The organism is Streptomyces sp. NPDC031100 (assembly GCF_055570785.1).
Window position 1 is genome coordinate 285,497 of sequence record NZ_JBVIGN010000003.1, and the last position, 54,295, is coordinate 339,791.

Genomic DNA, 54,295 nt, shown 5'->3' on the forward strand with positions numbered 1-54,295 from the left:
CGGGCTACCGCAGTAGCAGCTGCACACCGCCCACGATCGTCGCCGCGATCACCAGCTGCTCGAACAGCCGCTGGTTGATCCTGGTCACAGCCCACGTGCCGAACAGCGCACCGGGCACGACGAACACCGCGAGTGCGGCGTCAAGATGCAGTGAGCGGCCGTCGATCAGGCCGAGTCCGGCGCTGAAGGGCACCTTGGACACGTTCACGATGAGGAAGAAGAAGGCCGACGTGCCAAGGAACCCGAGCTTGCGGAAGCCCGCGGACAGGAGATACATCGACATCACCGGCCCGCCCGCGTTCGCGACCATCGTCGTGAACCCGCCCAGGACGCCGTACGAGCGGGCCTTCATCCGGCCCGCCCGGGTGGTCACCGCGTCCGGTTCGTCCCCCGCCTCGGCCCGGCGGCGCCGCCACAGCGTGACCCCGGCCATCAGCAGCAGGATCGCACCGATCGAGGTCCGTACGATCGCGTCGTCGGCCCACACCAGGAACAGCGTGCCGACCACCACGCCGACCGCGACCGCCGGGAACAGCCGCCACAGCGTGGGCCAGTGGGCGTGCCGCCGGTAGGTGAGGACGGCGAGCACGTCGCCCGCGATCAGGACCGGCAGCAGGACGCCGGTGGAGGCGCGGGCGGGCAGGACCGCCGCGAAGACGGCGAGACTGACCGTGTTGGCCCCGCTCACGGCGGTCTTGGAGAAGCCCACGAGCAGCGCCGCGAAGGCGAGCGCGGCGAACTGCCAGCCGGAGATGTGCCAGAGAGTCATCGTGTTCATGCGAAGACCGATGCTATGCGCACGCAACCGGCGGCGTAAGGACCGTCTCGCAGGGCGGTCCTCACGACCGTACGGCCGGCTGGTCCTCACGACCGTACGGCCGGCCGGATCTCACGACCGGACGGCCGGCCGGATCTCACGACTGTGCGGCAGGCCGGTCCCAACGCCCCGCGTACCGGGCGCGCAGCTCCCGCTTGAGCACCTTCATGCTCGGCCCGAGCGGCAGCGCGGCCGCGAACTCCACGCGCCGCGGGTACTTGTGCCGGCCCAGGTGCTCCTGGGACCAGTCGATGAGGCCGGCCGCGTCGGGGGCGCTGTCGCGGGCCGGGACCACGACGGCGCACACCTCCTCGCCGTGCAGCTCGTCGGGCAGGCCGATGACGGCCACCTGGGCCACCTCGGGGTGCCGCATCAGGATCTCCTCGACCTCCCGCGGGTAGACGTTGTAGCCGCCGCGGATGATGACGTCCTTCTTGCGGTCGACGATCCTGAGGAAGCCCTCCTCGTCCTTGGTGCCGAGGTCCCCGGTGCGGAACCAGCCGTCGACCACGGCCTCGGCGGTGGCCTCGGGACGGCCGAGGTAGCCGGAGAAGACGTTGTGACCGCGGATGACGACCTCGCCCAGCTCGCCGGGCGGCAGGAGTTCGACACGGCCCTCCAGCTCGGCGCGGGCGATCTCCACGTCGACGCCCCACAGCGGGTGGCCGATGGTGCCGGCCCTGGTGCCGAAGACGGGCTGGTTGACGGTGGCCGTGGGCGAGGTCTCCGACAGCCCGTACCCCTCGTAGATCTTCGTCCCGAACGCGGCCTCGAACCGCTCCAGTACGGCCACCGGCAGCGAGGCGCCGCCGGACATGCACACGCGCAGCTCGGGCAGGGCGGCGGCATCCGCGGCGGCCGCGGCGAGGGCCACGAACATGGTCGGCACACCGTGGAAGGTGTTGGCGCCCTCCTGCACCATCAGCTCGATGGCGCGGGCGGCGTCGAAGCGGGGCAGCAGGACGAGCGTGGCGCCCGCCCGCCAGGTGGAGTTGAGCGACACGGTCTGGCCGAAGGCGTGGAAGAGCGGCAGCGCGCCGAGCGCGATGTCGTCGGCGCGGACGTCGTTGGCGTCGAAGGCGTTGACGGTGGCGTTCATCACCAGGTTGAAGTGGCTGAGCACGGCGCCCTTGGGGACCCCGGTCGTGCCGCTGGTGTAGAAGATCACCGCCGGGTCGTCGGCGGCGCGGGTGACATAGGCGGGCAGCGGCGTGGCGTCGGCCGCGAGCCGGTCGAACTCCTCGCCCAGGGTGACGACTTGGACGCCGACGGCTTCGGCGGCGGCCCGTCCGGTCTCCGCCTGCGCCGGGTGCACGAGCAGCAGGGTCGCGCCGCTGTCCCGCAGGACGTGCTCGACCTCCCCGGCCGACAGCAGCAGGTGCACGGGGACCACGACACCGCCGGCCGCGGCGATCGCGTTGTAGGCGACCGGGAACTCGGCGGTGTTGGGTGCCATCAGCGCCACCCGGTCGCCCGGTCGTACGCCCAGGCCGGTGAGCGCGCCCGCCCGGGCCAGAGCCTTCCGCCACACCTCCGCGAAGGTGAGCCGCAGTTCGCCTTCGACAAGAGCCGTCTTCTCGGGGCGGCGCCGGGCGTTCTCGGCGAGGATGGCGGCGACGGACAGGGTTGCCATGGAGTGGTGCTCCGTTTCCTTGCTGCGGCTCGTGCTACCGAATCCCCTTGCGGGGAGCCCGTGTTGAAGCGCGGCTAGTGCCTGTCCACCAGCACGGCGCTCCCCTGCCCCACCCCCACGCACATGGTCGCAAGGCCCCGCTCCGCGCCCGTGCGCCGCATCCGGTGCAGCAGCGTCGTCAGGATGCGGGCGCCGGAGCAGCCGAGCGGGTGGCCGAGGGCGATCGCGCCGCCGGTGGGGTTGACCAGGTCCGGGTCGATGCCCAGTTGGTCGACGCACGCGAGTGCCTGGGCCGCGAACGCCTCGTTGAACTCGGCCTCCTGCACGTCACCGATCTCCCAGCCGGCCCGGGCGAGCGCCTTGCGGGTGGCGGGGACCGGGCCGATGCCCATCACGTCGGGGTGGACGCCCGCCGAGGCACCGGCGACGTACCGGCCGAGGGACTCCAGGCCCAGCTCGTTCAGGGCCTCCTCGCTGACGAGCAGGAGTCCGGCCGCACCGTCGTTCATCGGCGAGGCGTTGCCCGCCGTGACCGTGCCGCCCGCGCGGAAGACGGGCTTGAGGCGGGACAGCTTCTCCAGCGAGGTGTCCTCGCGGACGCACTCGTCCTGCTCGACCGTGATGCCGTCCGGGCGCTCCACGGGCAGGAGTTCGTCGTCGAAGTGGCCGTTCTTGCGTGCGGCGGCGGCCCGTTGGTGGCTGCGCAGCGCGAACTCGTCCTGCCGGGCGCGGGAGATGCCGTACCGCTCGGCGACCTCCTCGGCCGTCTCGCCCATGGACAGCAGGCCGTGCAGGTCCTTCATGGCCGGGTTGACCAGGCGCCAGCCGAGACGGGTGTCGTGGGTCTCGATGCGGTGCGGCAGGGCCTCGTCGGGGCGGGGCAGCACGAAGGGGGCGCGGCTCATCGACTCGGAGCCGCCCGCGATCACGATGTCGGCCTCGCCCGCTGCGATGGTACGCGCCGCCGTGGTGACCGCTTCGAGGCCGGAGGCGCAGAGCCGGTTGACGGTGGCGCCGGGCACGGACTGGGGCAGGCCGGCCAGCAGTGCGGCCATGCGGGCGACGTTGCGGTTGTCCTCGCCGGCCTGGTTGGCGGCGCCCCAGTAGACGTCGTCGACGCGGGCGGGGTCGAGCGCGGGCACGTCGGCCACCAGGTGGCGGATCACCGTCGCCGCGAGGTCGTCGGGCCGTACGGAGGACAGGGCTCCGCGGAGCTTGCCGATGGGGGTGCGGCGGGCGGCCGCGAAGTGGACGGGACGCACGGCTGGGACTCCTGACCGACGACGCTGTGGATCAGCACGGACTATGGGTGGCAGAGCCACTTAATTAGCACTGCTAGTTTTTGACTATAGACCTCCGACCCGCTCGCTGGGAAGATCTCCCGGAACCTTCACCGAGGCAACCGGAGGAGACATGCCCCACGTCCGCGAGCACGTCCTCGACGGCATCGTCGTACGGGAGTGGCCGCACCCGCAGCCGCGCTGGCTGGCGCTGGTGGTGCACGGGTACGGCGAGCATGCGGGCCGGTACGACGAACTGGCGGGCGTCCTCGTCGGGCACGGAGCGGCCGTGTACGGGCCGGATCACGTCGGACACGGAAAGTCGGCCGGCGAGCGAGTGGTGATCGAGGACTTCGAGGACGTCGTCACGGATGTGCACGCCGTGGCGGATCTCGCCCGCGCCGCACATCCGGGCCTGCCGCTCGTCATGGTCGGGCACTCCATGGGCGGTCTGATCGCGGCCCGGTACGCCCAGCGGTACGGCACCGAGCTGAGCGCGCTGATCCTGTCCGGGCCGGTGATCGGCGTCTGGGAGCTGCCCGGGCGGCTGCTCGCCCTGGACGAGATCCCGGACACGCCGATCAACCCGGCCGCGCTCTCCCGCGACCCGGCCGTGGGCGCCTCCTACGCCGCCGACCGGCTGGTCTGGCACGGCCCGATGAAGCGGCCGACGCTCCAGGCGTTCGTACGCACCCTGGAGTCCGTCGCCGAGGGCGGGGACGTCGGCCCGCTGCCGCTGCTGTGGCTGCACGGGGACGACGACCGGCTGGTTCCCCTGCCGGGGAGCCGGGTCGGGGTGGAGCGGCTCAGCGGCGGCCGGCTGACCGAGCGGATCTTCGCCGGGGCGCGGCACGAGGTGTTCCACGAGACGGACAGGGCTGACGTCTTCGCCGAGTTGATCCAATTCCTGGACGCAGCACTTCCCGCTGATCAGGCATCAGGTGACCGCGGACTGCCTGCGCAGCGTCCCGTGATCATGTCAGACTGCGCGCACGCCCCGGACGTCGAGGGGCGCGTCGAGCGGAGGAGCAGCACGTGACGGGGACCGAGCCGGCAGCCCAGGGGATCGACACCACGCGGCCGCATCCGGCCAGGGTGTACGACTGGTTCCTCGGCGGCAAGGACAACTACCCCGTCGACGAGCAGCTGGGCCGGCAGATCACGGCGATCGACGCGGGTGCCCCGCGGGCCGCCCTCGCCAACCGGGCCTTCATGCGCCGCGCCACCCGTGCACTGGCCGAGGAGACGGGCATCCGCCAGTTCCTGGACATCGGCACCGGCATACCGACCGAGCCCAACCTGCACCAGATCGCCCAGTCCGTCGCCCCGGACGCCCGTGTCGTCTACGTGGACAACGACCCGATCGTGCTGGCCCACGCGAACGCACTGCTGCGCGGCACGCCCGAGGGCGTGACCGAGTACATCCAGGCCGACGCCCGCGATCCGCTCGCCATACTCGAACAGGCGGGCCGCGTCCTGGACTTCGACCGCCCCGTCGCCCTGTCCCTGATCGCCCTGCTGCACTTCATCGCCGACGAGGACGGCGCCCACGACCTGGTCACCACGCTGGTCGACGCGCTCGCCCCGGGCAGCTGCCTGGTGCTGTCGACGATGACGGCCGACTTCGAACCGGAGAACGTACGGCGGGGGATCGCCGCGTATGCGGCGGGCGGGGTGACGCTGGTGGCCCGCTCGCAGGCCGAAGTGGGCTGGTTCTTCAAGGGACTCGACCTGCTGGAGCCGGGGGTCGTATCGGTGGCGGACTGGCGCGCCGAGGAGCCACCGGCGGCGGAGGGCCCGATCTCCCTGTACGGCGCGGTGGGCCGGAAGCCGGCGGCCTGATCCCGCGACAACCCCGACCAGCCGGGCCGCGAGCCCGCGGGCGACCCCTTTTCCACGTCCGCAGCCTTCCCCCGCCACAACCCCGGCCTGCCCGGCGGCAAGCCCGCGGGCGGCCCTTTTGCCAAGCCGGCGGCCCGCCCCCACCCGCAGCCCGACCGTGGCCGACGCGGTCGACGGCATCGAGGCGCTCGGTCGCCGACCTCTTCGCCGAACCCGCCGCCGGGGACGGCGGCCGCCTCCGGGCCGAAGTCGAGCACCTCGGCGGGGAGTTGGAGGCGCTTCGCGTATGAGGAGGAGCACCTGCCGCCCGCGTTGACGGGCACTGCGGAACGGTCCTAGGTCAGCGGCAGCGGTATCCCGAGGACCTCGGCGACGGTCCGCAGCACGCCGTTGTCGTTGTTGGACGGGGCGAGGTGCCGGGCCCGGCGGAGGACCTCCGGGTGGGCGTTGGACATGGCGAAGGACCACTCGGCCGCGTCCAGCATCTCCAGGTCGTTGAGGTAGTCGCCGAACACCATGGTCTGTGCGGGTGTGATGCCCAGGTCGCGCTGCAGCCCGCGCAGGGCGGCGCCCTTGTTGGCGGTGCGGTTCATGACGTCGACCCAGTGCTCGCCGGAGACGACGACGTGGTGGGTGGCGGTGAACGCCCCGAGGGCCGGGGCGGTGGTGTGCTCGGCCGACCCGAAGTCGAACAGCGCCACCTTGATCACGTCGTCCTCGACGGCGGTGACGTCCTCGACGATCCGGTGCTCGACGTAGTACTTGCGCACCTCCGCCAGGAACGCCTCGTCGGTCCGCTCGACGTACGCCGACCGCTTGCCGCAGACCACGGCGCCGACGTCGACGCCGTCCGCGACCAGCCGCCGTACCGTCCGGGCGAGGTCCGCGGCGACGGACCGATCCAGCGGGTCGGAGCTCAGCTCCAGGCCGTCGCGGACCACGTACGTCCCGTTCTCCGCGATGAACACCATGCCCTCGGCGACCTCGGCGAACTGCCGGGCCAGTGTGGCGTACTGGCGGCCGCTCGCCGGGCTGAACAGCACCCCGCGGCGACGCAGTTCGGCGAGCATCGGCCACAGGCCGTCGGGTATCCGCTTGGTGTCGTCCAGGAGGGTGCCGTCCATGTCGGTGACGACGAGCCGGATGTCGGCGGTGCCGGCGGACGGCGTGGGGGTGTCGAGGAGGGGCGCGGGCGTGGCAGGCATGTCCTTCTTCCGGCCGGGAACGGGATACGGGCAGGCGTCCAGTGTTCCTCATGCGCCTGCATACACCGGGGCGCCGCGGAGGGTGCCCGAGCCGTCACGGTGCGCGTTTCCCGGGACAACGCGATCAAGGCGGCGGCACAATGACGGCGGACACCCACGTGAGAAGGGCGGCGACGTGAGCGAGGGCGATTCCCCGACGACGGGCTCGGCGAGGCTGAACACCTCCGTGGCGCACAACGCGCGGGTCTGGAACTACTGGATCGGCGGCAAGGACAACTACGAGGTCGACCAGCGCGTCGGTGAGCACGTCGCGGGGATGTTCCCGGTGATCCGGGCGGTGGCCCGCGCGGACCGGGCCTTCCTCGGGCGGGCGGTGCGCTTCCTGGCCGCCGAGCGCGGGATACGGCAGTTCCTCGACATCGGCACCGGACTGCCGACCGTGGACAACACCCACGAGATCGCCCAGCGGATCGCGCCCGAGTCGCGGATCGTGTACGTCGACAACGACCCGATCGTGCTCGTGCACGCCCGCTCGCTGCTCACCAGCTCCCCCGAGGGTGTCACCGACTACATCGACGCCGACGTGCACGAGCCGGACGTCATCGTCCAGCGGGCCGCCGAGACGCTCGACCTGGACCGGCCGGTCGCGGTCATGATGCTGGGCATCCTCAACTTCGTGATGGACACCGACGAGGCCCGGGACATCGTGCGGCGGATCATGGCGGCGGTCCCCTCCGGCAGCTACCTGGCGCTCACCCACCCGACCTTCGACGCCGAGGTGGGCGGCGAGGGCAACTTCGCCGCCATGGAGTTCTGGAACGCCAACGCCACCCCGCCGATCACGGCCCGCAGCCGCGCCGAGATCGCCTCGTTCCTCGACGGTCTGGAGCCAGTCGAGCCGGGTCTGGTGCCGTGCTCGCAGTGGCGCGCCGAGCCGGATGCCGCCGTGGTACCGCAGTACGGCGCGGTGGCCGTGAAACCCTGACCCCGGCCCCGCGGGGCCGAGCCCGTCGAGGAGGACCCATGACCACCCTTGCCGACCCGGTGCCCGGCGGGCGCCCCGGTGATCTGAGGCGGGTCGCCGGGCTCACCGCCGAGCTGGCCGCGCAGGGCGTGCACGGGATCGTCCTGGCCTATGTGGACACGGCGGGCATCGGCCGGGTCAAGACGGTCCCGACGGCACGGCTGGAGGCGGCCGTGGCGTGGGGTGTCGGCATGTCGCCGGTGTTCGACACGTTCCTCGCCGACGACTCCAGCGTCACCACCGACGTCCTCGGCTCCCCCGACGGCGACCTCAGGCTCTACCCCGACCTCGACCACCTCGTCCCGCTGGCCGGGCAGCCCGGCTGGGCGTGGGCGCCCGTGGACCGGATCACGCAGGAGGGCGAGCAGCACCCCGGCTGCGCCCGGACCTTTCTGCGCCGGATCGTCGCGGACGCCGCCGACCGCCACGGCCTCGCCTTCAAGGCGGCCGTCGAGGTCGAGTGGGCGGTCGGGCTCGGCTCGGCACCCGGCGGGGAGTTCGTCCCGGCGGCCTCCGGACCGGCCTACGGCGCGGTCCGGCAGGTCGAGCTGAGCGACTACACGGCCGATCTGCTGGCCGCGTTCGCGGCACAGGGCGTGGACGTCGACCAGATCCATCCGGAGTACGCGGCCGGGCAGTTCGAGGTCTCGGTGGGCGCGCTGGACCCGGTGGCGGCGGCCGACCGCAGCGTGCTGGTGCGGCAGACGATCCGGGCGGTGGCGCAGCGGCACCACCTGCGGGTCTCCTTCGCGCCCGCGTATCTCCCCGAGGGTGTGGGCAACGGCGGCCATCTGCACCTGTCCTGCTGGCGCGACGGGGTGAACCTGCACTCCGGCGGCGCGGGCCGGTACGGCATGACGGCCGAGGCGGAGTCGTTCGTGGCCGGGGTCCTCGCCCGTCTGCCCGGGCTGACGGCGGTGACCGCACCGAGCCCGGCCAGCTATCTGCGGCTCAAGCCCTCCCAGTGGGCGGGGGTGTTCACCGCCTGGGGCCGGGAGACCCGCGAGGCCGCGCTGCGGATCGTCACCGGCACGGCGGGCCACCGGGACCAGGACGCCAACCTGGAGATCAAGCCGGTCGACCTGGCCGCCAATCCGTATCTCGCGCTGGGCTGCGTCATCGCCGCCGGTCTCGACGGGATGACGGCGTCCCGGCCACTGCCTCAGGAGATCACCGGGGACCCTGCCCGGTACGGCCCGGACGAGGCGGCCGCCCTCGGGGTGGAGCGCCTGCCGACCTCGCTGCCGCAGGCCGTCGAGGCGTTCCGGGCCGACCAGGTGCTGCGGGCCGCGCTGGGCCCGGTCCTGGCGGACGCGGTGACCGCCGTACGGCTCGGGGAGGCGGCGGCCGTCGACGGCCTGGACGACGCACAGGTGGCGGCCGCCTACCGCTGGACGTACTGACGATGCCCGCGCCCGGCCCGGTGCACGAGGCCCTCGCCGCACTGCCCCTGGTGGACCACCACTGCCACGGCGCCGTGACGGCCGACCTCGGCCCCGGGGAGTTCGAGTCACTGATCACCGAGGGCGAGGCCTGGCCGGGCATGTCGACCTTCGACAGTCCGGTCGGCGTGGCCGTACGCCGCCACTGCGCACCCCTGCTGGACCTGCCCCGGCACGCGCCCGCCGCCGACTACCTGGCCCGGCGCTCCGCGCTCGGCTGGCGCGAGGTCAACCGCCGCTTCCTGACCGCCGCGGGAGCCGAGGTCTTCTGCGTCGACACCGGTTACGCCCCGCACCCCGTCACCTCCCCCGCCGAACTGGCCGCGGCCGCCGGCGCCGCCGCCTTCGAAGTCGTACGGCTGGAGCAGGTCGCCGAGGCCGTGGCCGCGCGGGGCGTGGAGGCGGGCGAGTACGCGGCCCTGTTCCGGGCGGCCGCCGAGGAGGCCGTACGACGGCCCGGCGTGGTCGCGGTGAAGTCGGTGGCCGCCTACCGCACCGGCTTCGAACTCGCCCCCGAGCGCCCCACGGAGGCGGAGGTGACTCAGGCGGCCCGGCGCTGGCTCGCGCACGGCGGACGCCTGACCGACCCGGTCCTCGTACGGCACCTGCTGTGGACGGCCGTCGACCTCGGCCTGCCGCTCCAGCTGCACACCGGTTTCGGCGACGCGGACGTACGGCTGCACCGCGCCGACCCCGCCCTGCTCACCGACTGGCTGCACCTGACGGCCGGCACGATCCCGGTCCTGCTGCTGCACTGCTGGCCGTACCAGCGCCAGGCCGCCTATCTGGCCACGGTGTTCGAGCGGGTGTACCTGGATGTCGGCCTGGCCCTGCACTACACCGGCCCGGCCCGCTCCCGGGCGGTGCTGGAGGAGGCGCTGGAGATCACCCCGTTCCGCAAACTGCTGTACAGCTCGGACGCCTATGGTGTGGCCGAGTTCCACCACCTGGGTGCGCTGTCCTTCCGAAAGGGGTTGGCCGACATGCTGGAAGCCCGGGTGGACGCCGACGAGTTGAGCCTGCCCGACGCCCTGCGCATCGCGGCCTGGACGGGCCGCGACAACGCCCGCCGACTGTACGGACTGCCCGGAAACGATCCGTCCCGCCACTGAGCGGGCGCCCCACTCGGAAAGTATGATCAAGCAATGTCTGACATGACCGAAACCACGCCAGGCTGGCTGACCACGGACGAGCTGGAACTGGCCAGGGCCCGGATGCCGATCCTGTACGTCGAGGCCGTGCCCGTGCGCGTGGACGACAGCGGCGAAGTCACGAGCATCGGACTGCTGCTGCGCATCGGCCCGGACGGAACGGTCAGCCGGACCCTGGTCTCCGGGCGCGTCCTGCACCACGAGCGGGTCCGTGACGCCCTGCTGCGCCATCTGGAGAAGGACCTCGGCCCGGTCGCGCTGCCCCGGGTGCCTGCCTCGCTGCAGCCGTTCACCGTCGCGGAGTACTTCCCGACGGCCGGCATCACGCCGTACCACGACCCGCGCCAGCACGCGGTCTCCCTCGCCTACGTCGTCCCGGTGACCGGCGACTGCCGGCCCCGGCAGGACGCGCTGGACCTGGTCTGGTTCACCCCGCAGGAGGCCGTCTCGGAGGCCGTGCAGAGCGAGATGCCGGGCGGGCACGGGGTGCTGCTGAAGCAGGCCCTCGCCCACGTCGGCGTCGTGTCCTGACGCGCGTGCCCCAGGGCCTGGCCGGCGGCAAGGGGGGCAGGGGCGGCTGACGTCAGCCCTCCAGCCGGCCGATGGCCCAGCGGGCCCAGTCCCGCTCCATCTCGGCCCAGCGCAGGCCGTACTCCAGGGCGATGAGTCCGTTGACGGTCAGCGGGCCCTCCTCGCTCTCCAGTGCGGTCCGCAGCGCCGTGAGCCGCTCGTGGTCGGCTGTGGCCCGCTCCTCCCGCTGGGCGAGGATCGCGCGGGCCTGCTCCGGTGTGGCCAGGTTCAGGAAGAACACCTTCAGCAGCAACTCGCTGCGGCGCGGCGATTGTTGCGTCGGCGCCGTCAGCCAGCTGTCCAGCTCCTTACGTCCCTGTGCAGTGACCGTGTACTCCTTGCGCCGGCGCGGACCCTCGGCCGAGACTTCGACGAGTCCGGCCTCCGCGAGCCGGTTGAGTTCCCCGTACATCTGACTCTGTGTGGCAGGCCAGACATGGGCCAGCGACGTGTCGAAGAGCTTCATGAGGTCGTAGCCGCTGGCGGGCCGGTCGACCAGCAGGCCGAGGAGTGCGTGACGAAGGCTCATACCCTCCACCGTAACTCCACCATTGACATGTCGTACCCGACATCTTAACTTCGACATGTCAGTAGTGGAATATCGCACCGGATCCCCGACCAAGGTCCGGTCCTCACCCCTCGGAGGGGTCTGCAATGCACTACCTGCGCGGCTTCGCCCCCTGGATCGTCTACGCCTGTCTCTCGCCGCTCGGCTGGCAGTGGAGCGCCCTGGCCGGCCTGGTCACGGGCCTGGCCCTGATAGCGGTGAACCTCAAGGCGGGCATGGCCCTCGACGCGCTGATCCTGGAGTGCAGCACGGCCGTCTTCTTCATCGCGCTGACCGCGGTGGCGTTCGCCGCCCCGCACTCCTCCGTCTCCCACTACGGCGGGGCGCTGTCCTTCGCCTGGCTGGCCGTGACCTCCTGGGCCACCCTCGTCCTGCGCCGGCCCTTCACCCTCGGCATCGCCCGCCGGACGACCCCGGAGAAGTTCTGGCACACGCCGCAGTTCCTGCGCATCAACGTCGTCATCACAGCGGCCTGGGCGGCGGCCTTCACCCTCACCGCGATCGCCCTGACCGCCTGCGGCCTGGCCGGCGCGGGCACGGGCCTCAAGATCACGATCCAGGTGCTGGGCTTCGTGGCACCGGCCGTGTTCACCGCTCGGTACCCGAAGATCATGCAGGCGCGCTACGCCCGGATGTCGGCGGCGGGCTGACGCCGACGGGTCGACCCGCCACCGGCGGCCCCACCGCCACCATCCGGGCATGGCGTGCCGCTGGTGGAGCAATGGCCGTTTGTCCTGGTCGGTCCACCGTGCCACGCTGTGGTCTCGAAGGCACGAGATCACGGCAGGAGTCCGGAATGCACCGCTCTGGCAGGCGCTCGTGACGGAAGGGGAGAAGGAAGGGAGCGGGGGGAAGAGACGGGGACGGGGACGGGGACAGGGACGGGCGAGGGAGCCGCACCTTCCCGAACTGCACGTGCGCCTGCGTTCCGAACTGGGCCGGATCGACGAGCAGCTGCGCGACCTGCTCTCCGCCATGGACCGGCTCCAGGGCCTGCTGGACGCGGTGGTGGCCATCAGCCGTGAGGTGGAGCTCCCCGCGGTGCTGCACCGTATCGTGACCACCGCCATGGACCTGGTCGGCGCCCGCTACGGGGCACTGGGCGTGCTCGCCGAGTCCGGCGAGCGCCTGGAGCAGTTCATCGCGGCGGGACTGTCCGAGCAGGAGCGCGCCGACCTGGCCGAGACCGAACTGCCCCGCGGGCTGGGTGTCCTCGGCCAGCTGATCCACCATCCCGAACCCCTGCGGATCGACGACATCGCGGCCCATCCGTCCTCCACCGGGTTCCCGCCCGGCCACCCGCGCCTGCGCACCCTGCTCGGTGTCGCCATCAGCGTGCGCGGCGAGATCTACGGTGACCTCTACCTCTCCGAGCGTTACGACGGACAGCCCTTCGACGTCCACGACGAGAACGTCGTCGTCGCCCTGGCCAGCGCCGCGGGCATCGCCATCGAGAACGTCCGCCTGTTCGAGCGGGTGCGGGTCGGAGCCGAGCAGTTCCAGCGGCTCCTGCTGCCCACGCTGCCCGACCTGCGGCCCTTCACCGCCGCCGCCGTCTACCGGCCGGCCGCCGAGCCCAGCCAGCTGGGCGGGGACTGGTACGACGCCATCCTGCTGCCCGACCATGTCGTGGCGGTCGTGATCGGTGACGTGGTCGGTCACGATCTGCGGGCCGCTGCCGCCATGGCCTCCACCCGGAACATGCTGCGGGCGCTGCTGTTCGACCAGAGCCGTCCGCCGGGCGCGGTCCTCGCCCAGCTCGACCGCGCCCTGGAGACCATCACGAACAATCCCGTCACGACCACCACCCTGGCCCGCATCGAACCGGAGGTGTCCGGCTGGCGGCTCCGCTGGAGCACCGCGGGCCATGTCCCGCCGCTGCTGATCACCCAGGAGCGCCGGGTGGAGTACCTGTTCGCCGAGCCCGGACTGCCGCTCGGCGTCGACACCTCGCAGCCCCGCCCCGACCACTCCCGGCTCCTGACCCCGGACACCACCGTGGTCTTCTTCACCGACGGCCTGGTCGAACATCCCGACTACTCCATCGACGAGACCCTGGACAAGCTGGCCGAGCTGGCCGCGGTGCACGCCGCCCTGCCGCTGCCCGAGCTGGTCCAGGCACTGGCCGATCACCACCCCAGCGACGGCCACGACGACATGGCCATCGTCGCGCTGCGCACCCCGCACGCGTGACCCCGGCCGAGCGGTGCCGTGGAGGATCCGGGGAATCCGACGGATGATGGGCTTCGGGGCGATGTCGACACGGAGGTCGCCCGATGGCTGTCGTGCGGCATGAACGGCTCCGACGCGGCGGGTTGACCGCGCTGGAGGCAGCTGTCGTCGCCGCGCTCTATTTCGGCTCGGCCGAGGTGGGACTGCTCCAGCAGCTGGTGCGCGGCCAGGTCACCCCGCTGTGGCCGCCGAGCGGTATCGCGGTGGCGAGCCTGCTCCTCCTCGGCCCGCGCGTCTGGCCCGGGATCGCCCTCGGCGCGTTCCTGGTCAACGTCTCGCCGGGACCGACGCTCCTGGCCGTGCTCGCGATCACGACGGGCAACACCCTCGCGCCCCTGTGCTCCTACGGCCTGCTCCGCCGTACGGGATTCCACAAGGAGCTGGACCGGCTGCGGGACGCCCTCACACTGATCTTTCTCGGAGCGTTCACCGGGATGCTGATCAGCGCCACGACAGGCAGCGGGACCCTGGCCCTCTCCGGTGTTCTGGGCACCGGCGACTTCTGGCCGACGTGGTCGGTCTGGTGGACGGGCGACGCGATGGGCGTGCTGGTGGTCACGCCGTTTCTGCTCGTCCTGCGCTCGGCCCGCCTGCCGCGGCACGCGCCGCTGTCCTGGTGGGCGGAGGCGCTGCTGCTGGTGGTGGCCACCGTCGTCGTCGGCTTCCTCGAGACCGCTCACGCACCGCTGCTGTTCCTCGGCTTCCCGCTGCTGATCTGGGCGGCCTTCCGCTTCCAGCTGGCCGGGGCCGCGCCCTGCGCGCTGGCCGTGTCGACCTTCGCGATCATCGCCGCCGCCCGGAGATCAGGCCCGTTCGCCGGTCACGACCTGCTCACCAACATGATCACCCTGCAGGCGTTCAACGGTTCCGCCGCGTTGACCGCGCTACTCCTCGCAGCAGTCGTGAGCGAGCGGAACCAGACCCAGCGGGAGATCGCGCGAGCCTGCACCCAGATCGCCGGAATGGTGGCCAGGGTCGCCACCGGCGACCACCGCGCGCTGCGCGCCGCCGAGGAGGCGCCCGGAAAGGCGACGGAAGACCCGCAGACACGACAAAAGCCGTCTCCTCATCCCTGAGAAGACGGCCTCCGACCGGCATTCACGCTGGTCGGGACGACAGGATTTGAACCTGCGACCCCTTGACCCCCAGTCAAGTGCGCTACCAAGCTGCGCCACGTCCCGGTGCCGTTTGACCTGGGGTTTCCCCGGTCGAAACGCGCAGGGAAACAATACCGCACTCGGGTCGGTGGTCGCGCACCCATTTCCGGTCGACCTCAAGGTTGGTTGAGGTTGCACGATCTTCAACATGAAGATCGCAGCGGCCCGACCGGGTGCTGGTGCCGGGGGCCGAGATCGGCAGCGGGTCGCTCGGCCACGGGCTGCCGATCGCGGTCGGTACCGCACTGGGGCTGCGCGCCCAGAGGCTGGACGAGCCGGCCGAGCCACGCCCGGCCCGGCGGGATCGCGGCCCGCTTCGAGGCGGCGGGCTGGTCCGCGGTGACCGTCGACGGCCGGGACCACGCGGGCCTGTACGCCGCGTTCACCGCCCCGCATCCGGGGCGCCCGCATGTGGTCGTCGCCCGCGTCGAGCCGAAGAACGCCTGAACCCCTATTTCACCCTTGAGAGGGACCTGTTTCACCCTTGAGAGGGACCTGACCCCATGGACACCATGCGTGACCTTTCGCCCCCGTCGTCTCCCGGCTGCTGGACGAGGACCCGCGGGTCGCGGTCGTCCTCGCCGAGATCGGCAAGGACGGCTTCGCCGAGGCCCTGCGCCGGCATCCGGACCAGGTGATCAACGTCGGCATCCGCGAGCAGCTGCTCGTCGGGGCGGCCGCCGGGCTGGCGCTCACGGGGCTCCGGCCGGTCGTGCACACCTTCGCCGGCTTCCTCGTGGAGCGGCCCTTCGAACAGATCAAACTGGACCTCGGGCACCAGGGCACGGGGGCGGTGCTGGTGAGCGCGGCCGACGGCTGGACCGTCCATGTCCCCGGGCATCCCGACGAGGCCGAGACGCTGCTGCGGCGCGCGGTCGCCGCGGGCGACGACAAGGTGTACGTCCGGCTCAGCGTGCAGGCCAACCGGCAGGGGCTCGCTGTCGACGGGGAGCATGTCCGCACGGTCCGGGAGGGGCGCTCCGGTGTGGTCCTCGCGGTCGGGCCGATGCTGGACTCGGTGCTCGACGCCACGCAGGACCTGGACGTGACCGTGCTGTACGCGACGACGGTACGGCCCTTCGACGCGGCCGGGCTGCGCCGGGCCACGGAGGCGGCGGACACGGACGTCGTGCTCGTGGAGCCGTACCTCGCCGGCACGTCCACGGCCGCCGTGAGCGAGGCGCTGGCCGATGTGCCACACCGGGTGCTGGCCCTCGGCGTCGGCCGACGCGAGCTGCGGCGGTACGGGACGATCGAACAGCACATGGCCGCGCACGGGCTCGACACACGGAGCCTGCGGGAGCGGATCGGCGCCTTCGCGGGCGCGGGACGGGCGGCCGTACGGGCCTGACCGTGGAGCGGCTCAGGCCGGGCGCGACCGATCCCCTGCTCAGTGCGTGAGCGCCTGCCCGTCGGCTCGCACCAGCCCCCGTATCGCGGGGACCGAGAGCAGGGCCGCCGCCACGACCAGGCTGGTCGCGGCCGACACCAGGAGGACGTGATCGGCGCCCAAGGCTCCGGCCGCCGGGCCCGCGAGGGCCTGGCCCACGGGCATCATCGCGAGGGAGCCGGCCACGTCGTAGGCGTGGATGCGGTTGAGGACGTCGGCCGGCACCTGGGTCTGCACGCTGGTCGCCCACATCACGCCCCAGAACGACATCCCGGCCCCCGCCACCGCCGCCCCGATGGCCATGGCGGGCACGCCGAGTCCGGCGCCGACGGCCGCCGGGAAGCCGAAGAAGGCGAACAGGGCGAACGCGCCGGCCCGCAGCATGCGGCGGGGCGCAGTCTGAGGGCGAGCAGGCCGCCGATCACGGTGCCGGCGCCGAGGGCCGAGTTGACCAGGCCGTAGGCGCGGGGGCCGTGCTGCTGGACGACCTCGGTGGCCACCAGCGGGACCGTCGGTCCCCATACGGCGATCATGTACACGCACCACACCGCGATCACGCCCCACAGCCAGGTCCGCGACCGGAACTCCCGCCAGCCCTCGTCCAGATCGGCACGGAAGGCGCGCAGGGCGGGACCGGTGGTGCGGGTGCCCGCAGGGAGCGGGGGCAGCCGGAGCAGCAGCAGGCACAGCGCGCTGACGGCGTAGGTGGCGGCGTGCGCGGCGAACACACCGCCGGGCGAGGCGAAGCCGACCAGGAGGCCGGCGACGGCCGGGCCCGCGAGCTGCGCGGCCGACTCGGCGATGCGGATGGCTCCGTTGGCGCCCTGGATGTCGGTGGCGAGCCGGGGCACCGTACTGGCCACGCCCGGCTGGAAGACGGCTCCGGCCATACCGCCCACGACGCCGATCGCGCAGATCTGCCACAGGACCACGTGCCCGGCGAAGAACAGGCCGGCGGCGAGGGACTGGGTGACGAGCCGGACCAGGTCGGCGCCGATCATCAGCCTGCGGGTGCTGAACCGGTCCGCGATCACCCCGCCGAAGACGACGAGCCCGGCGAAGGAGGCGGCCGAGGAGGCCATGGCGAGGCCGACCGCGCCCGCTCCGTACCCGTGCTCCAGCAGACCGGCGGCGAGGGCCACGGGCAGCATGGTGTCGCCGAGGCGGGCGACGGCCCGGGCGACGAAGAACAGGGCGAAGTCCCTCGACCAGACAGCCGGGGTCGCGGGATCGGTGCCGGTCTTCCGCCTGGCCCGGTCGGTGAGGTCTCGCCGTGCGTCCGTACCGGTCACTCGTGTGCTCCCCTCCCTGCCCCCGGGGCGTCCCCGCCGCGCGGGATCATGCCACGCCGCCCCGGCACCCGCCGATGGATTTTCAGCGGCCGCCGGGCATGCCCAACTCGGGGTAGGCATCCAGGAGTCGGGGCGGGGCGGCCTGGCGCCAGGAGTCGGCGAGGATGTCGCGCAGCTCGTCCTCGTCCTCCAGGGCGGCGAGTCTCGCTCTCACCCAGGCGAACTGGGCCTCGTGGTCGGCGATCCAGAACTTCTTCGGCTCGGCCATGACCAGTTCGTCGCGCTCCTCCTTGGGACAGCGCACGGCGATGGACGTCTCGTCCTCCGGGAGCGTGGCGAACATCTTCCCGGCCACCCGGAACGTGGGCATGCTCCAGGCGATCTTCTCCGTGGTGTCCGGCAGGGACAGGGCGATTCGGCGTACGTCTTCAGCATCGGGCATGCCACGCACCGTAGCCCCTGCCACTGACAGTCACCCGGTCGACGGTTCCTCCTGGTCGAGGGTCATCCGGTCGGTGAGCCCACCCGCTTGTAGTAGAGGGTCGTCGGGCGCAGTGTGCCGGACGGGTCGGCCGCGTAGTCGGGGATGGTGCCGGCCGGGGTCCAGCCGGCCGAGCGGTAGAGGTGCTCGGCGGGGCTGCCGGTCTCGGTGTCCAGGTGGAGGAGGGTGATGCCGGTGGCGGCGGCCGCGTGCTCGGCGGTGGTCAGGAGTCTGCGGCCGAGGCCCTGTCCGCGCGTGGAGCGGTGCACCATCAGCTTCACGAGTTCGGCGCGGTGGCGGCTGTTCGGCTTGTCGGGCAGGGCCAGGCTCACCGTGCCCGCCACCCGGCCGGTGCCGTCCACGGCCACCCACACCGCCAGCCGTCCGGCGGCAACGGCGTCGGCCCGCTCCCGCCACCAGACGGCGGCCTCGGCCTCCCCGAGCGGGGCGAGGAAGCCGACCGAGGCGCCCCCGGCCACGGTGTCGGCCAGCAGGCCGGCCAACTCGGCGCTGCCGTCCCGTATGTGAGCGTCGTTCCAGCGCAGCACCCTCACGGCCGCACCACCGCCAGCACATAGCGTGCCTCCCCGGGTCCGGTGCAGCGGAACCTCGTCGGTCCGAAGACGCGCATCCGCAGGCAGTCGCCGGGGTCGAGGCGGTGGTCCGTGTCGCCGACGGTCACCTCCAGCGCGCCGTCGAGGACCCACAGATGCTGCTCCAGGCCGGGCACGGGCGGGCGGTCGTACGCGATGTCGGCGCCCGGGGCGAGCCGGCCCTCGACCAGTTCGCCGCGCAGACCGGCGTGCGGCGGGGACACGGACCGGCGGACGAACCCGGAGGCGCGGTCCTGCCAGACCTGCTGCTCGGCGGCCCGTACCAGCGGGGCGGGCTCGGCCTCGACCTCGCTGAGCAGCTGGGACATGGTGCGTCCGTAGACATGGCAGAGGCGGTTGAGGAGGGCCGCCGTGGCGCTGATCTCGGCGCGCTCGGCCCGGGACAGGGTCGACCTGCTCACTCCGCTGCGCTCAGCCAGCTCGCCCAGGGACCAGCCGTGCTCGGCCCGCAGCGCGGCCAGCCGGGCGCCGATCCGGGTGTCGACGGGGTCAGGACCTTCGATTCTCATATCCGGCACGCTATCCCGGATATGAGACGGGCTTGTTACGGAAGACTCACGCCTGAGCCGCCGCCTCCACCAGGGCCTCGAGCACCTGGCGGATCAGCGGGTGGCCCTCGGCTCCGCGCCGTACGGCCGCGAAGACCCTGCGGGTCGGGGCCACGCCGTCGACGGGGCGGACGACCACGCCGGTGAGGTCCATGCCGCGCAGCGCCGAGCGCGGTACGAGGGCCACGCCCGCGTCGGCCGAGGCCAGGGCGACGACGGCGCGGAAGTCGTCGGAGGAGTGCTCGAGGCGGGGCTGGAACCCGGCGCTCTCGCAGGCGAGGACGACCACGTCGTGGCAGGGGTTCCCGGGGTACGGGCCGATCCACACGTCCTTGGCCAGCTCGGCGAGCGGCACCTCGGGGACGTCGGCGAGGCGGTGGCAGACCGGGACGACCGCGTCGAACGGCTCGGCGTACAAGGGGACGTGGGTGAGCCGGGGGTCGTCGGCGGGCGGGGCGCCGCGGTACTCGACGGCGACCGCGACGTCCACCTGCCGGTCGAGCACCATGGGCAGGCTGGCATCGCCTTCGGCGTCCTGGACGTGGATGCGTATGCCGGGCGCCGAGGCCGAGAGGCGGGCCACGGCGGGCGCCACCACCTGCGCGATGCCCGTCGCGAAGGCGGCCACGGTGACCGTCCCGGCCTCCCCCGAACCGTAGGCCGCGAGCTCCGCCTCGGCCCGCTCCAGCTGCGCGAGCACCGCGTTGGTGTGGTTGAGCAGGATCTCGCCGGCCGGGGTGAGCCGGACGCCCTTGGCGCTGCGCTCGACCAGGCGGTGGCCGGTCTCCTGCTCCAGGGCCGCCAGCTGCTGGGAGACGGCGGAGGGGGTGAGATAGAGCGCGGCTGCCGCCGCCGTGACCGTGCGGTGGTCGGCCACCGCACGGAGGATGTGGAGCCGCCGCGCTTCGATCATGGATCAATTATCTCAAGGTGTCCGCGCCGATCAGGACACCCGATCGGGCCGCGCAGACCGTGTCTCCCGTTCCCGCCGTACCGATCAGGCCTCCAGCTCCGCGCGGGCCGCCACGAACGCGTCCACGGCACGGTTGACGTCCTCGGTCGAGTGCGCGGCGGACAGCTGGACGCGGATGCGGGCCTGGCCCTGCGGGACGACCGGGTAGGAGAAGCCGATCACGTACACGCCCCGCTCCAGCAGCAGCTCCGCCATGCGGGCCGCCTTGGCCGCGTCGCCGATCATGACGGGCGCGATGGCGTGGTCGCCGGGGAGGATGTCGAAGCCCTCCTCGGTCATCCGGCTGCGGAACAGCACGGTGTTCTCGGTGAGCCGCACGCGCAGGTCGTCGGCCGACTCCAGCAGGTCGAGGACCTTCAGGGAGGCGGCGGCGATCACCGGGGCCAGGGTGTTGGAGAACAGGTACGGGCGGGAGCGCTGGCGCAGCAGGGCGACGATCTCGGCGCGGGCGGCGACATAGCCGCCGGAGGCGCCGCCGAGCGCCTTGCCGAGGGTGCCGGTGATGATGTCGACGCGGTCCATGACGCCGTGCAGCTCGGGGGTGCCGCGGCCGCTCGGGCCGACGAAGCCGACGGCGTGCGAGTCGTCGACCATGACCATCGCGTCGTAGCGGTCGGCGATGTCGCAGATCTCGCCGAGCGGGGCGACGTAGCCGTCCATCGAGAAGACGCCGTCGGTGACGACGAGCTTGCGCCGCGCGCCGCCCTCGGTCGCCTCCTTGAGCTTGGCCTCCAGGTCCGCGAGGTCGCGGTTGGCGTAGCGGAAGCGGCGGGCCTTGGACAGGCGGATGCCGTCGATGATGGAGGCGTGGTTGAGGGCGTCGGAGATCACCGCGTCCTCCTCGCCGAGCAGGGTCTCGAAGACACCGCCGTTGGCGTCGAAGCAGGAGGAGTAGAGGATCGTGTCCTCCTGGCCGAGGAACGCGGACAGCCGCGCCTCCAGCTCCTTGTGCACCTCCTGGGTGCCGCAGATGAAGCGCACGGAGGCCATGCCGTAGCCCCATCGGTCCAGCGCCTCGTGGGCGGCCGCGATCACCTCGGGGTGGTCGGCGAGGCCGAGGTAGTTGTTCGCGCAGAAGTTGAGGACCTCGCCGGGTCGGCCGCCGGCGCTGACGTTGACGGTCGCGGACTGCGGGGTGTCGATGACCCGCTCGGGCTTGTGCAGGCCGGCGGCGCGGATCTCGTCGAGGGTGGCGCGCAGGTCGTCGCGGACAGAGGTGAACATGAGGAAGCTCCTAAGGCTGTACGAGAGTTACGCAGTCCAGTCGAGGATGACCTTGCCGCCGGTGCCGCTCGCCGCGTCGGCGAAGGCCGCCTCGAAGTCGCGGTAGTCGTACCGGCCGGTGATCACGGGGGCGAGGTCGAGGCCGGCCTCCAGCAGGACCGACATCGCGTACCAGGTCTCGAACATCTCGCGGCCGTAGATGCCCTTGATGGTGATCATCGAGGTGACGATCCGGGCCCAGTCCACCGGGAACTCCTGGGACGGCAGGCCGAGCATGGCGATCCGGCCGCCGTGCGTCATGTTGGCGATCATGTCCTGCATGGCCTCGCCTCGGCCGGACATCTCCAGGCCGATGTCGAAGCCCTCGCGCAGGCCCAGCTCCCGCTGGCCGTCGGCGATGGAGGTCCGGGAGACGTTCAGGGCGAGGCTCACGCCGATCTTGCGGGCGAGGTCCAGGCGTTCCTCGCTGACGTCGGTGATGACGACGTTGCGGGCGCCGGCGTGCCGGGCCACCGCGGCGGCCATCAGACCGATCGGGCCCGCGCCGGTGATCAGGACGTCCTCGCCGACCAGCGGGAAGGACAGCGCGGTGTGCACGGCGTTGCCGAACGGGTCGAAGATCGCGGCCACGTCGAGGTCGAGGGGGATGCGGTGCACCCACACGTTGGAGGCGGGCAGCGCGACGTACTCGGCGAACGCGCCGTCCCGGCCGACGCCGAGGCCGACCGTGGCCCGGCACAGGTGCCGGCGGCCGGCCAGACAGTTGCGGCACTTGCCGCATACCAGGTGGCCCTCGCCGCTGACCCGGTCACCGACCCTGATGTCGGCGACGTCCCGGCCGATCTCCACGACCTGCCCGACGAACTCGTGCCCGACCACGAGCGGCGTGCGGATGGCCTGCTGAGCCCAGCCGTCCCAGGCCCGGATGTGCAGGTCGGTGCCGCAGATACCGGTCCGCATGACCTTGATCAGCACATCACCGGGGCCGATGACGGGCTCGGGCACGTCCGTGAGCCAGAGCCCTGGCTCGGCCTTCTCCTTGACCAGCGCCTTCATCGGTACGGCTCCCTGGGGGTGAGGTCCCGGCCACGGGCATGCCGAAGAAGCCCGCAGCGGGTCAGAGGGGTGGAATCACCCTGCAATCTGCCGTATGCGCGGGCCGGGGTCCATCGAGCTTTTCTTAATCACCGCCTCAGCTTTCCTTCACGCCTCCCGGATGCGCGCCGCGTCCCGTCCCTGGGACGCCTCAGATCGGCAGCCCGTCGTCCGCGGACCGTTCGATGCGTACGGCGAGTTCGGCGGCCAGCGCCTTGATGGTGTCCAGTCCCGACCGCCCCCAGGCCCGGGGCGCGACGTCGGCGGCGCACACGGTGCCGAGCGCCATGCCATAGCTGTCGATGACCGGGGCGCCGAGGTAGGAGCGGATGCCGTACTCGTCCACGACCGGATTGCCGGCGAAGCGGGGATAGTCGCGGACGTCCTCCAGCACCAGGGCCTTGCGGCGGACCACCACATGGGGGCAGAAGCCATGGTCGCGCGGCAGGACACGGCCCACCTCGGGCCTGCTGCCGTCCTCCCGGACCACCGGCGCGGTCAGCGGAGCGCGCAGGCCGGCGAAGAACTGGTGGCGCTCGCCGATGAAGTTGACCATGGCGTACGGCGCCCCCGTGAGCTGCGCGAGATGGTCCGCGAAGGCGTCCAGGGCGGGTTCGGGCCGCTCCCCCAGCCCGAGTCGGCGCAGTCGGGAGATGCGGGCGGGGGCCTCCTTGTCCTCGGGGGTGAGCAGCAGACCCCGGACCGGACGGGACGGCTCGTAGCTCATGGCCGGGCTCCGGCGCTGTGGGCGTACCTCATGGGGCGGCTCCATGGGATGTGTGGCTGGGTCACATGTGGGCGCCGTGGCTCGGCGCGGGCGCGGGGGTGTGGGCGATGAGGTGGCGTACGAGGGTGAGCAGGGTCTGCACCCCGGAGCTGGAGATGCGGGCGTCGCAGCGGACGACCGGGATCCCGGGGTCGAGGTCGAGGGCCGCGCGCACTTCCTCCGGGTCGTAGCGGTAGCCGCCGTCGAACTCGTTGACGGCGACGATGAAGGCGAGGCCGCGCTCCTCGAAGAAGTCCACCGCCGCGAAGCACTCCTCCAGGCGGCGGGTGTCGGCGAGGATGACCGCGCCGAGCGCCCCTTCCGACAGCTCGTCCCACATGAACCAGAACCGCTCCTGCCCCGGCGTGCCGAACAGGTACAGGACGTGCTCCGGGTCGAGGGTGATCCGGCCGAAGTCCATGGCGACCGTCGTCTCGACCTTGTTCTCGATGCCGTCGAGGTTGTCCGTGGCGGCGCTGACCGTGGTGAGCAGTTCCTCGGTGCTGAGCGGGGCGATCTCGCTGACCGCTCCCACGAAGGTCGTCTTGCCGACCCCGAACCCGCCCGCCACCAGGATCTTGAGAGCGGTCGGGAACGGGTCAGAGCTGTCGTCGTAGTCCATCGAGCACTGCCTCCAACAGAGACCGGTCAGTGGGGTTGTGGTGGAAAGCGGGGGGCTTGGTGGTCAGCGCCCCGCAGTCGACGAGGTCCGACAGCAGCACCTTCGTGACCACGGCGGGCAGTTTCAGATGCGCGGCCACCTCGGCCACCGAGACGGGCGCCCGGCACAGGTCGAGTGCCTGGGCGTGCTCGGGGCCGAGGTAGCCGAGCGGGGTGACTCCGGTGGCCATCACCTGCGACATCAGATCGAGGGCGATGCTGGGTTTGGTGCGGCCGTTGCTGACGGTGAACGGGCGCACCAGCCGCCCGGCCGCGTCGTCGAGCCACGGTCCGTCGCCGGCTGCGGCCACGCTCAAGGCCTCATCGCCGTTGATTCGACGGCGTGCTGCCGGGGCGCGGTCACCAGGTACGGGCGGACGCTCTTGACCAGCATCCCCATCTCGTAGCCCAGCACGGCGGCGTCGGCCTCGCGGCCGGCGAGCACGGCGAGGCAGGTGCCGGAGCCGGCGGTGGTGACGAACAGCAGCGTCGAGTCGAGTTCGACGACGACCTGGCGGACGTCCCCGCCGTCACCGAACCGGACGCCCGCGCTGCGGCCGAGGGAGTACAGGCCGGAGGCCAGGGCCGCCATGTGATCGGCGCTGTCGGCGTCGAGGCCGTGCACGGACTTCACCAGTCCGTCGCAGGACAGGAGCACCGCGCTGGAGGTGTGGGGTACGCGCTGCACGAGGCCGCTCAGCAGCCAGTCGAGGTCGGATACCTGGGCGGTCGGCGCATCGCTGGCCATGGTGGATCGACTCCTTGGGGTACGAAGGTCTGCGGGAGCGCTGGGGGTGGGGGTGAGCAAGGGACTGAAGAGGGTGGTCATCCGGCCGGTGCGCTCCCGTCGGTCCGGCCGATGCCCTCGGATGCGGGCGCGTGGATGTGCGAGCGGGGTATGGGCGCTGGGGCCAGGGGGTTCGGCCTGTCCATGGGGTGCGGGCCCATGGACTTCGCGTCCATGGAGTTCGTGTCCGTGCGGCGCGCGTCCATGGCGTGCGCGTCCATGGCGTGCGCGTCCATGGCGTGCGCGTTCGTGAGGTGGGCGCCCAGGGGGTCGGCGTCGCCATGTGCTGGGCGCACAGGGGGCAAGGCCGTGGCCGGTGCTGCCATGTGTGCCGGACCCACGGGGTCCGCGTTCCGAGAGTCCATGTGCGTGGAGCCCATGTGTGCAGAGCCCATGTGTGCTGACTCCAGGTGCCCGGGCGCCCCCTGTGTGGACTCCACACTCGGCGAATCCTCGTAGGACGACTCCATGTTCTGCTGTGCCTCGGCGAGTCCGATCCCGCGCTGGAAGGCCGCCATCAGGCCGGGGTCGTGACCTGCGACGACATCGCCGTCCTGACGGGGAGCCGGGCCGCCGCGCAGCTGGGGAACGATGTGCTCCTGGGCGCGACGGCGGGGCAGTTGGGGCTTGCCCATGGTGCCGCGGACCGCGCCGCTGCGCGGGGTGGGCAGGGTGCCGGCGTGGGCCTCGACCACCGCCCGGTCCACCGCGCTGATGCCGGGCAGGGCCTCGGCCGGGTTGGCGCGCTGCTCGTGGGTGCCGCGCACGGGGAGCGGGGGCGGCGAGCACGCGACGGTCCCGGTGTCGTCAGCGCCACTCCGTCCGGATCCGCGCTGCGCGTGCCGCCTCCGACCGGTGGCCGGGACCTGTTCGCCTGCACCGCTCGCACTGCCCGCACTGCCCGCCCGGCTCGCACCGGCGTGCCCTCCGTCGGCTCCACCACTCTGCGCGGGTACGCCATGGCCAGCGGACCGAACACCACTGGCTGTGTGCGGGTGTTGGGGAGACGGCCCCGACGACGGCCCGGTGACTGCCGGATCCTGGGGCTGCGACACGGCTCCGTCGGCCCTCGGCGCCGGCGGGGGCGCCGAACCCAACAGCGCCTGCGGGACGACGAGTACGGCCTGCACACCGCCGTAGATGTTGGTCTGCAGCCGCACGGTGATGCCATGGCGCCGGGCGAGCTGGGAGACGACGTAGAGACCGATACGGCCGTCGGCCAGCAGGCTCGCGACATTGACCTGGTCGGGGTCGGCGAGCAGGGCGTTCATCTTGTTCTGCTCACCGACGGGCATGCCGAGTCCGCGGTCCTCGACCTCCACGGCGAGCCCGGAGGTGACGAGGTTGGCGCGCAGCAGGACCTGGGTGTGCGGCGCGGAGAACACCGTGGCGTTCTCGACGAGTTCGGCGAGCAGGTGGATGACGTCGGCCACGGCGTGGCCGCGCAGTTCGCCGTCGATGGGCGGCACCAGCTTGACCCGGGAGTACTGCTCGACCTCGGCGATGGCGGAGCGCAGCACCTCGGTCATGCTCACCGGGTTGCTCCACTGCCGGCGGGAGACGGCGCCACCGAGCACGGCGAGGTTCTCGGCGTGCCGCCGGATGCGGGTGGCCAGGTGATCGACGTGGAACAGGCCCTTGAGCAGGTCGGGGTCCTCGATCTCGTTCTCCAGGTCGTCGAGGATCGAGATCTCCCGGTGCACCAGAGACTGGAGCCTCCGCGCGAGGTTGACGAAGACCTCGAGCTTCTGCTCGCTGCCCGCCTGGCTGGACAGCTGGGCCGCCTGCACGACGGCGGTGACGGCGCCGTCGTACGCGCGGGCCAGGTCGGCGGCGAGCAGCTCGAACTCGTCGGCGTCCTCGGGCGGCCGGCGGCGCTGCCCCCGCTGCGGCGGGGTCTCGCCGTGGCGCAGCGCCTCGACGAGGGCACGCAGATCGGCCTCGCCGCGGGCGGCGCTGCGCCGCAGGGCGCCGAGGCGTTCGCTCACCACGCGGGCGGTGCGGTCGGCGGCGACGGCGGCGATCAGGATGCCCGCGGCGGTCACCGCGACCGCTCCGGCGAGCACGGCCCACAGGGTGAGACCGGGGCGTACGCCGGTGGAGCGGATGCTGAACAGCACCGCCGCGCTGGCGCTGAGCGCGACCGCGACGGGCGGGAGCACGGCGAGCCGCATGAGCTGAGGCCGTATGTGCGTCTCGGGCAGTGCGGGAGCGGGTCGGGCGACCGGTCGTCCGTGTCGTCCGCCCTCGCGGCGGTCGGCACGGGCGGCCGGTGCACGGAGGTGAGACATCTGCGTCCTCGTACTGGTCCGTCGGGCTGCCATCCGGACACTCACAGTAGTCGCCTGCGCATCATGTGCGCTGGGCAGTTGACAAAGTCACCCGGAGATGGTCCCGCTCTGGTATGAGGCTTCGTACGACAGACCGATAACCGTGCCGCAATGACCCGACCAACCCGAAAGAGTTCGATACGACCTGCTCAAAAGCGGTCAGACACATAGCGGGGGTGGGAGGGGTCACACACCCCTCCCACCCCTCCGGCACACCCGGCATCCAACCGCGAGCCGCCCGCCACCCCCGCCGAGCCGTCCCCGCCACCGACAAACCACCCGACCTAAATGTCACGCAGCGTATCGGCATTGGCCTTGACTGAGGGCGGCTGTCCTTCGTGGAGGTAAACGGTGGTACCGGACACAGCTGCGCCGTGCAGGGCGGTGAGGGTCCGGCGGTGGGCGGCGAGAAGGATGCCGTCGAGTTCCGTCGGATGTACGAAGGCGTGCTGGTCGTGCTCGGGGCTCAGGTTGATGGGGTGGCTCGGGACGAGGACGCCGCCGTGGAAGAAGTAGTCGATCACGGGGCCGGTGCCGCCGACGTTGTTGCGGTAGTCGATGCCGATGAGCTGGAGTTCGCCCTTCAGGTCGACGCCGGTCTCTTCGAGCATCTCCCGGTTGCCTGCCGCCATGGGGTCTTCGTCGTGGTCGAGCATGCCTCCGGGCAGCCACCAGTTCCCGCTGCCGGGCTGGCCGCTGCCGTAGCGGAGAAGGAGCATCCGGTCGTCGGGGTCGAGGACCATCACGCACGCGGCCACGATCACCTGCGGCAGGGTGCGCACCCACTCCTCTCGGGGCATCCACTCAGGCACGGGCGCGGTCCCCTTCCAGGAAGGCCGCTGCCTTGAGAGCGACTTGAGCGGCGAAGTAGGCGGCAGCGTCGGGACGCATCCGGGCCAGGGCGACGAGCGAGGTGATCGCCACGTCGGCAACCTCGGCGTGCACGTCGTCCCAGGTGTGGGAGTTCCCCTTCCGCGGGTTGGTGCCACGCGCGCCGATGACGGCTTGAGCGGCTTCGCCGAACTCCTCTCCGATCTTGAGGACTTGGAGGGTGTGAGCTTGTTCGGGGTCCAGGCCGAGGGCTTCGTCGGTGGCGTTGAAGTGGGCGGCGAGGGCGGTCATGGTCGCCCAGTCGTCCGGCGGGGTCATGCGGTTTCTCCCTGGTGCAGGTAGGCGGTGGCGTGCGGCGGCCCGGGGCGAGCCCGCGCACTCGTAGTCGTCGGGAAAGGTCATGCGGCGGCTTTCGCTGGTCATGCGGTCTGTTCTTTCTCGGTGCGTTGGGCGGGGATGCCTCGGTCGTTCTGGAGTTGCCAGAGTTCCCGGAAGAGTCCTGGGGCCTTGACCAGTTCGTTGAAGGTGCCGTGCTGGATGATCCGGCCGTGGTCGAGGACCACGATGCGGTCGGCGATGGCGACGTTGGCGAGGCGGTGGGTGACGAGAACGACCGCGCGGTCCTGGGCGACGTCACGCAGGCCGGTGAAGATGCGGTGTTCGGCGCGGGCGTCCAGGGCCGAGGTGGGTTCGTCCATGACGAGGAGACCGGCGGGGCGGTGGAAGGCACGGGCGATGGCGATGCGTTGCCACTGGCCGCCGGAGAGCTCGACACCGCCGAACCATTCGCGGGCCAGCAGGGTGTCGAGCCCGCTGCGGAGATCCGCGACGACTTCGTGTGCGCCGGAGCGTTCGGCAGCCTGGTGCACGGTCTGGTCGCCGCCGTGGGGCTGGCCGAGGGTGATGTTCTCCCGGGCCGAGAGCGGCCAGTGGGCGAAGTCCTGGGGTACGACGGCGGTCTGCTTCCACAGGGTGGCCGGGTCGAGGTCGCCGACGTCGCGGCCGTCCCACGTCACGTGGCCTTCGGTGGGCAGGTAGAGCCCGGTGAGGAGCTTGGACAGGGTGGTCTTCCCGGAACCGTTCTCTCCGACCAGGGCGAGGACCTCTCCGCGCCGGACCTCGAGGGTGACCTTGTCGAGCGCAGGCTTGTCGGCGCCTGGGTAGAAGTAGGTCAGGTTCTCGGCCTTGACCACCGTGGGGGCGGAGGGGGTGCCGGTGCCCCGGTCGATGCGGTGTCCGCCGGCTTCTTCTACGAACTCCACCCAGTCGTCGAAGTACAGGCCGGTGCGGAACAGCTTGGTGCCGTAGCCGACCATGCCACGCAGGGATGAGCCGATGGTGCGCAGGGCGAACACCGCGGTGCCGGCGGAGGCGACGGACAGGTGACCGGTCGCCAGCAGCAGGCCGAGCGCGGTCCAGACGGCCGCCGAGGCGGCCCCTCCGGCGAGGGCTCCGACAAGGGCGTAGCGGGCGCCCTGGTGCACAGCGCGGTCGGTGACGGCGTCGACGCGGGCGCCGATGGCGCGGTAGCGGCCGAGAAGGAAGTCGGCCATGGTGCCGGAGCGGAGCTGGTCGGCAATGTCCTTGTCCACGATGTACCAGCGCAGCAGGTGAAGGGTGCGGCGTTCGGCCGACATGCGCCGGCTGGACTCGTAGTGGACGCGGGCGCCCTTCATGCTGGCGATGCCCTGCGGGAGAACGGCGAGGAACAGCAGGGGCAGCAGTACGGGGTGCAGGGTGGTGAGGACTCCGGCCGCGGCGATGATCGAGGCGAGGCAGGACATGAGCTGCTGCGACTCGGTGATGAGGTCTTGGGCGACGTCGGCGCCCCGGTCGGCGTTCTCCCACTTGTCGTTGAATCCGGGCTGGTCGTAGGCGGTGAGTTCGGCGGCCACCGCGGCGTTCATCATCTCCAGTTCGGCTTCCCGGGAGATCCGGGGCGAGAGGCGGCTGGATACGTTGGTGATGGCGATGCCGAGGAGCGCGCGTGCGCCGGCTGCGGCGGCGAGCACGCTGATCGCGGGGAGGGCGCCGGTGAGGCGGTCCTGGATGTGACCGGAGGCGATCAGGGCGGTGATGGTGCTGGTGGTGGCGACCAGCCCGAAGGCTTCCAGGGCGGCTGAGAGGGCCTGGCAGGCGAGGAGGACGGCCACGGCGTTGCGGTCGATGCGCCAGGCGAGGGTGAGGGCGCGGCGTACGAGCTGGGGCAAGCGTCGGGCCATGGACCAGGTGGTGACCTTGTTCCGCTGGAACACGGTCGCGGTCGTGGACCGGAACCGCAGCTCCTCATCCGGCTCGGCGGTCTGTTTGTCGGCATCACTTCCAGTGCTCAACGGCGTCCTTCCGTAAGGGTGTTACGGCAGGTCAGCCTGCTTGATCCGGCCGGTTCGAGGACACCACTGGCGAGAAGAACCACTCGAACTCGTTAACCGACCGTGCGCATCGGTTTCTCTCGGGCAAGTCCAGAAGCGGCGCGCCCGCCTGCTACTGCTCGCGGTGGCGCATCCGAGTGGGGCGCCGCGTACCAGGCAGCGACTCTGCACAGATACGTAGCGGATACGTACGGCTGGGCCTACGCAACCGGCCAGTCCGCCTCCCCCACGAGCAAGGCGCGGACCGTCGCCTGCGTTGTCGCCTTGCCGAAGTTCTCGGTGCGCCACAGCGCCGATCGGAGCGTGCCCTGATCGCGGTACGCGCGCACGATCCGCAGGTGACCGGGGCGCGCCACGAAGTTCCTGTTCCGGCGCCGGCCGAACCCACGAGTGGTGCCCAGCCGCGACCACCCGCTCCGCCTGCCCGGGCTCGACCGCCTCGGCGTCCGTGTCGTGGACGACGAGCAGCGGCACCCGCAGGGACGGGGGATCGTGCCGGATGCGAGAACTCGGGCACCGGACCGATCGCCAGGATCGCCCGTGCGCTCAACTACCCTGCCCAGAGGCGACCTTGACCCGATCAGAACATCAGTGAGGGCTGTCAGAAGAGGTCACGGTACTGGTTGAAGCCGGTGCCGACCTTGACCCGGGGCTTGAACGGCGAGGAGGCCTTGCCCGTGCCCTTGTACAGCCACAGGTTGCCCCTGGGATCGCGGGCGAGCAGGTCGCTGTGGCCGTCGCCGTCGACATCACCCGTGGTCACCAGCTTGTTGAACTGGTTCCAGCCGCCACCGACCCGGACCCGGGAGGCCAGCGGCTTCCGCAGATCGCCCGTGCCCTTGTACAGCCAGAGGACACCCTGCCGGTCGCGGGCGACGATGTCCGGCTTACGGTCACCGCTGAGGTCGCCGAGACCGGCGACCTGCGTGTACTGGTTCCAGCCGGAGCTGATTTTGACGCGTGGCGCCAGCGAGCCGTCCGCCTTGGTCTGGAAGCGCCAGAGGACGCCCTGCTTGTCGCGGGCCAGCAGGTCGGGGTGGGTCGCGCGGCCCAGGGTGCCGGGCGAGAAGACCCTGTCGTACCGGCCCCAGCCGGTGGCCACCCGCTTGAGCCGCCCGCCACGCCACAGGTTCAGCTTGCCGTCGTCCATGACGTGATAGGCGCCGTCCTGGTAGCCGGTCAGATCAGGGTCGATCGAGACCTCGTACCTGAGGTGCGGCCATACGTAGCCGCCCGACCGCTCGCCGAAGCCGCCCTTCCCGTCGGGCATGTAGACGTACATCTGGCCCGACGGCAGGATCCCGGACAGGAAGAAGAACGGCGCGGCTGGGGTCGGCTTGTGCTGCCCGGCCGTGGCAGCGCTCAGAGAGACGGTCTTCGTCGGGCCGGACGCCTCAGGGGCATCGGCGACGGCCGTTTCGGCGGCCAGGGCGGTGCCGGTGGTGGCGCCGACGAGGGCGACGGCGATCGCCGAAGTGACGAGACGCGACAGGGTGCGCCCTCGTCGGGAGGACTGGGTCACGTATGACTCCATGAGTTGTGCGGGAATCAAGTCAGGGCGCCCCCATGTATCGGGAGCGCCCGCATCATTGTCCGGATCTTGGCACGTGTGTCCCAGTGGTTTTGCGGCGGGGGGTCGGAATGCGTAATTCCGCCCGGCGGACCGGAACCTCGCCATCGCCATGGAGGACTGCCCGCTGTACCTGGGCAACGGAACCGACCGCAACCGGCTTCCACTCGAACGACCTGAACGCCCCCCTCGTCGGGCACCGGAAGACCGCGGGCGAGCGTGCGTGCGCTTTCAGTGCACGGCTGGACGGCGCCAGCAGCTACGGAGTTCGCCCCGGAGACCGCCCACCCGGTGATCACCACGATGGCCGAGCAACAGGACGTCATGCCGGGCCTGCGGGACATGGGCGGAAGCATGCGACTCGATGGCGCCCCAGCGGTCTTCCGCGAGGGTTCACGGTCGGCGACCCGTACCCGTTCTTCGTCGCCACCCAGGCCCACCCGGAGTTCCGCTCTCGTCCCACCCGTCCCCACCCGTTGTTCCGCGGTCTGGTCGCGGCTTCCCTGCGCTATGCGGACAGCTGCCGGGACGCACGTCACCTTGGCATCAACTCCTCGACGAGTTCCCTCATCTGCTGCGAGGGGGAGATGCTGAGCTCGCGTTCGAGCAGATCCTTGTAGTTCTGGTAGCACTTGAACGCGCTCGCCACGTTCCCTTCCGCGATGTGCACTTCCATGACAATGCGATGGGCGGTCTCGCGTACCGGGTCGATGCCGACGGCCGCCAGCGCGACCTGCAGCGCGGGGACGAACCGGTGCGCCGCCTGAAGTTGCTGGGCGAGGGTCTCCAGGGCGTGCAGCCGCAGTTGGTCCCACCGCTCCCGTTCGAGGACCAGCCAGTCCTCCGGCCACTGCGGCAGAAGTTCCTGGCATAGGTCGTCGATGAGCGCGGCTTCGGTCCCGGGGGGCGGGCTGTGTCCCGCGGTCACCTCGTCGCCGGCCTTGCACACCTCGTGCAGGTCGACCCGAACGGCCGACGACAGGCGCAGGCTCTGGCCCATGGCTTCGATGACCGGCGCGGTACAGGCCCGTCTGGCGTGGCACAGGGCGGACCGCAGATTGCCCGCTGCCCGGCACGGCGTGCAGTCGGGCCACAAGTGCTCTGCCGCCCAGGCCCGCTGGGCGCCGTCCTTCTGCAGGGCCAGAAAAGCCAAAAGACGCTGGGCACCCATGGGCAGGGGGATTCTTCGGCCGTGATGTGAGAGTTCGAATGTCCTCAGCAACTGAAGACCTGCATTGCTTCCAAACACTCCACCACTGTGCCGTCAGCATGGGACAAACGCATGTGCAGCAGGCATCTGCCGACCGCGGACGCGGAGGGGGTTATGGGCCGGTCAATCCCCTTCCGGTACCCGGTTCAGGCCGAGAAATACACCGGCAACGCTCGGGGAACGCAACTCGAACGCTCAGGCAACATGACGGGGCCGGACAGGAAACACCAATGTCCGCGCCCCCTCTGTTGTCCGTTCAATAACACGGTGACAGTCCGGAGAGCGGCTGCCGAAGGGGCGGCCGTTCGATTGCCCGCGGGAGGAAATTTACGATCCCCGCCCGGACCGGTCCTGAGCAGACCGATCCACAGTTCAGGGAGGGGCCAGCTACGCCTCATGGACGCAGCCGTGACGTCTGGTCAACGGGCCGCAAACGCTGTGGCGCGAAAGTCGAGTCCTGTTCCCGCGTACATGCCCGCTCGGCATTTGCCGGCGCAGGGCGGAGAAGTGGACCCATGCAAGTTCGCTCAGTGCTCAACGGCCTGGCCTCCGAGGACGGCCTTCTCGGTGACCCCGGGGTCTGCGTCGCGGTGCTGGACGGGCCGGTGGATCTGTCCCATCCGTGTTTCGCGGGTGCGCCTCTGACGAGAATCGAGACGCTCGTACAGGAAGAGGCCGGGCAGGGGCTGATGTCGCTGCACGGCACCCATGTCGCCAGTCTCCTCTTCGGCCGGCCGGGCAGTCGGGTGACCGGCATGGTCCCGCGCTGTCGTGGGCTGCTTCTTCCGATCTTCCGGGACGCCTCGGAGGGCCGGGTCCCTCAGCTGGACCTGGCCCGAGCGATCGAGCAGGCCGTCGAGCGTGGTGCGCACGTCATCAACATCAGCGGTGGCCAGCGCACGGCCGACGGACAGTCCGAGAGCTTGCTCGAACGGGCGCTCAGGCTCTGCGACGACAGGGGCGTCCTGGTGGTGGCGGCAGTCGGAAACGACGGTTGTGACTGTCTCCAGGTACCAGCGGCGACCCCGTCCGTTCTCGCCGTCGGCGCGACGGGAACCGACGGGGAGCCCCTGGAGATGAACAACTGGGGTGCGTCGTACCGCAGCAACGGTGTCATCGCCCCGGGACAGGATGTCGAGGGAGCTGTCCCTGGCGGCGGGGTCAGGGCGCTCACGGGGAGCAGCTTCGCCACTCCGGCGGTCGCCGGCACCGCCGCCCTGCTGATAGCCGCTCAGCTACGACAGGGGCGCCCGGCCGATCCCAGGGCGGCAGGCCAGGCCATCCTCGCCAGTGCGCAGGCCCCTGCCTGCACCCCGGAGGATGCACCCCGGTGCCGCCGCCATCTCGTCGGCCGGCTGGACGCGCCACGGGCTTACGGCCTGATCACCGCCGGCGACGCGGGCCCCTCGTCCGCAGTCCCGGACGACGCACCGCGAGCCGTCGTGGCTCAGCCACAGGAACCCGTACCGGCCGCTCGCCACCAGCACGACGGCCGCCAGGGTGAAGACGACGTACGCGAGGGAGCTGACGCAATGGAAACGAACCACCCGAACTCGGTTTCACCCCAGGACAGCAGCCTGGCGGGCCAGGAAGCGAGCCCCGGCGCGAGCACACCGCCCGGCTCCGCGCCAGGCAGCGAGGTCGCCGCCCCGCCCTCCGTCGTCCCCGCCTGCGGGTGCGGCTGCGGCGGCGCAGGGGCGGAGGCAGGCGCAGGCAGCGAGGCCCAGGGCCAGCAGCCCACGGCGGTCGCGCCCACCGGCGGCGGCCGGGGATGGGGTACGGCGGCCGGTCCGCCGCCCGAGCCCGAAGCGGTCGGCGGAGTCCCCGCTCCGCCCGGGGCCGGGATCGCCGCGGCCTGTGCGCCGGCGCCGGGGAGTGCACCGGCACCCGTGAGCACCCCGTCGCCCGGGAGTGCCCCGCTGCCCCTGGTCTACGCGATCGGGAGGATCAACTTCGACTTCGGGACCGAGGCGCGCCGCGACAGCTTCCGTCAGCTGATGGGGTTCAAGACCCTGCCGGAGACGGACCAGGGCAGGCCTGTCTACCAAGAGGCGAACGTGTACGACCCGGAGCAGATGCGCAACTATCTCTCCGACAATCCCTGGGCCTCCGACAAGCTCATCTGGACCCTGGAGGTCGACCGCACTCCGATATACGCGCTGGAGGCCGAGCCTGCCTTCGGAATGGACTGGGGCGGGCTCAAGTCCGTCGAGCAACCCCCGAGCAGTGGTTCCTCGTCGTCGTACGGTGATGCGTCGTCGTACGGTGATGCGTCGTCGTACGGTGATGCCGAGAGCCTCACCGACAACTACTACCCGCCCGTGTCCCGGGTCTACAAGTTGTTCCGAGACGCGATCTGGGGACAGGTCGGCGAGACGCCCCTGAAGGCCCCGGGGGCGCCGCCTCAACCGCATAGCCGCGCTGCCGCGCAGCAGCAGGGAGGGCACACCGGGGCGCCGCCCCGGGACTACATCTCCCGTGTGTCGATCCCCGGCGTACTGACCGGGGAGACCGTGAGGCTATTCACCGGTCAGTACGTCCCGAAGGTCCGGGTCGACGCACGTGGCGTGCACCTCTGGAACGAAAGCGCGCTGGTCGACGCCGTGATCGAGGCGATCGGCCGGCATCAGCACGAGCAGTCGGAACTGAGCAGCCTCCGCGAGGACGACGTGAAGATGACCATCCGTGCGTTCCTCGACAAGGTCTACTACCAGTTCCGGAACCTGGGGCAGACCTCCGCCGACCGTGCGCTCAATTTCGCCGGAACCAACGCGTACAACATCGGCAGGGAAATCGCGGAAGGACTCTTGTCGTCCTCGTACGTGCCCTCGCCCCCCGAGGCCAGGAGCCACCTCTACACCTTGGACACCATCACGGTCAGGAAGAGCGCCTTCGAGCGCATGGGATCGGACTGCCAGGACGTGATCGTCAGCTTCATCGACCCCGAGAACGACCGGCGTGCACGCGTCTCGTACCTGTACCCCATCGATGTCAACGAAGCGATCCCGATCACGCTCGGACCGGTCCACCGCTTCCTCGGCGACTTCTGACCGGCCCCACAGCTACCCGAGTGGAACCGAGGTTCGTCATGACAGACAAGAAGCCGTCCCCGACGCTGCCGCTCCAGGCCCCGCCGGTACTGCGCACGGAAGGGAAGGATCCCGCCGCGCACGGATCGGATCGGGGTGTCGAAGCCGCTGTCAAGTGCAGCCAGCTCACCGGCGCGGCACGTCAGATGTGCCTCGCCTCGCGCGGCGTCTACATCTGACGGAGGGGGCGAGGCGCCCTTCCGTACCCAGGAAAGGAAGAAACGATGATCGAACGCATCGAGCAGAACGAGCAGGACAAGGGCACCAGGCTGCCCGCCTCCCTGGCGATGCCACAGCAGGCCCCGCCGGTCACCCGCACCCGCACCACGCCCCCCGACCCCGAGAACGGCTCCGGCGTCGAGGCGGACGGTCTCCTGCGGATGATCCTGGGCATCTGATGATCCCGCACTGCCCCGACGGATGAGACGGCCGCTCGGTCGCCGGAACGGAAAGGAGAACATCATGTTCGAACGCACCGAGAAGAACGAGCAGGACAAGGGCACCAGGCTGCCCGCCTCCCTGGCGATGCCACAGCAGGCCCCGCCGGTCACCCGCACCCGCACCACGGTCCCCGACCCCGAGGACGGCTCCGGCGTCGAGGCCAGCTTCGACCTGGGCAACTTCCTCAAGAACGTGCTCATCTGACACCGTCTTCCAGGCCGCGCCGGCGTGACCGGGTTCGCACCGGACACCGGCGCGGCGTCCCTGAGCGTCCCCTGTCGGTAGCGGGACGGGAAGGTGACCGCCATGGCACTCAATCTGCCGGTTCAGTCGGTGATCTACCGCAGCAAGCAGCTGGAGCCGTTCAGGGTGCGCACGGCATTCATGGACGAGGACACTCCGAGCGTGATGGAGCACGAAGTAGGCGGTGCGCATGGGCACGATCCCAATGATCCGAGCCCCTGGCTCTGCGGGCCCGCCATGGGTTTCGGCTGCGACCCGGCACCCGGCGCCGACTGGGCCGACCCATCGGAAGCCCTCTGAGGACCGCCGGAAACCCTCTGAGGAGGAGAGATGAAAGACCATTCCGTACGAGAACTGCCCCGTCCGGCGCCTGTCGTGCCGTCGCTGCCGCCCCAGGCACCCGCGGTCGACCGTACGTCGGCCACCCCGCGGAACTACGACGACACCACCGGCGTCGAGGCCGACTTCCTGCCCCTGATCGCCGGGCTGCTGGGACGTCTGCTCATCTGAAGCACTCCGCATGGATGACGCCCGGCCGCACGGAGCGGCCGGGCGCCCGGCACAACAGAACGACTCGGCCGGGAAGCGAAGGGGAGAACAATGGCTTTCGCGGGAATCGACCGGCTTGCGTACCCGGGCAACGCGTTCATGGAAGGGCTGATGACCGATACCAACCTTCTGTGGACCGGCTTCTACCTCGCGCCGGCGCCGTCGCAGGGAAACACGAGTTGGATGACCCACTTGGCGGACCTGCGGTCGATGGGCCCGGGCTGGGGAGTGGCACCGATCTTCGTGGGACAGCAGCATCCGAACGGACCGGGCTCCCACATCCTGACAGCCGAGCAAGGCAGAGCAGACGCCTTGACCGCCGCGCACCTCGCCGATCAGGCCGGATTCACGTCGGAAGCGGAGGCGAGCCTGCCTGGAGCGCCGAGGATCTACCTCGACATCGAAATCGGCGGGACCCTGCCGGCGAACTTCGTCTCGTACGTCAACGCCTGGTGCGAGGTGATCCGTTCGACTCAGACGGCCTATCTGCCGGCGGTCTACTGCTCCTTCAAGGACACGGCGGCTCAGCTGCTGGCGGACAACTCCGATCTGATCATCTGGGCTTTCAACATCAACCAGTTCCTGCACCATCACGACCAGGCGCTGGTGGGCCCCGGCGAGTTCCGCGTCCCCGAGCCCACGCAGTCCGGCTTCGCCCAGGCCACGGCCTGGCAGTGGATCCAGGAATTCGCCTCGATCACCGCGATGCTTCCCGACGGCAGCACGAAGACCGTGGCCAACTGGGACCTCGACTCGTCGGACGCCCCGGATCCCTCGCATCCGTCCCGCGAGTGGGACGCCGACGCGGTTACCTGGGTCACATGACGTCTGTGAGCTTCACCCCTGGTGTGACAGGTCAATCGCCCGATCGACGTCATTGGGCCGGAGCACACGCAGGATGCCTTCGAGCAGCCTGATCATCCGCGGCAGCGAGCTTCTAGGTCTCGGAGCTGCGTTTCGCCCACTTTTCGCCCTGACGTGGGCGGAAATCGGGAACCGGCGGTGGGCAGTTGCCAAAACATCTCTGGCACGGCACCGGCGTTCTTGAGCTGGTTGACGATGCCTTAGTCCCACTCCCATGTGATGCCGAGGACGCCCGGCCGTATCTGCTGCTCCACGAGGTGGACAGAGCCATAGGCGTTCAGCGTCAGATCGGCTACCGCCTCGCGAGGGGCAGTCGCCGAGGGACGGGCGAAGCGGCGGCAGTGGACGGGCAGGGCGGCGCGTTCGAAGCAGACCTGGAGGACATACTGGCCGCCGCCGTAGGTGAAGCCGCGAACGTACTCATGGCTGGGCGCGCCGGTTCCGTCCTCGAAGCGATACCCCAGGACGGCGGTCTCCCCGACTCTCAACCGCCCGTCGAAGAGCAGCTCGACGACGATCACCCCCGAAGCGCCGTGGCGCCGGATCCGGCCGACCCGGCAGTTGCCGAGACCGCGTACCCGTACCCGTTCCGTGTCGCAGCCCGGGTCGCCGTGATGGATGGCGAGATAGCGGTCGACGCCATCGCGGTGGGCCCGTACGACGTGTTGCGAGTCGCGGGCGGCGAGCTCTCGATGGGCACCGATGTGAACGTGCTCGTAGTGGATCACGGTGTGCAGCCCGCCGTCCGCCGGTGCCGCCAGACTCGCCAGCAGTGATTCGAGTGCGGCGGCGGGTTCGAGGAGGGTGCGATACGGGCGGGCCGGGGGATGGTCGTTGGTGACACGTGGGCCTATCAGACGGGTGAGGGCGTGCGGGGGAAGCTCCAGGACCTCCTCAAGTGCGGTGACGGCACGAAGCGACTCGGGCCGCGCGGGCCGCCGCACACCGCGCTGCCAGTAGCTGAGGCTGGTCACGCCGACATGTATCCCCCGCTGGGCGAGCCGGTGCTGCACGCGATGCAGAGCCAGCCCGCGTGCGGCGAACGCGGCCCGGAGCGCGGCGGAGAACGGGCCGGTGCGCAGGGCTTCGGCGAGTTCGGCCTCGGGGGTGGGGCGGCGGGACGAGCCGAGGGCTGGGTCACCGGGGCGCGGGGTGGCACGGCGATCGGCGCTGTGTGCTGCCATTGGGCCCCCCTCCCCCACCCCCCTCTGATTCGTTGACTTGTGAACGTTCACTTCCCCGTCCTGGAACGGGGCGTTACTTGCTCTGCCACCTGCCGGTACCCGCTGTGGCGTTCACAACGGTACGGGTGGAGTTCACTTCGCCGCCAGCCCTGTGGATAACCTCATTGACCGGGGTCCGACAAAAGATCGATGCTGCTCTCGCAGCGTCCGGACGCGCTCCTCCACCCCCACCCTGACTGGGAGGAACGCCATGTCCACAACCACCCGGGGCCGTAGACGGCTGGCGTCAGCGGTCCTCGCGGCCGTCGCCGTCCTGACGCCCGCGCTCGTGCCAACGGCCATCGCTCACGCCGCTCCGCACGCCACCGGCCACCCTGCCGTTCCGGCCGCCAAGCGCCTCAACATCACCATGCAGGCGCAGGAGCACAGCAACTGGTGCTGGGCGGCGAGCGGCAACACCATCGCGTCGTGGTTCGGGCGCGACTACACCCAGAACCAGTTCTGTGACGCCGCTTTCAACCGGCCCCAGGGCAGCACCTGCGGCAACTGGCAGGCTGCGTTGGACGACGTGCAGAACGCCCTCGACTGGATGGGCATCAACCCCGGTACGTACGTGAGAGGTTATCTGCGCTACGGCACCGTGCAGAAGGAGATCAACGCCGACCACCCCGTCGAGACGCGCATCGGGTGGAGCTCCGGGGGCGGGCACATGCATGTGCTGTACGGCTACGACACGTCCGACAGCCGAGTCTACTGGGGCGACCCGTGGCCCTCCAACTACCGCTACAACTGGGGGGATTACGACTACTACGTGAGCAACAACTCGTTCACGTGGACCCATTCGCTCTACGGGATCGGAGCGTGACCCCATGAACCCGATCCGCACGTCACCGATCCGGCGCGCGCCCGCCGGCCGCAAGCCCGTCCGTAAGAGCGGGGCGGCCGTGGGGCTCGCCGCAACCGCGATCCTCGGTGCACTCGCTCCCGCCACCGCCCACGCGGCGACCGCCGGCGACTTCCCGGCGCCCTTCACCGCCGCCGACACCGCTCGGGCGCGCGAGGCGGCGTCAACCCCGGCCACCCTCCTCACCCTCTCGCGCTTCTTCGCCCGCGATGGCGCGATCGCGCAGAGCACGGCCCGGCCGCACCTGGTCGGGCCGTCGGTGACCATCTACTTCCTCGACCCGGGGTTCGTCGCCGGACGCCCGGGCGCCCCTGTCGCCGACCCGCAGTTCGTCGCGAGCAAGGCGGTCTCCGCGGACGGCCAGGTCGCCTCGGTGTGGACCGTACGGACGGCGAAGGGGTGGAAGGTCGTCAACATCGCGACCGGCGGTGACGAGACCCACTACGTCAGCGAGGCGCACGGCCTCGGAACCGTCTTCAGGGAACCGCAGATCGACGCCTGGTACGTGCTGCGCGACGGCCGTGTGCTGCCGCTCGACCCCGACGCGCGGCGCGCCGTGGGGAAGGGCGGCGTGCCCCTGGCCGCCTACCAGCGCCTCGTACACGCGAAATACGGCGACAAGCTCCCGGGGTCCGCCTACGACCGGGCGGGCGAGGGCGGGGGATACGGCGGTACGGCCGCGCCCCCGCGCGCGTCCGCCGCACCCGCGGCGACCGCCGGGGTAGCCGTCACCGCGGGTGCCGCTGCCACGGCCGTCGCCGCCTTGCTCGGCGCCTGCTTCGGCGTCCGCCGCATGCGGCGCTCGCACCGCGCCAACTGAGCCGCCTCCCCGGTCCCGCCCCCGTGCCCCAGGCCCACCGGTCTGATGCACGGGGGTTGTCCGCCCGGCCCACGCCGGGAATGTCGGCCCTCACCCGTAGGGTGAATCCACGGCCGCCCCCTCCGGCCCGCCCGCACGGCTTCACCCAGGGCAGAACGCCGCTCTCTTCCCCCGGCGCCCCGGATCCCTAGGCTGAAGGGGTGAGCACTCATGCGCCGAAAGAAGCCCGTGTCATCCCCCTGCGCCCGCAGACCGCGCCGTCCGGTTCCGGTGGGGTGACCCGCGTCCCGCAGCGACCGGCAGGAGCCCCAGAGACACCCGCGCCGAGGAAGCCCCTGTGGCGCGACCTCGTCGGCGATGTGCTGCGGCGCGAGCGGCTCGCCCAGGAGCGCACGCTGAAGGACGTCGCGGAGGCGGCCCGGATCTCGATGCCGTACCTGTCGGAGCTGGAGCGCGGACGCAAGGAGGCCTCCTCCGAGGTGCTCGCAGCCGCCGCCCAGGCCCTCGGGCTCGGCCTCGCCGACCTGCTCTCGCTCGCCCAGGACGAGCTGGCCCGGTACGCCCGGAGCCGGGGCCGCACGTCGCCCACGGCGCAGTGCGACGGCCTCTGCCTCGCCGCCTGACCGAACCGACGGCCGGTACGACGGGGCGCACCTCCGCCGTACCGGCCGGCTCGCCGGCCTTCGGCCACGGCCGCGCGGGGTCAGACGAACGCGAGCCGTCGGCTCAGCACCTCGTCGGCGAGGCCGTAGGCGACGGCCTCCTCGGCGGTGAGCACCTTGTCCCGGTCCATGTCCGCGCGCAGCGTCGCCACGTCGTGATGCGTGTGCCGGGACAGGACCTCCTCCACCTGCGAGCGGATGCGGACCATCTCCTTGGCCGCGAGGCTGAGGTCGGAGACGGTCCCCTGCCGGCCGCCGCTGGCCGGCTGGCCGAGCAGCACCCGCGCGTGCTGGAGCACGAAGCGTCGCCCGGGATCTCCGCCGGCCAGCAGAACCGCCGCCGTCGACGCCGCCTGACCGACGCAGAACGTGGAGATCGGGGACTGCACGAACGTCATCGTGTCGTAGATCGCCATCAGCGAAGTGAACGATCCACCGGGCGAGTTGAGATAGATCGAGATCTCGTGCTCCGGGTTCGCCGACTCCAGATGCAGGAGTTGCGCGATGACCACATTGGCGACCCCGTCGTCGATCTCGGTGCCGAGGAAGATGATCCGCTCGTTCAGCAGCCGGCTGAAGACGTCGTAGGACCGCTCACCCTGCGCGGTCCGCTCGATGACGTAGGGAACCGTGTACGACCCCATGTCACAACCCCATCCGTCGGCGCGACGCGGCCGGGCGGATGTCGGCGAGCGACTCCACCACCCGGTCCACGATCCCGTACGCCCTCGCCTGCTCGGCCGTGAACCAGCGGTCCCGGTCGCCGTCCCGCGCGACCGTCTCCTCGCTCTGACCGGTGTGCTGGGCGGTGATCCGCTCGATGGCCTTCTTGGTGAACTGGAGGTTCTCCGCCTGGATCTCGATGTCCGCGGCGGTGCCACCGATGCCCGCCGAGGGCTGGTGCATCATGATCCGCGCGTTCGGCAGCGCGAACCGCTTGCCGGGCGCCCCCACGGTGAGCAGGAACTGGCCCATGCTGGCGGCGAACCCCATGGCCAGCGTCGAGACGTCGTTCGGGATGAGCCGCATGGTGTCGTAGACGGCGAGGCCCGCGGTGACCGACCCGCCGGGGCTGTTGATGTAGAGGCTGATGTCGGTGCGCGGGTCCTCCGCCGACAGCAGCAGCAGCTGCGCGCACACCCGGTTGGCCGACATGTCGTCGACCTGTGTGCCGAGAAGGACGATTCGCTGGGCGAGCAGCTGGGCCGCGAGATGGTCGTCGAAGCGGCTGGGCGGTGTGCCGCCCTCGTCCGCGCGGGGCGGGAGCGTGGTGAGTGGAGTCATCTGGTCTCCTTGTCGAGGCAGGGATGCCGTCGAGTCCACTCTTGACCTCGGGAGGTCCCCGGATGCGGTTTCTCTGCCCGCCGCAGATTCGCCACGGGCAGAGCTGACGGCTCAGCCCTTCTCGCGCAGCTGCCGGAAGAATGCCGTGGTGGGGGGGTTCGTCGGCAGGGCGTGGCGCCCGGCAGACGGATCCGGGTGGCCCGGTGGTTCGGGTCACCCGGATGCGCCTCGGCTGTGGGGGCAGGTCGTGGGGCGGTTACTTCGGGGCGACGAGCATGCGTTCGGTGCCGAAGGTGGCGCCGGTGTGTGTGTACATGGTGGTCTCGCCGTCGGACCAGCGGACGACCAGGTCGTCCGGCCGGCCGTTGGAGTCGTAGCTGCCCGCTGTCATCACCGAGTCGTGGGACCAGATGCTGTCGGCCGGAGCCATCTCGACCTCCTGGCCGACGCCGCCGGGGCCGGTCTCCTGGAATTGGGAGACCCTTCCGTTGGACCAGCGCACCAGGGTGTCCCAGTTGTTACCTTCGGTGAAGTCGCCCGCGGTCACCAGGGTGGCGTCCTTCCAGGCGCTTTTCGGCTTCTGCAGCTGGTGTTCGGTGCCGAAACCCTTGTCGCCGACGGCGGTGTAGTCGGTGACTTCGCCGTCGCTCCAGCGCACCAGCAGGTCGGTGACGTACTTCGCGGTTCCGAAGTCGCCCCCGATGATCTGGTCGGCGTGGCTCCAGATGGAACCGGCGTCGGCCAGTTTGATCCCGCCGTCGACGCCCTTGGTGCCGACGTCGGGGAGGAGCCTGACCTCGCCGGAGTCGAACACCGCCAGCAGGTCCGAGCCGCTGCCGCCGGAGAAGTCCCCACCGGTCAGGGACTTGGCGTCCTTCCAGATGCCATGGGGCGCGGCCAGCCGGCGCTCGCCGGTGAAGCCGCCGTTGCCGTCGCCGGTGTACAGGGTGACCTCGCCGTCGGTCCAGACCACGATCAGATCGCCCTTGCCGTCACCGGTGTACTCGCCCGAGGCCATCAGCTTGGCATGGGACCAGGTCTCGCCGCCGCCCATGGAATACGGCAACGGCGGTTGGTCGTAGGAGCTGCCGTGCGAGACGTGCTGGTTCTTCTTCGCCTCGTCGTACAGGCGGAAGAACCAGTCGCCGTGCATGGGGCTGTACGTAAGCCAGTCCACGTTCGCGTCGTTGCCGCCGCCGTTGTACCCGCCGACGTTGCCGACGATCTCGCCGGTGCCCTTCGCCCAGTCCACCTGGGAGAACCAGGGACCGCCGGAGACACCACCCCACATGCCACGGCACTTGGCCTGGATCTGGTAGAAGCCGGGCAGCGCCTCGGTCTGCGTGGGGCACCGCACGGGATGGTCCTCGGGGTCGTGGCTGGAGGGGTAGCCCAGCATCGTGACCTTGTTCAGGTAACCCGGCGTGCGCAGCAGTTTGTTCGCGCCCACCACGTCCTGCGCCTGCTTGCCGCTCGTCGAGGGCTCAAGCCGGCCGAAGGCGAAGTCCAGGTCGGAGATGGGCTCCTTGGTGTTGTGCACGTAACGGTTGTCGACGAACCAGTCGGAGATCCGGTAGAAGCCGAGCGTCTGCTTGTCCAGCGTGTACTCGGCGGCGTACATGGGAACGAAGACCGCCTTGCCCCCGGAGCAGTGCCCGGCGGTCAGGATCAGACTGTGCCCGGGGCTCTCCACCACGCTGGCGGAGCACTTGTGCGCATGCATCCGTTCGGTGGTCGGGTCCGCACTGTAGGTGAAGATCGTCCCGACGGACTTCAGGCCGAGGATGTGCTCCGCCGTCGGCATGTCGGCCGCCACCGAGGGACCGGCCGAAGCCGCCCGCCGCGAGCGGGCCTTGGCGCTCGGGCCCGCCTGCTGCGCGGGCAGTGCGGGGTCGGTGGCCGAGGCCATGCGTTCAGGCGTCCAGAAGCGGATGGCATCCGCGTCCGACCAGTCGCCGTCGCCGCCTTCCGTCCCGGTGGACCCGCCCGAGTTCGCCGAGGGGGAGGGCGCCGGTTCGGAGGACGGCACCGTCGCCGGAGACAGGTGGGGCGTCGGTGTGACGTCCTGAACCTGGGCCTGGGCGAGGCCTCCCCCGCCCGTCAGGAACAGAGCAGTTCCGGCCGCAAGGACCGTGAAGCGCGATATTCGTCTGTGTGAGGTACGCAAGGAATGCTTTCTGAGTCATGGAACAACTGCCTCCGGACCGGAAGCGGTCAGAGGCAGCGATGGAAGAACGAAGGAAGAGCGGAGAAAGGCAGGGCGGGCTGCCGCCGCGGGTCTGCCGCTACTGCCGGGTTTGCCGCTACGCGGAGGGCCCAGTCTTCCGTGAGCGGCGGCGCCGCACCGCGAACACGCCGCCGGAGGCAAGGGCCAGTCCCGCGGCCGCGACGCCACCGGTGACCGCCCAGGAAGGGCCGCCGTCCGTGACGGGCCGGCCGACGACCGTGACGTGCTGTTTCGTGGTCTGCTGCCCATGGTGGCTGACCACGGTCACGGTGTAGCGGCCGTCTGGTACGTCGCCTCGCAGCCGTGCGTGGCCCGCGTAGACCGTGCCGCCGTCATCGCATTTGCAGCCGGGATCGTCCGGGCTGTCCGTCTTGATGGTCAACGGGCCTTTGAAGATGGGTGACGTGACGGTCAGGGAATTTTCGCCAGGTGCGGCCCTCAGGTCGGTGAGGACCACCCGGACGTCACTGCCCGGACGTAGGGGGGCGGGTGTGTCGCTGCCGGGGAACGCGTGCCTGGGACCGATGACGAACCGGCCGATCTGCGCCGAGTCCTCGGCCGCGACCTTGAGTTGTGCGATGGCGACGGTACGGCCGTGACTCGTCGCGGTGACCGGATAGGTGCCCGGGCGCAGGCCCGAGCGGATGCGGTGTTCTGTTCCCGCCTCGTTCACCTGGACCGACTGCGTCGATCCCTTCTTCACGGGAGCCAGGGTGATCGGCTCCTGCAGGGCCGGGGAGCTGACCTTGACCTTGTCCCATCCCTGTGGCATTCCCTCGATGCTGAACCAGAGCGCGTCACCCGCCTCCAGGGTGCTGCCCTGAGGCACGTGGTACTCCAGGCGGACCGCCGCGGACGGGCTGCCACCCGGAGCCGGGCCGGCGCCCTCGGCCGATGCCACTGCCGCGCCTCCCAGCAAGGGCACTACGGCAAGACCGGCGGCGCCCACGGCCCCAACTGCATTGCGGAACAACGATTCCCCTTTGGTCGGACATGGCTGGGCCGGTTAGACCGCATCCATCAGTCGCTCAGGTAGAGGGCAGGAGCGGGCAGTTGGTTGCCGAGTGGAGTCGGCCGAACGCGCCCTCGTGGACCGCGGTCATGCCCGGACGACGATCGAGGACCTCTGTGCCGCCGCGGGCTGCACGCGCGGCGCCTGGCCGAACTCCTGCAACGGTGCTGTCCTGCGGTGGCCCGCGACACCGCGCCGGTCACACACCCCTACGACAGGCGGAGGGCAACGGCCACAACTCCGACGCTCGTTCCTGGCTCTGCCGACATGGCGGCTCCTCCGACTCGCAGAGCGTGCTCGCGCTCGGCCTCCGACATGGTTGCAAGGACTTCCGTGACGCGCTTCAGCTCGCCAACGGTCAGCCCTCGCCCACAAGGTCGAGGTCGTCACGAGACGCCATCGGAGCGACCTCCGGAACAGGCCACTTGCGGTTCAGCGGCAAGGTCACAGCCCGCCACCAGGGACGCGTGGGCAGGTCTCCGGCAGCCTCGAAGGGCTGGCCCGGAGCGGGCAGGGCGACCGCCTGTCCGACCGCGCCGGCCGCGGCCAGCGTCCATTCCCCTGGCTCCGCCCACGCATGCGGAGCCAGGTTGAAGGTGCCCCAGTGGATCGGCAGCAGCACGCCGTGCGGAGCACCGCCCTGGAGGTCGAGGTGGGCGCGCAGGCCCTCCTCGGGGGTCATGTGGATGTCGGGCCAGAACTCGCTGTACGCGCCGATCTGGATCATCGTGGCGTCGAACGGGCCGTGGTCCGCGCCGATGTCCTTGAAGCCCTCGAAGTAGCCGGTGTCGCCGCTGTGGTAGATCCGGTGCTCGTCGCCGGCGACGGCCCAGGACGCCCACAGGGTGTGCTGGGTGTTGCGCAGGCCGCGGCCGCAGAAGTGGCGGGCCGGGGTGGCGGTGAGGGTGAGTCCGCCGATCTTGGTGGACTCGTGCCAGTCCAGTTCGCGCAGCCGGTCCGGGGACACGCCCCAGTGCTCGAGGTGGGCGCCGACGCCGAGCGGTACGGCGAACACGGTGTCGGTGCCGGCCAGCTCCTTGATGGTGGGCATGTCCAGGTGGTCGTAATGGTCGTGCGAGATGACCACCACGTCGACCGGGCCGAGCGCGGCCAGCGGCAGCGGCACGGGGTGCAGCCGCTTGGGCCCGGCGAAGGGGAACGGGGAGCAGCGCTGGCCCCAGACGGGGTCGAACAGCACGCGGTGCCCGTCGATCTCCGCGAGCACGCTGGAGTGACCCATCCAGGTCACGCGCAGGCCCGTGGCGGGCGGTTTGGCGAGGTCGGCCAGGGTGGTGGCGTGCACCGGGACGGTGCCGCGCGGGGCGCGCAGGGGCCGGATGTCCTTGTCGAAGAACACCTTGGCGAAGTCCACCATGGAGCCGGAGGGCCGGGTGCGGGCGGTGCCGCCGGGGTTCTGGAAGACGCCGTCCTTGAAGTGGGGGGAACGGCGGATGCGGGCGAGGCGCTCACCGCGCGGTTCGGCGCCGAAGGCCTCGGGCTGAAGCAGACCGAGCCCGAAGCTCTGGGAACGCAAACCGGTCACGGTACCTCCAGGTGGAGTCGCTGAGGTCCTCCATTATGGGCGGCCCCTCCGACAGTGCCGGTGCCGCGTGGGTCACAGGGCGGCACCCGAGGCAAGCTACTGAACAGCGATTCAGCACGTTGACACGGCGCCCGACACCTCCGAATACTGACTCGTGATTCAGTAACCATCGCCGGGAGATCCCATGACCGCCCCCCTGATGTCGCTCGTCTGGACCGACCACATCACCGGCCTCCAGGGTTTCCTGGTCGTCGACCGGCTGGTGCGGGGCGTGGCCAGTGGCGGGCTGCGGATGCGGCCGGGCTGCACACTGGAGGAGGTCGCCGGGCTCGCCCGCGGCATGACGATGAAGGAGGCTCTGCACTACGACCCCGAGGGCCGCTACGTCCCCCTCGGCGGCGCCAAGGGCGGCATCGACTGCGACCCGCAGGACCCTCGGGCGTACGGGCTGCTCGTGCGCTACCTGCGTGCCATGCGGCCGTACATCGAGAGCTTCTGGGCCACCGGCGAGGACCTGGGCCTCAGCCAGGACCTGGTGGACCGTGCGGCCGCCGAGGCCGGCCTCGTCTCCTCCGTCCAGGCCGTGTACCCACTGCTGGACGACGAACAGGCGGCCCGCGGGCGACTCGCGGACGCCTTCGCGGTCGAGATCGACGGCATCGGCCTGGACGAGCTGGCGGGCGGCTGCGGGGTCGCCGAGTCGGTGCTGACGGCCCTGGACCGGGCGTCGGTGCCGTACCGGGGCACCCGGGTGGCGGTGCAGGGCCTGGGCACGATGGGCGGGGCCACGGCCCGCTTCCTCGCGCGCGCGGGGCTCACCGTGGTGGCCGTGGCCGACATCAAGGGGACCATCGCCAGTCCGGAGGGCCTGGACGTCGAGACGCTGCTGGCCGCGCGGGACGCGTACGGCACGGTCGACCGCTCGGTGCTGCGCCCCGGCGACCGGGAACTGCCCGGTGACGCCTGGCTGTCCGCCGACGCGGAGGTGCTGGTGCCGGCGGCGGTGTCGTACGCGATCGGCACCGCCGAGCAGGAGCGGATCACCGCCCGGTGGATCGTCGAGGCCGCCAACATGCCCGTCCTGCCCGAGGCGGAGGCGCTGCTGGCCGCGCGCGGGGTGACCGTGCTGCCGGACGTGGTGGTGAACTCCGCCACGAACGCCTGGTGGTGGTGGACGTTGTTCGGCGACATCGGCCCGGACGCAGACGAGGCGTTCGCGCACATCCGACGCTCGATGCGCACCCTGGTCGACCTCGTGCTCACCCGGGCGGAGACCGACACGACGACCCCGCGCGCCGCCGCCCACGCCCTGGTGACGGACCGCCTCCCGGTGATCGCGGAACGCTTCGGGTGGTACCGCTGACGAGGGCTGGGCGCCCTCCGGCCCGGTAGGCGAAGTGGCCGGGGGAACCGGGCCGTTTCGGCAGGGCCCCTGCCCACCGTTTAGGGTGACCGCGTGGCGAGAGTGCGGTTGAGTGTGGCCGAGCGGCGGGAGGAACTGCTGCGGGCGGCCATCGAGCAGATCGAGATGCGGGGCGTGGCGGCGGTGCGGATCGCCGACGTGGCCTCCGCGCTCGGTGTGAGCAACGCGCTGGTGCTGTACCACTTCTCGACGAAGGAGAAGCTGGTCGCCGCCGCCTTCGGCTACGCGGCCCGGGACGACCTCGCGCATCTGCGGGGGCTGCTCGGCAGGCGGACCTCCGCGCTGCGCCGGCTGCGGGCGGCCGTGCGCTGGTACGCGCCCACGGGCCAGGCCAAGGGCTGGCGGCTGTGGATCGAGGGCTGGGCGGTGGCGCTGCGCGAACCCGCCCTCCGGGAGGTCACCCGGGACCTGGACCGGCAGTGGAAGGCGGCGCTCACCGAGGTCATCGCGGAGGGCGTGGCCGCCGGCGAGTTCGAGTGCGCCGACCCCGCGGGGACGGCCCTGCGGCTCACCGCGCTCCTCGACGGGCTCGCGGTGCAGCTCACGTCGTACCCGGGCGCGCTGCCGCGGACCCGGGCCCAGCAGTGGGTGGACGACGCCCTGGCCCGGGAACTCGGGCTGCGGCGAGAGGCGTTGACCGAGCGGGGGCGGTGAGCCGAGCGGGGGCGGTTCGTCCTCCCGCCGGGGCGAGCCGTCGCACGGGCGTGCCCCGTACCGCCGGCTCGCGGTACGGGGCACGGACGGCGGTGGTCAGGCCACCGACTCGATCCGCATCTTGATGTCGTCCGGCGACAGGGTGCCCTTCGCCGTCACATGGTCTCCGGAGGACTCGCCGCGCAGCCGGCGGCCGATCCACGGGACCAGGTACTCGCGGGCCCAGTGGACGTCGTCGCGGCGGATGTCCAGGGTGCCCCGGGGCGGGAGCGGCGGCCAGGGCTGCTCCGGGTCGGCCGGGACGTCGAGGCCGAGGGCCTGGCCGGCGCGCAGCGCCACGCGCGTGTGTCCCTCGGGTGAGAGGTGGAGCCGGTCGTCGTCCCAGGCCCGGCGGTCCTGGACGGACTTCAGGGACCACAGGTCGAGCACGGGACAGCCGTACCGGTCGGCGATGGCACGGACGTGCCCGTTGTAGGTGGCGATCTTGCCGCGCAGATGCTTCAGCAGGGGGACGCCACGGGTGTCGAAGCCTGTGGTCACGAGCACCGAGCCGGCAACCTCGGTGAGCTGGGCCACGGCCCGCTCGAAACGCTCGGCCACCTCGTCCGGGTCGGTGCCGGGCCGGATGATGTCGTTGCCGCCCGCACAGAAGGAGACCAGGTCCGGGGCCAGTTCGACGGCCTGTGGGAGCTGGTCGGCCACGATCTGGTCGAGCAGTTTTCCGCGCACGGCCAGGTTGGTGTACGCGAAGTCGCCCTCGGGACGCCGGTCGGCGAGCAGTACCGCGAACCGGTCGGCCCAGCCCACGAACGCCCCGTCGGGGCCGGGGTCGCCGACGCCCTCGGTGAAGCTGTCCCCCACCGCCACGTACGACCCGATCACTGATCTGTTGTCATTCTTCGAATCGTCTGCCACGTCGGACCATGATTCCCCTTCGGGTGTGACCTACGCGACCGTAGGCAGGGGTTGACGAACGGTGAGATGAGACACCCTTAAATAGTTTGCCAATCCAGGAATAGCGGTCCTGCCTGGCGCGTTGACCGTGCGATCGCAACACGTGCGGACACGCCGAAGGCCGGACCCGGGGATCGGGGTCCGGCCTTCGGTTGCGTGTCAGGCAGGTGACTCTGGAGGAGGGGTCCCTGAGCGGGAAGCCTCAGACGGCGACGCCGTGCGAGCGCAGGTAGGCGACCGGGTCCACGTCCGAGCCGTAGTCCGGCGTGGTGCGGATCTCGAAGTGCAGGTGCGGGCCGGTCACGTTGCCGGTGGCGCCGGAGAGGCCGACCTGCTGGCCCGCGGTCACGGTCTGGCCGGCCGAGACGGAGAGCTGCGAGAGGTGGCCGTACTGGGCGTAGTAGCCGTCGTTGAGCTTGATGACGACCTGGTTGCCGTACGCGCCACCCCACCCGGCAGAGACGACGGTGCCGGCGCCGACGGCCTTGAGGGAGGTGCCGGTCGGGACGACGAAGTCGACGCCGGTGTGGTAGCCGCTGGACCACATGCTGCCGGCCACGTGGTAGCCCGTGCCGACGGTGGCGCCGGCGACCGGGAGGGTGTAGCCGGTGGCCGGGGCGGCGGCGGGCTGGGCGCTCTGGGCCGACCCGTTCGACGCGGACGACGACTGCGTGGAGGGCTTGGCCGGAGCCGGGGAGGAGGGCTTCGTGCTCGTGGCCGCCTTCTTGCCGAGCGCGAGCTTCAGGCCGGGGTGGATCAACGACGGGTTGTCGCCGACGGCCTCTCGGTTGTCCTGGTAGAGGCGCTGCCAGCCGCCGCGGACGCTCTGCTCTTCGGCGATCTTCGAGAGGTAGTCGCCGGACCTCACCGTGTAGGTACGCACACCCGAATGCGCCGAATGCGTCGTCGTGGCCTTCTTCTCGGCGACCGGAAGCGACTGCACTGCCTTTTCGGAAACAGACTGCGTGGTGGCCGCATGCGCACCGCCCGCCCCCATGAGCGGGAGAGCCAGCGCGGCACCGCCGCTTCCGGCGACGGCGATCGAGCGGGTGAAACGGCGGGACTTGGGACGGCGGTGCTTACCCTTTGCGAGCATGGCGCATTCCTCTCCGGCGCCTGCGAGGTGAGCTGTCGGGTTCGGGCTGGAGCTGCCCGGCCGCGCGGTGCGCGGCTACACCCCCCAGCCTGTCCCGGAGACCGGGACAGGCAGTCGTACCTGGTGGGTCCCCCGCTCCTGCCGAACACGGGTGAAGTGTGCGGGAACTCCGGGCGGCGGCAGGATTCGGCGTTCCGACCGGATTGGTCGCGAACGTAAGCGAGCAAGACGCATCCGGACAAGCAGCCGGTTCCCGGCGTTCCCACGTCAGCTGATCGAATTCGGGAATTCACGGTCACCCTCCGTGAATTCCCGGCTCCTCCCCCATTTCAAATCCCTTTGCCCATGCCGGAATTACGTGAGCATGACGCGCGACGCACGGTCACGAATATGACGCTCCTCACGCACCTCGCCCCACACTCCCTTATTCCAGAGCGAGTTGGAATGAAGGGCTCTAATTCGGACAGAAGACTCAGATATGGCGCAGGCGGAGAACCTTCGCATCCAGGTCGCCCTTCAGTCCGGTGCGCAGCCCGTGGTGCAGCAGGACGGCACCTCGATGGACTTCGCCCGTTTCGCGGCATTCGTACGATGCGCTCGGGTCGAGTCCGCGCAGCCGTACCGCCGGCACCGGCTCGCCGTAGTGCTGCGCCTGGAGGCAGGCGAGGACCACGGCCTCGTCCCCGAGGACGTACTGGACGGCGCTCAGGCCGCCCGTCGGGGGCCGCAGCCGGTACTGGTCGCCGCGCTGGACGACCGGGCGGATCTCCTTGTAGAGGGCCACCCACTCCCGGGCCTCGGCCAGCTCCTCGTCGGTCCACTCGGTGAGGTCGCCGCCGACGCCGAGCACCCCTGCCATCGAGCTGACGAAGCGGAACCGCAGCGAGCTGACCCGCCCGTTGAGCTGGGTGTTCGGGCTGTCGGTGACCCAGGCTGCCATGACCCGGGCGGGGTGGATCTGACTGAACCCGTGCTGGATGGCGAGCCGGTCGAGCGGGTCGGTGTTGTCGGAGGTCCACACCTGGTCGGTGCGACTGAGCACACCGAGGTCGATCCGGCCGCCGCCGCCCGAGCAGGACTCGAAGGCCACCTGGGGGTGGGCGGCGCGCAGCCGGTCCAGCAGGGCGTACAGGGCGCGGACGTGGTCGACCCACAGCCGCTGCGGGTACGGCTCGCCGGGCCAGCCGGCGTCGGTGAAGCAGCGGTTGAAGTCCCACTTCACATAGTCGATCGGGGCGCTGGACAGGAGGGTGTCCAGCTGCTCCCAGAGGTACTGCTGGACGTCCTCGCGGGCGAGGTTGAGGACGAGCTGATTGCGGAGTTCCGTCCGCTTTCGGCCCGGTTGGTACTGGACCCAGTCGGGATGGGCGCGGTACAGGTCGCTGTCGGGGTTGACCATTTCGGGCTCGACCCAGATACCGAACTGCATGCCCAGGTCGTGCACCTGATCGGCGAGGGGTTTGAGACCGTGCGGGAAGCGGTCGGGGTTGGGCGTCCAGTCGCCGAGCCCGGCCCGGTCGCTGGTACGGGCGCCGAACCAGCCGTCATCCACGACGAACAGCTCGACGCCGATCGCCGCGGCGCGCCGGGCGAGAGCGGCCTGCTGCTCCTCGGAGATGTCGAAGTTGGTCGCCTCCCAGGAGTTGAACAGCACCGGCCGGTCCCGCTCGGCGTCCGGGATGACGTACGTCCGCTGGTAGGTGTGCCAGGTGCGGCTGGCCCCGCCGAAGCCGCCGTCGCTCCACAGGCCGGCGAAGACGGGGGTGGTGTACGACTCCCCGGGCTGGAGCAGCAGCAGACCCGAGTCGTCGTAGCCGGCGCCGCCGGTGATCTGTACGCGCGCGTCGGGGAGTTGGGCGACGGCGATGCGCCAGGAGCCGGACCAGCCGAGCGCGCAGCCGTAGACCTCGCCACGCTCCTCGGTCGCGTCGGTGTCCAGCGCGACCCAGGGCAGGTGCTGGTGCCCGGTGTGGCCGCGGCGGCTGCCGATGATCTTCTCGCCGTAGGTGAGGGGCGCGGTGGCGAGCAGGGACTCGGCGGCCCAGCGACCGTGCAGCTGGGACAGCCGCCAGCCCTCGCGGTCGGGCAGGGTCCAGGTGGCGGCGTCGGCCCGCAGCAGCTCCACGCGCGCGTGCCCGCCGTTGTGCACGGTCACCCAGCGCTCCACGACGTCCCCGCGCATCCGGTAGTGCAGGGTGACGGCGAACCCGTCGTCGTCGAAGCGCAGCCGCAGCTCCTCGCCCTCGGCCTCCTGGGCCACGAAGCGCCACTCGGTACCGCGC

The 54,295-nt window shown here is 71.1% G+C and carries 54 protein-coding genes, 1 tRNA gene, 4 pseudogenes and 1 riboswitch (2 of these 60 cut by a window edge); of the genes and pseudogenes, 26 read left to right on the forward strand and 33 right to left on the reverse strand.

The window, feature by feature from the left end; genetic code table 11:
- A protein-coding gene (locus tag ACZ5DS_RS09100; protein WP_468236376.1) for a TIGR01458 family HAD-type hydrolase crosses the window boundary here: on the forward strand, nucleotides 1-16 show its 3' end. It extends 764 nt beyond the left edge of the window; 16 of the gene's 780 nt are visible here — the last part of the coding sequence; its start codon lies beyond the left edge, outside the window; it ends in the stop codon at nucleotides 14-16.
- Here ACZ5DS_RS09100 and ACZ5DS_RS09105 read toward each other — a convergent pair.
- The 3 genes from ACZ5DS_RS09105 to ACZ5DS_RS09115 all read right to left on the reverse strand — a co-directional run bounded on the left by ACZ5DS_RS09105 (nucleotide 5) and on the right by ACZ5DS_RS09115 (nucleotide 3,712).
- The gene (locus tag ACZ5DS_RS09105) at nucleotides 5-778 is read right to left on the reverse strand and encodes a sulfite exporter TauE/SafE family protein (RefSeq protein ID WP_468235396.1); all 774 of its coding nucleotides are present in this window, start codon (nucleotides 776-778) and stop codon (nucleotides 5-7) included. The two genes, ACZ5DS_RS09100 and ACZ5DS_RS09105, sit on opposite strands and share 12 nt — an antisense overlap.
- Nucleotides 779-914: 136 nt before the next feature.
- A complete protein-coding gene (locus ACZ5DS_RS09110; RefSeq protein WP_468235398.1) occupies nucleotides 915-2,450 on the reverse strand; it encodes a long-chain-fatty-acid--CoA ligase in 1,536 nt (511 codons plus the stop codon).
- 74 nt (nucleotides 2,451-2,524) lie between these two features.
- A complete protein-coding gene (locus ACZ5DS_RS09115; protein ID WP_468235399.1) occupies nucleotides 2,525-3,712 on the reverse strand; it encodes a thiolase family protein in 1,188 nt (395 codons plus the stop codon).
- 151 nt (nucleotides 3,713-3,863) lie between these two features.
- Here ACZ5DS_RS09115 and ACZ5DS_RS09120 point away from each other — a divergent pair, with 151 nt between their 5' ends.
- A complete protein-coding gene (locus ACZ5DS_RS09120) occupies nucleotides 3,864-4,769 on the forward strand; it encodes an alpha/beta hydrolase (RefSeq protein ID WP_468235401.1) in 906 nt (301 codons plus the stop codon).
- On the forward strand, nucleotides 4,766-5,572 hold the full coding sequence (locus ACZ5DS_RS09125) for an SAM-dependent methyltransferase (RefSeq protein WP_468235403.1): 807 nt from the start codon (nucleotides 4,766-4,768) through the stop codon (nucleotides 5,570-5,572). The genes ACZ5DS_RS09120 and ACZ5DS_RS09125 overlap by 4 nt, the downstream gene beginning before the upstream one ends.
- 335 nt (nucleotides 5,573-5,907) lie before the next feature.
- Here the strand turns inward: ACZ5DS_RS09125 and ACZ5DS_RS09130 are convergent, their stop codons facing one another.
- Nucleotides 5,908-6,777, reverse strand: a complete 870-nt coding sequence (locus ACZ5DS_RS09130) for a Cof-type HAD-IIB family hydrolase (protein WP_468235405.1) — start codon at nucleotides 6,775-6,777, stop codon at nucleotides 5,908-5,910.
- 175 nt (nucleotides 6,778-6,952) lie between these two features.
- Between ACZ5DS_RS09130 and ACZ5DS_RS09135 the strand changes: the two genes are divergently transcribed.
- Genes ACZ5DS_RS09135 through ACZ5DS_RS09150 form a run of 4 tightly spaced genes read left to right on the forward strand, consistent with a single transcriptional unit; the run spans nucleotide 6,953 to nucleotide 10,925 of the window.
- A complete protein-coding gene (locus ACZ5DS_RS09135) occupies nucleotides 6,953-7,762 on the forward strand; it encodes an SAM-dependent methyltransferase (RefSeq protein WP_468235407.1) in 810 nt (269 codons plus the stop codon).
- A 38-nt stretch (nucleotides 7,763-7,800) separates the two neighbouring features.
- Nucleotides 7,801-9,204 carry a type I glutamate--ammonia ligase gene (locus ACZ5DS_RS09140; RefSeq protein ID WP_468235409.1) on the forward strand — a complete coding sequence of 468 codons (1,404 nt, stop codon included), beginning with the start codon at nucleotides 7,801-7,803 and terminating at the stop codon, nucleotides 9,202-9,204.
- Nucleotides 9,205-9,206: 2 nt separating this feature from the next.
- Nucleotides 9,207-10,355: an amidohydrolase family protein gene (locus ACZ5DS_RS09145; RefSeq protein ID WP_468235411.1), complete on the forward strand. Its 1,149-nt coding sequence runs from the start codon at nucleotides 9,207-9,209 to the stop codon at nucleotides 10,353-10,355.
- Nucleotides 10,356-10,397: 42 nt separating this feature from the next.
- Entirely contained in the window at nucleotides 10,398-10,925 is a 528-nt protein-coding gene (locus ACZ5DS_RS09150; RefSeq protein WP_468236378.1) for an NUDIX hydrolase family protein, read from the forward strand.
- A gap of 52 nt (nucleotides 10,926-10,977) precedes the next feature.
- Here the strand turns inward: ACZ5DS_RS09150 and ACZ5DS_RS09155 are convergent, their stop codons facing one another.
- On the reverse strand, nucleotides 10,978-11,493 hold the full coding sequence (locus tag ACZ5DS_RS09155; RefSeq protein WP_468235412.1) for a PadR family transcriptional regulator: 516 nt from the start codon (nucleotides 11,491-11,493) through the stop codon (nucleotides 10,978-10,980).
- A gap of 125 nt (nucleotides 11,494-11,618) precedes the next feature.
- On the opposite strand from ACZ5DS_RS09155, the gene ACZ5DS_RS09160 reads away from it, so the two are divergent.
- The 3 genes from ACZ5DS_RS09160 to ACZ5DS_RS09170 all read left to right on the forward strand — a co-directional run bounded on the left by ACZ5DS_RS09160 (nucleotide 11,619) and on the right by ACZ5DS_RS09170 (nucleotide 14,840).
- A complete protein-coding gene (locus ACZ5DS_RS09160) occupies nucleotides 11,619-12,182 on the forward strand; it encodes a hypothetical protein (protein WP_468235414.1) in 564 nt (187 codons plus the stop codon).
- 265 nt (nucleotides 12,183-12,447) lie between these two features.
- Nucleotides 12,448-13,725, forward strand: coding sequence for a PP2C family protein-serine/threonine phosphatase (locus ACZ5DS_RS09165; protein ID WP_468235415.1), 1,278 nt, complete (start codon nucleotides 12,448-12,450; stop codon nucleotides 13,723-13,725).
- Nucleotides 13,726-13,808: 83 nt separating this feature from the next.
- Nucleotides 13,809-14,840, forward strand: a complete 1,032-nt coding sequence (locus ACZ5DS_RS09170; protein WP_468235416.1) for an MASE1 domain-containing protein — start codon at nucleotides 13,809-13,811, stop codon at nucleotides 14,838-14,840.
- Between the two features lie 28 nt (nucleotides 14,841-14,868).
- Here ACZ5DS_RS09170 and ACZ5DS_RS09175 read toward each other — a convergent pair.
- A tRNA-Pro gene (locus tag ACZ5DS_RS09175) sits at nucleotides 14,869-14,945 on the reverse strand.
- Between the two features lie 140 nt (nucleotides 14,946-15,085).
- Between ACZ5DS_RS09175 and ACZ5DS_RS09180 the strand changes: the two are divergent.
- A pseudogene (locus ACZ5DS_RS09180) lies at nucleotides 15,086-15,368 on the forward strand (transketolase); the annotation flags it as partial.
- 56 nt (nucleotides 15,369-15,424) lie between these two features.
- A pseudogene (locus ACZ5DS_RS09185) lies at nucleotides 15,425-16,272 on the forward strand (transketolase family protein).
- Between the two features lie 39 nt (nucleotides 16,273-16,311).
- Here ACZ5DS_RS09185 and ACZ5DS_RS09190 read toward each other — a convergent pair.
- The 17 genes and pseudogenes from ACZ5DS_RS09190 to ACZ5DS_RS09270 all read right to left on the reverse strand — a co-directional run bounded on the left by ACZ5DS_RS09190 (nucleotide 16,312) and on the right by ACZ5DS_RS09270 (nucleotide 32,113).
- Nucleotides 16,312-17,603 (reverse strand): annotated as a pseudogene (locus ACZ5DS_RS09190) (MFS transporter).
- 82 nt (nucleotides 17,604-17,685) lie between these two features.
- Nucleotides 17,686-18,045, reverse strand: coding sequence for an MmcQ/YjbR family DNA-binding protein (locus ACZ5DS_RS09195; RefSeq protein WP_468235418.1), 360 nt, complete (start codon nucleotides 18,043-18,045; stop codon nucleotides 17,686-17,688).
- 62 nt (nucleotides 18,046-18,107) lie between these two features.
- A complete protein-coding gene (locus ACZ5DS_RS09200) occupies nucleotides 18,108-18,632 on the reverse strand; it encodes a GNAT family N-acetyltransferase (RefSeq protein WP_468236380.1) in 525 nt (174 codons plus the stop codon).
- Between the two features lie 2 nt (nucleotides 18,633-18,634).
- Nucleotides 18,635-19,207 carry a helix-turn-helix domain-containing protein gene (locus ACZ5DS_RS09205; protein ID WP_468235419.1) on the reverse strand — a complete coding sequence of 191 codons (573 nt, stop codon included), beginning with the start codon at nucleotides 19,205-19,207 and terminating at the stop codon, nucleotides 18,635-18,637.
- Between the two features lie 46 nt (nucleotides 19,208-19,253).
- Complete coding sequence (locus ACZ5DS_RS09210; protein WP_468235420.1) at nucleotides 19,254-20,159, reverse strand: LysR family transcriptional regulator; 906 nt, start codon at nucleotides 20,157-20,159, stop codon at nucleotides 19,254-19,256.
- An 84-nt stretch (nucleotides 20,160-20,243) separates the two neighbouring features.
- On the reverse strand, nucleotides 20,244-21,443 hold the full coding sequence (locus ACZ5DS_RS09215; protein ID WP_468235422.1) for a glycine C-acetyltransferase: 1,200 nt from the start codon (nucleotides 21,441-21,443) through the stop codon (nucleotides 20,244-20,246).
- Between the two features lie 27 nt (nucleotides 21,444-21,470).
- Nucleotides 21,471-22,499 (reverse strand): L-threonine 3-dehydrogenase, encoded by a 1,029-nt coding sequence (tdh, locus tag ACZ5DS_RS09220; RefSeq protein WP_468235423.1) that lies wholly within the window; start codon nucleotides 22,497-22,499, stop codon nucleotides 21,471-21,473.
- A gap of 190 nt (nucleotides 22,500-22,689) precedes the next feature.
- A complete protein-coding gene (locus ACZ5DS_RS09225; RefSeq protein ID WP_468235424.1) occupies nucleotides 22,690-23,265 on the reverse strand; it encodes a GAF domain-containing protein in 576 nt (191 codons plus the stop codon).
- A 61-nt stretch (nucleotides 23,266-23,326) separates the two neighbouring features.
- On the reverse strand, nucleotides 23,327-23,926 hold the full coding sequence (locus ACZ5DS_RS09230; protein WP_468235426.1) for a GTP-binding protein: 600 nt from the start codon (nucleotides 23,924-23,926) through the stop codon (nucleotides 23,327-23,329).
- The gene (locus tag ACZ5DS_RS09235; RefSeq protein WP_066990450.1) at nucleotides 23,904-24,275 is read right to left on the reverse strand and encodes a DUF742 domain-containing protein; all 372 of its coding nucleotides are present in this window, start codon (nucleotides 24,273-24,275) and stop codon (nucleotides 23,904-23,906) included. The genes ACZ5DS_RS09230 and ACZ5DS_RS09235 overlap by 23 nt, the downstream gene beginning before the upstream one ends.
- A 2-nt stretch (nucleotides 24,276-24,277) precedes the next feature.
- The gene (locus tag ACZ5DS_RS09240; protein WP_468235428.1) at nucleotides 24,278-24,712 is read right to left on the reverse strand and encodes a roadblock/LC7 domain-containing protein; all 435 of its coding nucleotides are present in this window, start codon (nucleotides 24,710-24,712) and stop codon (nucleotides 24,278-24,280) included.
- Between the two features lie 77 nt (nucleotides 24,713-24,789).
- On the reverse strand, nucleotides 24,790-27,042 hold the full coding sequence (locus tag ACZ5DS_RS09245) for a sensor histidine kinase (protein ID WP_468235429.1): 2,253 nt from the start codon (nucleotides 27,040-27,042) through the stop codon (nucleotides 24,790-24,792).
- A 323-nt stretch (nucleotides 27,043-27,365) separates the two neighbouring features.
- Nucleotides 27,366-27,893: an NUDIX hydrolase gene (locus tag ACZ5DS_RS09250; RefSeq protein WP_468235431.1), complete on the reverse strand. Its 528-nt coding sequence runs from the start codon at nucleotides 27,891-27,893 to the stop codon at nucleotides 27,366-27,368.
- Nucleotides 27,886-28,230, reverse strand: a complete 345-nt coding sequence (locus ACZ5DS_RS09255; protein WP_468235432.1) for a MazG-like family protein — start codon at nucleotides 28,228-28,230, stop codon at nucleotides 27,886-27,888. Before ACZ5DS_RS09255 ends, ACZ5DS_RS09250 begins: the two co-directional genes overlap by 8 nt.
- A 101-nt stretch (nucleotides 28,231-28,331) precedes the next feature.
- Nucleotides 28,332-30,245: an ABC transporter ATP-binding protein gene (locus tag ACZ5DS_RS09260; protein WP_468235434.1), complete on the reverse strand. Its 1,914-nt coding sequence runs from the start codon at nucleotides 30,243-30,245 to the stop codon at nucleotides 28,332-28,334.
- 640 nt (nucleotides 30,246-30,885) lie between these two features.
- Complete coding sequence (locus ACZ5DS_RS09265) at nucleotides 30,886-31,806, reverse strand: FG-GAP repeat domain-containing protein (RefSeq protein ID WP_468235436.1); 921 nt, start codon at nucleotides 31,804-31,806, stop codon at nucleotides 30,886-30,888.
- Between the two features lie 64 nt (nucleotides 31,807-31,870).
- Nucleotides 31,871-32,113, reverse strand: a complete 243-nt coding sequence (locus ACZ5DS_RS09270; protein WP_468236383.1) for an AarF/UbiB family protein — start codon at nucleotides 32,111-32,113, stop codon at nucleotides 31,871-31,873.
- Here ACZ5DS_RS09270 and ACZ5DS_RS09275 point away from each other — a divergent pair.
- Nucleotides 32,113-32,474 (forward strand): annotated as a pseudogene (locus ACZ5DS_RS09275) (hypothetical protein); the annotation flags it as partial. The gene ACZ5DS_RS09270 and the pseudogene ACZ5DS_RS09275 overlap by 1 nt on opposite strands.
- Here ACZ5DS_RS09275 and ACZ5DS_RS09280 read toward each other — a convergent pair.
- Entirely contained in the window at nucleotides 32,390-33,025 is a 636-nt protein-coding gene (locus tag ACZ5DS_RS09280; protein WP_468235438.1) for an AfsR/SARP family transcriptional regulator, read from the reverse strand. The pseudogene ACZ5DS_RS09275 and the gene ACZ5DS_RS09280 overlap by 85 nt on opposite strands.
- Before the next feature lie 554 nt (nucleotides 33,026-33,579).
- On the opposite strand from ACZ5DS_RS09280, the gene ACZ5DS_RS09285 reads away from it, so the two are divergent.
- The 7 genes from ACZ5DS_RS09285 to ACZ5DS_RS09315 all read left to right on the forward strand — a co-directional run bounded on the left by ACZ5DS_RS09285 (nucleotide 33,580) and on the right by ACZ5DS_RS09315 (nucleotide 38,211).
- Nucleotides 33,580-36,114 (forward strand): cyanobactin maturation protease PatG family protein, encoded by a 2,535-nt coding sequence (locus ACZ5DS_RS09285; protein WP_468235439.1) that lies wholly within the window; start codon nucleotides 33,580-33,582, stop codon nucleotides 36,112-36,114.
- A 38-nt stretch (nucleotides 36,115-36,152) separates the two neighbouring features.
- Entirely contained in the window at nucleotides 36,153-36,332 is a 180-nt protein-coding gene (locus ACZ5DS_RS09290) for a hypothetical protein (RefSeq protein WP_468235441.1), read from the forward strand.
- Between the two features lie 45 nt (nucleotides 36,333-36,377).
- On the forward strand, nucleotides 36,378-36,551 hold the full coding sequence (locus tag ACZ5DS_RS09295) for a hypothetical protein (RefSeq protein WP_468235442.1): 174 nt from the start codon (nucleotides 36,378-36,380) through the stop codon (nucleotides 36,549-36,551).
- A gap of 64 nt (nucleotides 36,552-36,615) precedes the next feature.
- Nucleotides 36,616-36,798, forward strand: coding sequence for a hypothetical protein (locus ACZ5DS_RS09300; protein ID WP_468235444.1), 183 nt, complete (start codon nucleotides 36,616-36,618; stop codon nucleotides 36,796-36,798).
- Between the two features lie 102 nt (nucleotides 36,799-36,900).
- Nucleotides 36,901-37,137 carry a hypothetical protein gene (locus ACZ5DS_RS09305; RefSeq protein ID WP_468235445.1) on the forward strand — a complete coding sequence of 79 codons (237 nt, stop codon included), beginning with the start codon at nucleotides 36,901-36,903 and terminating at the stop codon, nucleotides 37,135-37,137.
- A gap of 30 nt (nucleotides 37,138-37,167) precedes the next feature.
- The gene (locus ACZ5DS_RS09310) at nucleotides 37,168-37,347 is read left to right on the forward strand and encodes a hypothetical protein (protein WP_468235446.1); all 180 of its coding nucleotides are present in this window, start codon (nucleotides 37,168-37,170) and stop codon (nucleotides 37,345-37,347) included.
- Nucleotides 37,348-37,437: 90 nt separating this feature from the next.
- Nucleotides 37,438-38,211 carry a glycoside hydrolase domain-containing protein gene (locus tag ACZ5DS_RS09315; protein ID WP_468235447.1) on the forward strand — a complete coding sequence of 258 codons (774 nt, stop codon included), beginning with the start codon at nucleotides 37,438-37,440 and terminating at the stop codon, nucleotides 38,209-38,211.
- Between the two features lie 239 nt (nucleotides 38,212-38,450).
- Here ACZ5DS_RS09315 and ACZ5DS_RS09320 read toward each other — a convergent pair whose 3' ends face one another.
- On the reverse strand, nucleotides 38,451-39,434 hold the full coding sequence (locus ACZ5DS_RS09320) for a hypothetical protein (protein ID WP_468235448.1): 984 nt from the start codon (nucleotides 39,432-39,434) through the stop codon (nucleotides 38,451-38,453).
- Between the two features lie 250 nt (nucleotides 39,435-39,684).
- Between ACZ5DS_RS09320 and ACZ5DS_RS09325 the strand changes: the two genes are divergently transcribed.
- From ACZ5DS_RS09325 to ACZ5DS_RS09335, 3 genes are all read left to right on the forward strand, one after another.
- Nucleotides 39,685-40,299 carry a papain-like cysteine protease family protein gene (locus tag ACZ5DS_RS09325; protein WP_468235449.1) on the forward strand — a complete coding sequence of 205 codons (615 nt, stop codon included), beginning with the start codon at nucleotides 39,685-39,687 and terminating at the stop codon, nucleotides 40,297-40,299.
- A gap of 4 nt (nucleotides 40,300-40,303) precedes the next feature.
- The gene (locus ACZ5DS_RS09330) at nucleotides 40,304-41,158 is read left to right on the forward strand and encodes a hypothetical protein (RefSeq protein ID WP_468235450.1); all 855 of its coding nucleotides are present in this window, start codon (nucleotides 40,304-40,306) and stop codon (nucleotides 41,156-41,158) included.
- 200 nt (nucleotides 41,159-41,358) lie between these two features.
- A complete protein-coding gene (locus ACZ5DS_RS09335; RefSeq protein ID WP_468235451.1) occupies nucleotides 41,359-41,781 on the forward strand; it encodes a helix-turn-helix domain-containing protein in 423 nt (140 codons plus the stop codon).
- An 80-nt stretch (nucleotides 41,782-41,861) separates the two neighbouring features.
- Here the strand turns inward: ACZ5DS_RS09335 and ACZ5DS_RS09340 are convergent, their stop codons facing one another.
- The 3 genes from ACZ5DS_RS09340 to ACZ5DS_RS09350 form a co-directional block, all read right to left on the reverse strand.
- Complete coding sequence (locus tag ACZ5DS_RS09340) at nucleotides 41,862-42,464, reverse strand: ClpP family protease (protein WP_468235453.1); 603 nt, start codon at nucleotides 42,462-42,464, stop codon at nucleotides 41,862-41,864.
- A 1-nt stretch (nucleotide 42,465) separates the two neighbouring features.
- The gene (locus tag ACZ5DS_RS09345; RefSeq protein WP_468235454.1) at nucleotides 42,466-43,104 is read right to left on the reverse strand and encodes a ClpP family protease; all 639 of its coding nucleotides are present in this window, start codon (nucleotides 43,102-43,104) and stop codon (nucleotides 42,466-42,468) included.
- Between the two features lie 256 nt (nucleotides 43,105-43,360).
- Complete coding sequence (locus ACZ5DS_RS09350; protein WP_468235456.1) at nucleotides 43,361-45,013, reverse strand: trypsin-like serine peptidase; 1,653 nt, start codon at nucleotides 45,011-45,013, stop codon at nucleotides 43,361-43,363.
- 22 nt (nucleotides 45,014-45,035) lie between these two features.
- Here ACZ5DS_RS09350 and ACZ5DS_RS09355 point away from each other — a divergent pair, with 22 nt between their 5' ends.
- Entirely contained in the window at nucleotides 45,036-45,173 is a 138-nt protein-coding gene (locus tag ACZ5DS_RS09355; protein ID WP_468235457.1) for a hypothetical protein, read from the forward strand.
- Between the two features lie 234 nt (nucleotides 45,174-45,407).
- On the opposite strand, the gene ACZ5DS_RS09360 is transcribed toward ACZ5DS_RS09355, so the two are convergent.
- Entirely contained in the window at nucleotides 45,408-46,232 is an 825-nt protein-coding gene (locus tag ACZ5DS_RS09360; RefSeq protein ID WP_468235458.1) for a hypothetical protein, read from the reverse strand.
- Between the two features lie 469 nt (nucleotides 46,233-46,701).
- Nucleotides 46,702-47,886 carry an MBL fold metallo-hydrolase gene (locus ACZ5DS_RS09365; protein ID WP_468235460.1) on the reverse strand — a complete coding sequence of 395 codons (1,185 nt, stop codon included), beginning with the start codon at nucleotides 47,884-47,886 and terminating at the stop codon, nucleotides 46,702-46,704.
- Between the two features lie 184 nt (nucleotides 47,887-48,070).
- Between ACZ5DS_RS09365 and ACZ5DS_RS09370 the strand changes: the two genes are divergently transcribed.
- On the forward strand, nucleotides 48,071-49,249 hold the full coding sequence (locus ACZ5DS_RS09370; protein ID WP_468235462.1) for a Glu/Leu/Phe/Val dehydrogenase dimerization domain-containing protein: 1,179 nt from the start codon (nucleotides 48,071-48,073) through the stop codon (nucleotides 49,247-49,249).
- Nucleotides 49,250-49,342: 93 nt separating this feature from the next.
- Entirely contained in the window at nucleotides 49,343-49,963 is a 621-nt protein-coding gene (locus tag ACZ5DS_RS09375; protein WP_468235463.1) for a TetR/AcrR family transcriptional regulator, read from the forward strand.
- A 96-nt stretch (nucleotides 49,964-50,059) separates the two neighbouring features.
- On the opposite strand, the gene ACZ5DS_RS09380 is transcribed toward ACZ5DS_RS09375, so the two are convergent.
- The 3 genes from ACZ5DS_RS09380 to ACZ5DS_RS09390 all read right to left on the reverse strand — a co-directional run.
- On the reverse strand, nucleotides 50,060-50,845 hold the full coding sequence (locus tag ACZ5DS_RS09380) for an SGNH/GDSL hydrolase family protein (RefSeq protein ID WP_468236386.1): 786 nt from the start codon (nucleotides 50,843-50,845) through the stop codon (nucleotides 50,060-50,062).
- A gap of 274 nt (nucleotides 50,846-51,119) precedes the next feature.
- Nucleotides 51,120-52,013: a M23 family metallopeptidase gene (locus tag ACZ5DS_RS09385; protein WP_468235465.1), complete on the reverse strand. Its 894-nt coding sequence runs from the start codon at nucleotides 52,011-52,013 to the stop codon at nucleotides 51,120-51,122.
- 4 nt (nucleotides 52,014-52,017) lie between these two features.
- A riboswitch (cyclic di-AMP (ydaO/yuaA leader) is annotated at nucleotides 52,018-52,182 on the reverse strand.
- A 303-nt stretch (nucleotides 52,183-52,485) separates the two neighbouring features.
- On the reverse strand, nucleotides 52,486-54,295 hold the 3' portion of the coding sequence (locus ACZ5DS_RS09390; RefSeq protein ID WP_468236388.1) for an alpha-galactosidase. 263 nt of this gene lie beyond the right edge of the window; 1,810 of the gene's 2,073 nt are visible here — the last part of the coding sequence; its start codon lies off the right edge, out of view; it ends in the stop codon at nucleotides 52,486-52,488.

Excerpts from the sequence above, each read along its gene's own strand:
- ACZ5DS_RS09160 (WP_468235414.1), top strand. The coding sequence starts at position 11,619 with ATGCACTACCTGCGCGGCTTCGCCCCCTGGATCGTCTACGCCTGTCTC.
- ACZ5DS_RS09205 (WP_468235419.1), bottom strand. The coding sequence starts at position 19,207 with ATGAGAATCGAAGGTCCTGACCCCGTCGACACCCGGATCGGCGCCCGG.
- ACZ5DS_RS09170 (WP_468235416.1), top strand. The coding sequence starts at position 13,809 with ATGGCTGTCGTGCGGCATGAACGGCTCCGACGCGGCGGGTTGACCGCG.
- ACZ5DS_RS09305 (WP_468235445.1), top strand. The coding sequence starts at position 36,901 with ATGGCACTCAATCTGCCGGTTCAGTCGGTGATCTACCGCAGCAAGCAG.
- ACZ5DS_RS09315 (WP_468235447.1), top strand. The coding sequence starts at position 37,438 with ATGGCTTTCGCGGGAATCGACCGGCTTGCGTACCCGGGCAACGCGTTC.
- ACZ5DS_RS09195 (WP_468235418.1), bottom strand. The coding sequence starts at position 18,045 with ATGCCCGATGCTGAAGACGTACGCCGAATCGCCCTGTCCCTGCCGGAC.
- ACZ5DS_RS09230 (WP_468235426.1), bottom strand. The coding sequence starts at position 23,926 with ATGGACTACGACGACAGCTCTGACCCGTTCCCGACCGCTCTCAAGATC.
- ACZ5DS_RS09325 (WP_468235449.1), top strand. The coding sequence starts at position 39,685 with ATGTCCACAACCACCCGGGGCCGTAGACGGCTGGCGTCAGCGGTCCTC.
- ACZ5DS_RS09210 (WP_468235420.1), bottom strand. The coding sequence starts at position 20,159 with ATGATCGAAGCGCGGCGGCTCCACATCCTCCGTGCGGTGGCCGACCAC.
- ACZ5DS_RS09150 (WP_468236378.1), top strand. The coding sequence starts at position 10,398 with ATGACCGAAACCACGCCAGGCTGGCTGACCACGGACGAGCTGGAACTG.
- ACZ5DS_RS09110 (WP_468235398.1), bottom strand. The coding sequence starts at position 2,450 with ATGGCAACCCTGTCCGTCGCCGCCATCCTCGCCGAGAACGCCCGGCGC.
- ACZ5DS_RS09310 (WP_468235446.1), top strand. The coding sequence starts at position 37,168 with ATGAAAGACCATTCCGTACGAGAACTGCCCCGTCCGGCGCCTGTCGTG.
- ACZ5DS_RS09105 (WP_468235396.1), bottom strand. The coding sequence starts at position 778 with ATGAACACGATGACTCTCTGGCACATCTCCGGCTGGCAGTTCGCCGCG.
- ACZ5DS_RS09345 (WP_468235454.1), bottom strand. The coding sequence starts at position 43,104 with ATGACTCCACTCACCACGCTCCCGCCCCGCGCGGACGAGGGCGGCACA.
- ACZ5DS_RS09295 (WP_468235442.1), top strand. The coding sequence starts at position 36,378 with ATGATCGAACGCATCGAGCAGAACGAGCAGGACAAGGGCACCAGGCTG.
- ACZ5DS_RS09240 (WP_468235428.1), bottom strand. The coding sequence starts at position 24,712 with ATGGCCAGCGATGCGCCGACCGCCCAGGTATCCGACCTCGACTGGCTG.
- ACZ5DS_RS09290 (WP_468235441.1), top strand. The coding sequence starts at position 36,153 with ATGACAGACAAGAAGCCGTCCCCGACGCTGCCGCTCCAGGCCCCGCCG.
- ACZ5DS_RS09385 (WP_468235465.1), bottom strand. The coding sequence starts at position 52,013 with ATGCTCGCAAAGGGTAAGCACCGCCGTCCCAAGTCCCGCCGTTTCACC.
- ACZ5DS_RS09355 (WP_468235457.1), top strand. The coding sequence starts at position 45,036 with ATGGCATCCGCGTCCGACCAGTCGCCGTCGCCGCCTTCCGTCCCGGTG.
- ACZ5DS_RS09120 (WP_468235401.1), top strand. The coding sequence starts at position 3,864 with ATGCCCCACGTCCGCGAGCACGTCCTCGACGGCATCGTCGTACGGGAG.
- ACZ5DS_RS09330 (WP_468235450.1), top strand. The coding sequence starts at position 40,304 with ATGAACCCGATCCGCACGTCACCGATCCGGCGCGCGCCCGCCGGCCGC.
- ACZ5DS_RS09300 (WP_468235444.1), top strand. The coding sequence starts at position 36,616 with ATGTTCGAACGCACCGAGAAGAACGAGCAGGACAAGGGCACCAGGCTG.
- ACZ5DS_RS09215 (WP_468235422.1), bottom strand. The coding sequence starts at position 21,443 with ATGTTCACCTCTGTCCGCGACGACCTGCGCGCCACCCTCGACGAGATC.
- ACZ5DS_RS09140 (WP_468235409.1), top strand. The coding sequence starts at position 7,801 with ATGACCACCCTTGCCGACCCGGTGCCCGGCGGGCGCCCCGGTGATCTG.
- ACZ5DS_RS09370 (WP_468235462.1), top strand. The coding sequence starts at position 48,071 with ATGACCGCCCCCCTGATGTCGCTCGTCTGGACCGACCACATCACCGGC.
- ACZ5DS_RS09255 (WP_468235432.1), bottom strand. The coding sequence starts at position 28,230 with ATGACCCCGCCGGACGACTGGGCGACCATGACCGCCCTCGCCGCCCAC.
- ACZ5DS_RS09285 (WP_468235439.1), top strand. The coding sequence starts at position 33,580 with ATGCAAGTTCGCTCAGTGCTCAACGGCCTGGCCTCCGAGGACGGCCTT.
- ACZ5DS_RS09280 (WP_468235438.1), bottom strand. The coding sequence starts at position 33,025 with ATGGGTGCCCAGCGTCTTTTGGCTTTTCTGGCCCTGCAGAAGGACGGC.
- ACZ5DS_RS09340 (WP_468235453.1), bottom strand. The coding sequence starts at position 42,464 with ATGGGGTCGTACACGGTTCCCTACGTCATCGAGCGGACCGCGCAGGGT.
- ACZ5DS_RS09245 (WP_468235429.1), bottom strand. The coding sequence starts at position 27,042 with ATGTCTCACCTCCGTGCACCGGCCGCCCGTGCCGACCGCCGCGAGGGC.
- tdh (WP_468235423.1), bottom strand. The coding sequence starts at position 22,499 with ATGAAGGCGCTGGTCAAGGAGAAGGCCGAGCCAGGGCTCTGGCTCACG.
- ACZ5DS_RS09350 (WP_468235456.1), bottom strand. The coding sequence starts at position 45,013 with ATGGCCTCGGCCACCGACCCCGCACTGCCCGCGCAGCAGGCGGGCCCG.
- ACZ5DS_RS09225 (WP_468235424.1), bottom strand. The coding sequence starts at position 23,265 with ATGAGCTACGAGCCGTCCCGTCCGGTCCGGGGTCTGCTGCTCACCCCC.
- ACZ5DS_RS09130 (WP_468235405.1), bottom strand. The coding sequence starts at position 6,777 with ATGCCTGCCACGCCCGCGCCCCTCCTCGACACCCCCACGCCGTCCGCC.
- ACZ5DS_RS09155 (WP_468235412.1), bottom strand. The coding sequence starts at position 11,493 with ATGAGCCTTCGTCACGCACTCCTCGGCCTGCTGGTCGACCGGCCCGCC.
- ACZ5DS_RS09320 (WP_468235448.1), bottom strand. The coding sequence starts at position 39,434 with ATGGCAGCACACAGCGCCGATCGCCGTGCCACCCCGCGCCCCGGTGAC.
- ACZ5DS_RS09145 (WP_468235411.1), top strand. The coding sequence starts at position 9,207 with ATGCCCGCGCCCGGCCCGGTGCACGAGGCCCTCGCCGCACTGCCCCTG.